47 protein-coding genes (1 of these 47 cut by a window edge) are annotated in these 57,671 nt (G+C 53.1%); 34 read left to right on the top strand and 13 right to left on the bottom strand.

From position 1 onward, the window contains the following. Together J0A66_RS04190 and J0A66_RS04185 are read left to right on the top strand one after the other, a co-directional pair. Positions 1-194: the 3' end of a helix-turn-helix transcriptional regulator gene (locus J0A66_RS04190; protein WP_241264012.1), read on the top strand. Its footprint begins 433 nt before the window's first position; only the last 194 of its 627 coding nucleotides appear in the window; the start codon falls outside the window, past its left edge; its stop codon occupies positions 192-194. A 97-nt stretch (positions 195-291) separates the two neighbouring features. After that, positions 292-630, top strand: a complete 339-nt coding sequence (locus tag J0A66_RS04185; RefSeq protein ID WP_206572537.1) for a tRNA-binding protein — start codon at positions 292-294, stop codon at positions 628-630. 61 nt (positions 631-691) lie between these two features. Here the strand turns inward: J0A66_RS04185 and fadE are convergent, their stop codons facing one another. The 4 genes from fadE to purM all read right to left on the bottom strand — a co-directional run bounded on the left by fadE (position 692) and on the right by purM (position 5,678). After that, on the bottom strand, positions 692-3,160 hold the full coding sequence (fadE, locus tag J0A66_RS04180; RefSeq protein ID WP_206572536.1) for an acyl-CoA dehydrogenase FadE: 2,469 nt from the start codon (positions 3,158-3,160) through the stop codon (positions 692-694). A gap of 129 nt (positions 3,161-3,289) precedes the next feature. Then, positions 3,290-4,012, bottom strand: coding sequence for a DUF3108 domain-containing protein (locus J0A66_RS04175; RefSeq protein WP_206572535.1), 723 nt, complete (start codon positions 4,010-4,012; stop codon positions 3,290-3,292). After that, positions 3,999-4,637, bottom strand: coding sequence for a phosphoribosylglycinamide formyltransferase (gene purN, locus J0A66_RS04170; protein WP_206572534.1), 639 nt, complete (start codon positions 4,635-4,637; stop codon positions 3,999-4,001). Before purN ends, J0A66_RS04175 begins: the two co-directional genes overlap by 14 nt. 3 nt (positions 4,638-4,640) lie before the next feature. Beyond that, a complete protein-coding gene (gene purM / locus J0A66_RS04165) occupies positions 4,641-5,678 on the bottom strand; it encodes a phosphoribosylformylglycinamidine cyclo-ligase (RefSeq protein WP_206572533.1) in 1,038 nt (345 codons plus the stop codon). A 186-nt stretch (positions 5,679-5,864) separates the two neighbouring features. Here purM and J0A66_RS04160 point away from each other — a divergent pair, with 186 nt between their 5' ends. Continuing rightward, positions 5,865-6,956, top strand: a complete 1,092-nt coding sequence (locus J0A66_RS04160) for a DUF2066 domain-containing protein (RefSeq protein ID WP_206572532.1) — start codon at positions 5,865-5,867, stop codon at positions 6,954-6,956. Beyond that, positions 6,956-7,657 (top strand): DnaA regulatory inactivator Hda, encoded by a 702-nt coding sequence (gene hda, locus J0A66_RS04155; RefSeq protein WP_206572531.1) that lies wholly within the window; start codon positions 6,956-6,958, stop codon positions 7,655-7,657. The genes J0A66_RS04160 and hda overlap by 1 nt, the downstream gene beginning before the upstream one ends. Before the next feature lie 2 nt (positions 7,658-7,659). Here the strand turns inward: hda and J0A66_RS04150 are convergent, their stop codons facing one another. From J0A66_RS04150 to arsC, 4 genes are read right to left on the bottom strand one after another with little or no spacing between them, the layout of a single operon-like run. Then, the gene (locus tag J0A66_RS04150; RefSeq protein WP_206572530.1) at positions 7,660-9,492 is read right to left on the bottom strand and encodes a hypothetical protein; all 1,833 of its coding nucleotides are present in this window, start codon (positions 9,490-9,492) and stop codon (positions 7,660-7,662) included. Further along, positions 9,489-9,875 carry a DUF2069 domain-containing protein gene (locus J0A66_RS04145; RefSeq protein WP_206572529.1) on the bottom strand — a complete coding sequence of 129 codons (387 nt, stop codon included), beginning with the start codon at positions 9,873-9,875 and terminating at the stop codon, positions 9,489-9,491. Before J0A66_RS04145 ends, J0A66_RS04150 begins: the two co-directional genes overlap by 4 nt. A 3-nt stretch (positions 9,876-9,878) precedes the next feature. After that, positions 9,879-10,472, bottom strand: coding sequence for an NAD(P)H:quinone oxidoreductase (wrbA, locus tag J0A66_RS04140; RefSeq protein WP_206572528.1), 594 nt, complete (start codon positions 10,470-10,472; stop codon positions 9,879-9,881). Beyond that, entirely contained in the window at positions 10,472-10,819 is a 348-nt protein-coding gene (gene arsC / locus J0A66_RS04135) for an arsenate reductase (glutaredoxin) (RefSeq protein WP_206572527.1), read from the bottom strand. Before arsC ends, wrbA begins: the two co-directional genes overlap by 1 nt. A gap of 66 nt (positions 10,820-10,885) precedes the next feature. Between arsC and J0A66_RS04130 the strand changes: the two genes are divergently transcribed. Beyond that, positions 10,886-11,356, top strand: coding sequence for a peroxiredoxin family protein (locus J0A66_RS04130; RefSeq protein ID WP_206572526.1), 471 nt, complete (start codon positions 10,886-10,888; stop codon positions 11,354-11,356). Here J0A66_RS04130 and bepA read toward each other — a convergent pair. Further along, complete coding sequence (bepA, locus tag J0A66_RS04125; RefSeq protein ID WP_241264034.1) at positions 11,342-12,742, bottom strand: beta-barrel assembly-enhancing protease; 1,401 nt, start codon at positions 12,740-12,742, stop codon at positions 11,342-11,344. The genes J0A66_RS04130 and bepA overlap by 15 nt on opposite strands. Before the next feature lie 297 nt (positions 12,743-13,039). Between bepA and J0A66_RS04120 the strand changes: the two genes are divergently transcribed. Together J0A66_RS04120 and J0A66_RS04115 are read left to right on the top strand one after the other, a co-directional pair. Further along, entirely contained in the window at positions 13,040-13,267 is a 228-nt protein-coding gene (locus J0A66_RS04120) for a sulfurtransferase TusA family protein (protein WP_206572524.1), read from the top strand. Then, complete coding sequence (locus tag J0A66_RS04115) at positions 13,267-14,343, top strand: AI-2E family transporter (RefSeq protein WP_206572523.1); 1,077 nt, start codon at positions 13,267-13,269, stop codon at positions 14,341-14,343. Before J0A66_RS04120 ends, J0A66_RS04115 begins: the two co-directional genes overlap by 1 nt. Before the next feature lie 20 nt (positions 14,344-14,363). On the opposite strand, the gene bcp is transcribed toward J0A66_RS04115, so the two are convergent. Beyond that, positions 14,364-14,828 (bottom strand): thioredoxin-dependent thiol peroxidase, encoded by a 465-nt coding sequence (gene bcp / locus J0A66_RS04110; protein WP_206572522.1) that lies wholly within the window; start codon positions 14,826-14,828, stop codon positions 14,364-14,366. 7 nt (positions 14,829-14,835) lie between these two features. Beyond that, positions 14,836-15,363: a glycine cleavage system transcriptional repressor gene (locus J0A66_RS04105; protein WP_206572521.1), complete on the bottom strand. Its 528-nt coding sequence runs from the start codon at positions 15,361-15,363 to the stop codon at positions 14,836-14,838. Between the two features lie 205 nt (positions 15,364-15,568). Here J0A66_RS04105 and dapA point away from each other — a divergent pair, with 205 nt between their 5' ends. The 3 genes from dapA to purC are packed head-to-tail and all read left to right on the top strand — an operon-like array spanning position 15,569 to position 18,298. Next, positions 15,569-16,450, top strand: coding sequence for a 4-hydroxy-tetrahydrodipicolinate synthase (dapA, locus tag J0A66_RS04100; protein ID WP_206572520.1), 882 nt, complete (start codon positions 15,569-15,571; stop codon positions 16,448-16,450). Between the two features lie 9 nt (positions 16,451-16,459). Beyond that, positions 16,460-17,566 carry an NlpB/DapX family lipoprotein gene (gene bamC, locus J0A66_RS04095; RefSeq protein WP_206572519.1) on the top strand — a complete coding sequence of 369 codons (1,107 nt, stop codon included), beginning with the start codon at positions 16,460-16,462 and terminating at the stop codon, positions 17,564-17,566. A gap of 18 nt (positions 17,567-17,584) precedes the next feature. Further along, positions 17,585-18,298, top strand: coding sequence for a phosphoribosylaminoimidazolesuccinocarboxamide synthase (purC, locus tag J0A66_RS04090; RefSeq protein WP_206572518.1), 714 nt, complete (start codon positions 17,585-17,587; stop codon positions 18,296-18,298). Between the two features lie 142 nt (positions 18,299-18,440). On the opposite strand, the gene J0A66_RS04085 is transcribed toward purC, so the two are convergent. Beyond that, positions 18,441-22,448, bottom strand: a complete 4,008-nt coding sequence (locus J0A66_RS04085) for a rhombosortase-dependent M36 family metallopeptidase (RefSeq protein WP_206572517.1) — start codon at positions 22,446-22,448, stop codon at positions 18,441-18,443. A 187-nt stretch (positions 22,449-22,635) separates the two neighbouring features. Here J0A66_RS04085 and J0A66_RS04080 point away from each other — a divergent pair, with 187 nt between their 5' ends. The 8 genes from J0A66_RS04080 (at position 22,636) to J0A66_RS04045 (ending at position 31,277) form a co-directional block, all read left to right on the top strand. Then, positions 22,636-23,103, top strand: coding sequence for a hypothetical protein (locus J0A66_RS04080; RefSeq protein ID WP_206572516.1), 468 nt, complete (start codon positions 22,636-22,638; stop codon positions 23,101-23,103). 217 nt (positions 23,104-23,320) lie between these two features. Further along, positions 23,321-24,505, top strand: coding sequence for a thiamine pyrophosphate-dependent dehydrogenase E1 component subunit alpha (locus J0A66_RS04075; RefSeq protein WP_206572515.1), 1,185 nt, complete (start codon positions 23,321-23,323; stop codon positions 24,503-24,505). A gap of 3 nt (positions 24,506-24,508) precedes the next feature. Beyond that, positions 24,509-25,486, top strand: coding sequence for an alpha-ketoacid dehydrogenase subunit beta (locus tag J0A66_RS04070; RefSeq protein ID WP_206572514.1), 978 nt, complete (start codon positions 24,509-24,511; stop codon positions 25,484-25,486). 10 nt (positions 25,487-25,496) lie between these two features. After that, positions 25,497-27,107 (top strand): dihydrolipoyllysine-residue acetyltransferase, encoded by a 1,611-nt coding sequence (locus tag J0A66_RS04065; protein WP_206572513.1) that lies wholly within the window; start codon positions 25,497-25,499, stop codon positions 27,105-27,107. Positions 27,108-27,216: 109 nt separating this feature from the next. Beyond that, a complete protein-coding gene (locus J0A66_RS04060; protein ID WP_206572512.1) occupies positions 27,217-28,059 on the top strand; it encodes a 23S rRNA (adenine(2030)-N(6))-methyltransferase RlmJ in 843 nt (280 codons plus the stop codon). Positions 28,060-28,069: 10 nt separating this feature from the next. Then, the gene (locus tag J0A66_RS04055) at positions 28,070-29,896 is read left to right on the top strand and encodes a protein kinase domain-containing protein (protein WP_206572835.1); all 1,827 of its coding nucleotides are present in this window, start codon (positions 28,070-28,072) and stop codon (positions 29,894-29,896) included. After that, on the top strand, positions 29,893-30,759 hold the full coding sequence (locus J0A66_RS04050; RefSeq protein ID WP_206572511.1) for an acyl-CoA thioesterase domain-containing protein: 867 nt from the start codon (positions 29,893-29,895) through the stop codon (positions 30,757-30,759). Before J0A66_RS04055 ends, J0A66_RS04050 begins: the two co-directional genes overlap by 4 nt. Continuing rightward, on the top strand, positions 30,759-31,277 hold the full coding sequence (locus tag J0A66_RS04045) for a gamma carbonic anhydrase family protein (RefSeq protein ID WP_206572510.1): 519 nt from the start codon (positions 30,759-30,761) through the stop codon (positions 31,275-31,277). Before J0A66_RS04050 ends, J0A66_RS04045 begins: the two co-directional genes overlap by 1 nt. A gap of 276 nt (positions 31,278-31,553) precedes the next feature. Here the strand turns inward: J0A66_RS04045 and rsmF are convergent, their stop codons facing one another. Next, on the bottom strand, positions 31,554-33,059 hold the full coding sequence (gene rsmF / locus J0A66_RS04040) for a 16S rRNA (cytosine(1407)-C(5))-methyltransferase RsmF (RefSeq protein ID WP_241264011.1): 1,506 nt from the start codon (positions 33,057-33,059) through the stop codon (positions 31,554-31,556). 64 nt (positions 33,060-33,123) lie between these two features. Between rsmF and J0A66_RS04035 the strand changes: the two genes are divergently transcribed. The 16 genes from J0A66_RS04035 (at position 33,124) to J0A66_RS03960 (ending at position 57,439) form a co-directional block, all read left to right on the top strand. Continuing rightward, a complete protein-coding gene (locus J0A66_RS04035) occupies positions 33,124-34,608 on the top strand; it encodes a bifunctional 2-methylcitrate dehydratase/aconitate hydratase (RefSeq protein WP_439098860.1) in 1,485 nt (494 codons plus the stop codon). Between the two features lie 73 nt (positions 34,609-34,681). After that, complete coding sequence (locus J0A66_RS04030) at positions 34,682-34,930, top strand: DUF3862 domain-containing protein (RefSeq protein ID WP_206572508.1); 249 nt, start codon at positions 34,682-34,684, stop codon at positions 34,928-34,930. Positions 34,931-35,016: 86 nt separating this feature from the next. Next, positions 35,017-35,688, top strand: coding sequence for an SIMPL domain-containing protein (locus J0A66_RS04025; RefSeq protein ID WP_206572507.1), 672 nt, complete (start codon positions 35,017-35,019; stop codon positions 35,686-35,688). Positions 35,689-35,823: 135 nt separating this feature from the next. Then, a complete protein-coding gene (locus J0A66_RS04020; RefSeq protein ID WP_241264010.1) occupies positions 35,824-36,288 on the top strand; it encodes a free L-methionine (R)-S-oxide reductase MsrC in 465 nt (154 codons plus the stop codon). Continuing rightward, a complete protein-coding gene (locus J0A66_RS04015; RefSeq protein WP_206572506.1) occupies positions 36,285-36,584 on the top strand; it encodes a hypothetical protein in 300 nt (99 codons plus the stop codon). The genes J0A66_RS04020 and J0A66_RS04015 overlap by 4 nt, the downstream gene beginning before the upstream one ends. Before the next feature lie 10 nt (positions 36,585-36,594). Further along, a complete protein-coding gene (gene proQ, locus J0A66_RS04010; RefSeq protein WP_206572505.1) occupies positions 36,595-37,242 on the top strand; it encodes an RNA chaperone ProQ in 648 nt (215 codons plus the stop codon). Between the two features lie 6 nt (positions 37,243-37,248). Beyond that, a complete protein-coding gene (gene prc, locus J0A66_RS04005; protein WP_206572504.1) occupies positions 37,249-39,288 on the top strand; it encodes a carboxy terminal-processing peptidase in 2,040 nt (679 codons plus the stop codon). Positions 39,289-39,418: 130 nt separating this feature from the next. Then, positions 39,419-40,750 carry a sodium-dependent transporter gene (locus J0A66_RS04000; RefSeq protein ID WP_206572503.1) on the top strand — a complete coding sequence of 444 codons (1,332 nt, stop codon included), beginning with the start codon at positions 39,419-39,421 and terminating at the stop codon, positions 40,748-40,750. Positions 40,751-40,841: 91 nt separating this feature from the next. Continuing rightward, positions 40,842-42,299: a Na+/H+ antiporter NhaC gene (gene nhaC / locus J0A66_RS03995; protein ID WP_206572502.1), complete on the top strand. Its 1,458-nt coding sequence runs from the start codon at positions 40,842-40,844 to the stop codon at positions 42,297-42,299. A gap of 85 nt (positions 42,300-42,384) precedes the next feature. Continuing rightward, the gene (gene pepN / locus J0A66_RS03990; protein WP_206572501.1) at positions 42,385-44,961 is read left to right on the top strand and encodes an aminopeptidase N; all 2,577 of its coding nucleotides are present in this window, start codon (positions 42,385-42,387) and stop codon (positions 44,959-44,961) included. Between the two features lie 20 nt (positions 44,962-44,981). Then, positions 44,982-45,203 carry a DUF2835 family protein gene (locus J0A66_RS03985; protein WP_206572500.1) on the top strand — a complete coding sequence of 74 codons (222 nt, stop codon included), beginning with the start codon at positions 44,982-44,984 and terminating at the stop codon, positions 45,201-45,203. 188 nt (positions 45,204-45,391) lie between these two features. Further along, positions 45,392-47,455, top strand: a complete 2,064-nt coding sequence (locus tag J0A66_RS03980; RefSeq protein WP_206572499.1) for a DUF1302 domain-containing protein — start codon at positions 45,392-45,394, stop codon at positions 47,453-47,455. A gap of 14 nt (positions 47,456-47,469) precedes the next feature. Then, positions 47,470-48,834, top strand: a complete 1,365-nt coding sequence (locus J0A66_RS03975; RefSeq protein ID WP_206572498.1) for a DUF1329 domain-containing protein — start codon at positions 47,470-47,472, stop codon at positions 48,832-48,834. A 68-nt stretch (positions 48,835-48,902) separates the two neighbouring features. Then, positions 48,903-49,898 (top strand): WD40/YVTN/BNR-like repeat-containing protein, encoded by a 996-nt coding sequence (locus J0A66_RS03970; RefSeq protein ID WP_206572497.1) that lies wholly within the window; start codon positions 48,903-48,905, stop codon positions 49,896-49,898. After that, positions 49,898-52,216, top strand: a complete 2,319-nt coding sequence (locus J0A66_RS03965) for an efflux RND transporter permease subunit (protein WP_206572496.1) — start codon at positions 49,898-49,900, stop codon at positions 52,214-52,216. The genes J0A66_RS03970 and J0A66_RS03965 overlap by 1 nt, the downstream gene beginning before the upstream one ends. 390 nt (positions 52,217-52,606) lie before the next feature. Then, positions 52,607-57,439 carry an NAD-glutamate dehydrogenase gene (locus J0A66_RS03960; protein WP_206572495.1) on the top strand — a complete coding sequence of 1,611 codons (4,833 nt, stop codon included), beginning with the start codon at positions 52,607-52,609 and terminating at the stop codon, positions 57,437-57,439. Positions 57,440-57,671 lie beyond the last annotated feature (232 nt).

Raw genomic sequence — 57,671 nt, 5'->3', positions numbered from 1 at the left:
AACTGTTCAGGCAGCAAATGGGCATGGGTATTCAGGCCTACATTATTAGTATGCGAATGGAAAAGGCCAGGGCATTACTGACTCATACCGACCTGCCTGTCCACCAAGTCGCCGAGCAGGTGGGTTATCTTAATCCCTCAGCTTTTACGCGTCGCTTTCGTCTGCACTTTGGCGATCTTCCCAGTCGCTACTAATAAAACGTCCGTTTGCGACAGTAATGTGTCTTTTCTGCACAGTTATCCGCTGGTGCCGGATTTATTATTGGCCTGGATGTGATAATCGGAGACAGCAATGGAAACCATCAGTTGGCAGGACTTTGAAAAAGTGGACTTACGTATCGGTACTATTGTGGCGGTGGCACCTTTTCCTGAGGCTAGAAATCCCGCTTATAAGCTGCAAGTGGACTTTGGGCCTGAATTAGGAATCATGAAATCCAGTGCGCAGATAACCCGCCTGTATCGGCCGGAAGACTTGTTGGACAGGCAGGTTCTGGCTGTGGTGAACTTTGCTCCCAAACAGATCGGCCCTTTTATGTCCGAATGCCTGGTGACAGGACTCCACGAGGATGCCAGAACCGTGGTGCTGATTGGCCCTGACAGCAGGGTGCCAAACGGCAGCAGATTAGCCTGAGCGGGGCGAAACTTTATGCCAATAAAAAGCCCTGCAATCGCAGGGCTTTTTAACAGGCCTGTCAGGCGGCCCTTGATTTGGAAGGCTTCTTCTTGCCTTCGTCCAGGAGACTCTTGTCGGCCATGAGTTCTTCTGAGTCAAAATCATCGACGTTAATGGTACGCAGGCGCTCGGTTTCTGCACGCTTGAGCAACTCAGCTTCTTGTTCGCTCAACACGCCCAGTTCCAGGCCCCTGCCAGCTACCTTGTCCAGTTGCCAGAATGGCAAACGTTCACCAGCCGCCTTGCAAACCTTATCGTACAAAGGCTCGGCGGCCAGTATGTCATCCAGAGCCTGTTCCAGCATGCCGAAGGGATTGTTTTCCTCGCGACTCAGGTACTGACCCTGTCCCAGTCTGTCGCGGCTGTCACAAGGGGTCTGAAGGATCTGTGCGACCTTGTGATCCAGCTTGTCAGACGGGCGGCTGTAGCGCTTGCCAAACGGCATCACGATCAGCTTAAGTGCAACGCCCAAGAGTCGTGAAGGGAAGTTCTCCAGCAGCTCTTCAATGGCGATCTCAGCCCGGTGCAGGCTGTCCTGCATGCCCCAGTGAACCAGTGGCAGATCGGCTTTCTGACGCCCTTCATCGTCATAACGCTTAAGCACTGCTGTGGCCAGGTACAGATAGCTGAGCACATCTCCCAGCCGGGCGGACAAGCGCTCTTTGCGTTTTAATTCTCCCCCCAGTACGCCCATGGCAACGTCTGAAAGGAAGGCCAGGTTACTGGCATAGCGTTCGATGGACTGATAATAGCCTTTGGTTTCATCTTTGAAAGGGGAGGCTGCAAATCTTGCTCCCGTGATGGCAAACCAGAAACTGCGCACTTTATTGCTGATAGTAAAGCCAATATGGCCGAACAGGACCTCATCGAATTCCTGCAGGGCCTGATGCGGATCCGTATTCTGGGCCGCATACAATTCCTTCAGGACATAGGGGTGGCAACGCATGGCTCCCTGGCCGAAGATCATCATATTGCGGGTCAGAATATTTGCCCCTTCCACTGTAATGGCAATGGGCGCCCCCTGATAACCGCGGCCTATATAGTTATTCGGGCCCAGGATTATGCCCTTGCCGCCGTGAATGTCCATGGAGTCGTTGACGACCTGGCGCATCTTCTCGGTCAGGTGGTATTTACAAATGGCTGAAATTACCGAGGGCTTTTCACCCATGTCCAGCGCTTTGGTCGTCATGCTGGTTACGGCATCCATCAGATAGGCATTACCGCCGATGCGTCCCAACATTTCCTCGATCCCTTCCATTTTACCCACAGGCAGTTTGAACTGGCGACGGATACGGGCGTAAGCACCCGTGGCCAGGGCAACCGATTTTGTACCGCCGGCCGAATTGGAGGGCAGGGTAATACACCGACCCACGGACAGGCATTCCACCAGCATTCGCCACCCCTGGCCTGCCATCTTGGGTCCACCGATAATGAAATCCAGGGGGACGAAGATATTCTCCCCTCTGATGGGGCCATTCTGAAATGGAATGTTCAGTGGGAAATGACGACGGCCAATGTCCAGCCCTTCGGTGTCCGCCGGAATAAGGGCACAAGTAATGCCCAGGTCTTTCTCCTTGCCGAGCAGGCCTTCAGGATCCTGGAGCTTGAAGGCCAGTCCCACTAAAGTGGCGACGGGGGCCAGGGTAATGTAGCGCTTGTTGAAGGTGAGCTTCATGCCCAGTACTTCCTTGCCCTGATATTCACCTTTGCAGACAATACCCACATCCGGGATGGCGCCTGCATCGGAGCCTGCTTCGGGGCTGGTCAGGGCGAAACAGGGGATTTCCTCTCCTTTGGCCAGACGCGGCAGGAAGTGGTCTTTCTGTGCCTGTGTTCCATAGTGCTGCAGCAGTTCACCAGGACCAAGGGAGTTAGGCACACCCACGGTGGAGGCCAGCACAATGCCGGAGCCTGACAGCTTCTGCAGTACCCTGGACTGGGCGTAAGCGGAGAATTGCAGGCCGCCGTACTCCTTCTTGATGATCATGGCAAAGAATTTATTATCCTTCAGGTATTGCCACAGCGCAGGAGGTAAATCGGCTCTTTTGTGGTTGATTTCCCACTCATCCGCCATACGACAGGCCTCCTCAACGGGCCCATCAAGAAAAGCCTGCTCTTCTGCACTCAGTCTGGCCTGGGGGATACTGTGCAGTTTTTGCCAGTTAGGGCGGCCACTGAATATTTCGCCATCCCACCAGACGGTACCCGCATCAATAGCTTCCTGTTCAGTGCGTGACATCTCGGGCATGATCTTGCGGTACATACGGAGGATCGGCGCACTGATGTACTGTTTGCGAAGGGTACTGATATTTAAGGGTAAGGCGACCAGCAGGAACAGGATCCATGACAGCTCACCGACATGGCCCACCACGGTGCCCAGGGTGAGAATGGCCGCCACCACCAGGGTGACTACGTTCAGTTTGAGCCGCCAGTAGCTTGCCGCACCCAGGGCAACCAACACCAGTAACAGCCAGAAAAGACTTTGCATGATAACTCCAAAAATAAGAGGTCAGACCAGATATGAACGAGAAAATAGGCTGTTCGGATCAAAAAATCAAGGGGAATCGGAATAAAGCCAACAGAAGTGCGGAAGCTCTGCTTGCCTCAAAGGCGGCTGTCAGTGGGCTGCGGAGGGCGACGCCGCTCCGTTGATTTGCTGATAGTGACTAAGCTGAATATCGGCCTGTTCATCGCCGTCCTTGAACTGATGCAGACGTACCATTTGATAGTCCAACCCAGGGGCAAACCAGATATAGGTCTCCCTGCGGCTGCCTTCGCGGACTTTCTCGACCTTGATGGCTGATACTTTGCCATAGGGCAGTGTCAGTTCTTCGGTGCCTATCACGCGGAACTCCTGTTCACGGATCTCGCCCCGGTCACTGACTGTCTGGTAGACAAAGGATCGGCGTCCTCTGGCCAGTCCCATCCGGACATCCAGTTGATACAGTTGGTTATCAATTTCGTTGTGCCAGGGCAGCCGGGTTTCCTCACCGATAATGATCTGGCGGCCTGATTCGTCAAACCGGACGCTGAGTTGCTTGTCCTTACCGGTTCCGGAGCGTTCAAAATGATAACGGTAAGGGATGAGGCCATCGGCTGTGAGCTTGAACAGACTCTCTTCGCTGCGTGTGTCCGACAGGAACAGAAATGAGGCGTGAGAACGGTACTCCAGTTTGTACTGGTCCCGTCCAAGATGGGTAAGCTTCTGTTCGGCCTGACCCAGTTCCATGCCGGAGCGGTAAGCGATGTAATGGGCCTCAAAGGGCACCAGCTCAGAAGCAGAAAGGGGCAGACAGGCCAGCAACCAGACCAGCAGTAGGATCAGTTTATTCCGCTGCATAACCCTCTGCGGGAATTGGTTTTCCATCCACTTGCACTTCGCCATTCTCCATTTTCACCCTGTCCTGACAGAACCATTTTACGACCAAGGGATACAGACTAAGTTCCTGTTCTCTGACCCTGGCAGCCAGTTCTTCTGCCGTATCGTCACTGAATACGGGCACCCGGGACTGGATTATAACAGGTCCACCGTCCAACTCTGGGGTGACAAAATGCACTGAGACGCCATGTTCGGTTTCCCCCGCATCGATGGCGCGCTGATGAGTATTCAGCCCTTTGTATTTTGGCAGCAGGGATGGGTGGATATTGAGCATGCGCCCCCCATAGTGCTCGACAAAACGATCACTGAGAATGCGCATAAAACCGGCCAGCACCAATAAATCCGGTTGATGACGATCAATTTCCTCCATCAGCGCCAGGTCGTAACTCAGGCGATCAGCAAAATCCCGATGGCTCAGCACGACAGTTGGGATATTGGCTTCCTGCGCCCGGTGCAGGCCGAAGGCGTCGGCCTGATTGGAGATAACCGCCCTTATACGGCCTTTGATCTGGCCCGCTTCGATAGCGTCGATAAGGGCTTGCAGATTGGTGCCGTTTCCGGATATCAGTACAACAATGGATTTCATGGCTCAGCGGATCTCGACCTGCTTGTCATCCGTGATGGTGTCCACCTGTCCCAGCAGCCAGGCACTCTCCCCCTCGTCATTGAGCAACGTCACCGCCTGTCCGGCCTTGTCCGCCGGCACCGCGATGACCAGACCCACGCCGCAGTTGAATGTACGGTACATCTCATGGGTGGTCACATTTCCCTGTTCCTGCAACCAGGTAAAAATGGCCGGCCACTGCCAGCTGTTGCCATCGATAACGGCCTTGGTATTTTCAGGCAGGACCCTGGGAATGTTTTCCCAGAAACCGCCGCCGGTAATGTGTGAAATGGCGTGTACCGGCAGGGCTTCGATCAGTTTCAATACCGGCTTGACATAAATGCGGGTGGGTTCGAGCAAATGGTCGATAATCGCCTTACCCTCAAGGGGTTGGGCTGGATCGGCCTGGCTGACTTCCAGTATCTTGCGGATCAGCGAAAAGCCATTGGAATGGGGACCTGAAGACGCCACAGCAATCAGGGCGTCACCGGCTCGCACCTTGCTGCCATCGATCAGATCTTCCTCTTCGACCACGCCGACACAAAAGCCGGCGATATCGTAATCGTCGCCATGGTACATACCGGGCATTTCTGCCGTTTCGCCACCGATCAGGGCGCATCCAGACAGTTCACAGCCTTTACCTATGCCCGTGACCACATCTGCTGCAGTATCCACGTTAAGTTTACCCGTTGCATAGTAATCGAGGAAAAACAGCGGCTCTGCACCCTGTACAATCAGATCGTTGACGCACATGGCGACCAGATCGATTCCCACGCCGTCATGACGCCGATGATCCATGGCCAGCCTCAGTTTGGTTCCGACACCATCGGTTCCGGACACCAGCAATGGCTTGCGGTATTTCTGTGGAATGGCGCAAAGTGCTCCAAATCCTCCGAGGCCGCCCCTGACTTCCGGGCGTTGAGTTTTGCGGGTGACGCTTTTGATGCGCTCCACCAACTGATTACCGGCATCAATATCGACACCGGCGTCTTTATAACTCAGGGAAGGCTTGGACTGGCTCACGATTGACCTCTTACTGGACGGGGTAAAAATTGGGGCGGATCTTACCAGCTATTGACCAGCTTGGGTATCCGCATTGCAGGCAATCCAGAGAGTATTGACTCTGTCTGCAGGCTATAAAGAAAAGATGAAATTTGTTGGCTTTTCAATAACAATAACGCCTTTATCAGAGGGGAGAAGACATAAGGCATGAATAAGATTGGCTGGTTTGGGGTAATCTGGTTGTGGTGCGTGAGTGCCCAGGCCGCCTTGGTCACCAATCTGTATGACGCCCGGGTGCCTATAGCTCAGCAATCCAGCAGGGCCCAGCAGCAGGCAGCCAAGGACGCTTTTGGCCAGGTACTTGTCAAGATCCGTGGCAATCGCGATATCCTCGACAGCGAACTGGTACGCTCCAAGATGGAGCAGGCGCAGGATTTTATCCGTCAGTACCGCTTCGACAGTCAGTCCGGTCAGTACTATTTCATTGCCAGCTTCGACCCGTCCAAGGTGGACGAACTGGTCCGTTCTGCCGGCTATCCCGTGTGGGGAAGCAGGCGACCGTCTACGCTGTTGTGGCTGGCCAGCCAGGAAGGTGGGAAAGACCAGCGCAGCATTTTGTCTGAACAGTCCACCGAATCCATGCGGACAACAGTGATGGACACTGCACGGCTGCGCGGTATTCCCCTGAATCTGCCGCTGATGGATCTGGACGATTTGTCACAGGTCGGGGTTTACGATATCTGGGGACGTTTTATCGACAGACTGGCAACGGCAGGTAATCGTTATCAGGTGGAAGCCGTATTGTCGGCGCGTTTGTACCCCATTGAACGCCAAACGGACTTACCCGGCTCTCTTGAGCAGGAGGTTGCCGCTGCTGCAAACACACAGTGGCAGCTTGACTGGAATTTTGCCCTGGGTCAGGAACGTGAGCAGGGAAGTCTGAGTGGAGAGGACAAGCAGGCCCTTTTGGCAGAATTGATCAACCAGCATGCGGATCGACTGGCGGCCAGGTTTGCTGTTGGCGCCGAGGGAGAGGGTGCCAGCGTGGCGGTACTGCAATTCAGCAATGTGCAGGATCTCGCCACTTATGTAAATATCAGCAAGGTGCTGCTCAGCCTGTCGGTGGTCTCGCATGTCGGCCTTGACAGTATTGAAGGTCACAGCGGAAGCTTCAGGGTCAGACTGCTCGGTTCCGAGCAGGACCTGCTTAATGCCATTTCCCTGGAACGCCACTTTCAACGGCAACTGGATGCCTTCGGCCAGCCGGTGGGGGAATTGCAGTTTATTTGGGTTCCCTGATGAGCAAGCAGCTTTTTCTGCCATTGCAACTGCCGGATGATGAGACCTTTGAGAGTTTTATTGCCGGAGACAACCAGATGGTTATCAGTCACCTGCAAAACTGGTTTGCCACACACACTAATGCTCCTTTTCTGACCTATATCAGTGGTGAAGCCGGCGCCGGGAAAAGCCATCTGTTATACAGCCTGTGCGCGCAGGTGGCCGGGTCAGGCCAGACATGCGCCTATATCAGTTTTAAACGGATTGAAGAGCTGCATCCGGATTTTCTGACTGATCTGGAACGGGTAAAGCTTATCTGTCTGGATGATATCCACCTGCTGGAAGGACAAGCCGATTGGCAGCGGGCCGTTTTCGACCTCATCAACCGGGTCAAGGAAGGGGGCGACGGGAGGTTATTGGTCAGTGCATTGCAGGGACCGGGGCAATTGCCTCTGGATCTGCCGGATCTTCGTTCACGACTCAGTTGGGGAGTAAGCTTTCATCTGCGTCCGTTGGATGATGAACAGCGGCTTGCGGCTTTGCGAAGCCGGGCTAATCGACGTGGTATCAGTATGCCCATGGAAGTGGGGCGCTTTCTTTTGAACCATTGCCACCGTGATATGCCCACTCTGCTGGCGGTGCTGGATAAGCTGGACAAGTCCAGTCTACAAGCCAAACACCGCTTGACCGTTCCCTTCGTCAAGAAAGTCCTGAATCTCTGACTTTAGTGGTGGACGGGTCTGTCCAGCGGCTTTGTCTGCCTGACAGTTTCGTTTTTCATTTGTCCGGGGGATTCTGCGGTTGTCAAATCCACTGTCTGTCGCCAGGGAATCCCGGCCGGTAAGTCCTGAGGAGAGGGCAGTTGTTGCTGGATACTTCGCGCATTCAGCCCGGGCAGTACATCTTCCACCACGCTGGCAACCCGGGGCTGAATATGTAACTCATTCAGACGATCCCGCTGACCCCAGGTCAGTCTGGCTTCCTCATTGTCCAAAGTGCCAATTATGGCCACATCGGCCGCCACACCAAGCCGGTAGGCCATCATGAACTGCTCAAACGTATTGGCGAAGTCTTCCTGGGGTGTGGCGTAACTGTAATAAGTGACCGCCACATCCGGGCTGAAGAACTGCTGAATGTCATCTGCCCCGAGGGATTTTTGTGCCTCGCTGGCGGTGGCACCAAAGAAACTCACCTGCGCCAACTGCGCCATCGCATCTGACTGCAGGGGATACTGTTGGCTCAGATGCTGGGAACTGGCGATGCGGTCATTGCCCGCACCCAAGGGGGTCTGAGCGTCGGATAAGCCTGCCCAACTAAAATAAGGGAAAAAGTCATTGGCATGAGCCAATTCGTGATAGAGCAGCCAGGACAATCCCGCCTGCATATGAGACAGTTCGCGTGGCTGGCGAAGGGACGGCGGATAGCTGACCAGGTAGTAGCGGTTGTCTTTAACGTAACGCCAGGGCATCTGAAACTGCAGGGCGTCGCCAAAGTTTGCCCGATAATCCGCAGCGGTATTTAGGGTGTCCCGCTGCTCTGGCGTCAGCCAGAAATTGGCCCCATCAAGATAAATGGCACCGGTAGCCGTCCAGTAAAAGGAAGGGCGGATATCGTAGGAAATGACTATGGCCGTGGTCGCCCGCAACAGCTTCAGAAAATCCTCTGCTGCCGGTGAAGTTTGCAGGAACAGGGCGAAATTCTCGCCCATCCAGTCATGTGATACCACCAGCCTGTCGAGTACGTCCTCAATATCCGGTGATTCTGTTTCACTGCCCAGCATCGGCAGAGCAGAGAAGGGACAGGACTCATCCAACTGATTGGTATAGGTACAGCTAACCAGCACCTCGGCATAGGGCGAATCTGTTCGGTAAGCATGTACTTCAGTGGTCACGATCTCCCCTCCCTGACGCACATAACGGGGGAAGAACCCATCCGGATTAATGGGTGCAGCCTTGACCAGTATCCAGGCAGTGTCCTTCAGCCGCGTGCCGTCATCCAGAATGATCTCTGCCTGCCATTCAAGCAATGTATCCCGGTTGACCCTCGGTGCCCTGAAATATATCTCCTGGCCTGTGGTTTGGAAGCTGACTGAGGGGCCGTCAGTTTGCTGCCAGGTCAAATTGCCGTTATCCTCAATGCCGTCGCCATCGGCCCTCAGGGACACATCTGCGCCCTGGGAGGCCATATGATCCAACCGGATATTTATGCTCGCTGCCTGCGGATCCTGCGCGGTGAATTGCCAGTCAAGACTCTGCCGGCTGCCCTGACGGGTAAAGTTGACGCGAAAACCATAGTCGCCTGCAGCCGGAACATCGAAGCCAAAAACCTGGCTTTTGGCGCTTACCTCAGAGACTGAAGGGCCCTGCGTCTGCTGCCACTGCACTTGCTCCAGCCCGCCCTCTGCCAGCAGAATCAGGGCCACAGACTCACCGCCGGCGGCCGATGAGGGGCCGATAATCTGGGGACTGTCCGTCGGGCCGGGGACCCGTCCGCTGTCCTCTCCTGAACCTCCACAGGCGCATAGCAGCAATGAGCACAGCAGAATAGTCGCTTTCATCTGGCAGATTTCTGCTTCTTAAGGCCCAGTCCCAGTTCACGGCCCCTTAGCCTGGCGTAAAAACTGCAACCGATAAAGGCAAGGCTTGCCAGCAATGTTTCCAGCGCCGCATACCAGGCTTCCTTTTCCAGGGCATAAATGCCGGTAAGGCCATGCAGAAGGTAAAACATCAGAATAAAGTTTGCCCAGGCATGGGTATAAGGTTTGCCCTGAATCAGTCCCCGGAGGGGCAGCAAAAGCGGGACAACCCACATCAGCAGCAGAAATACCGCCGAATACTGGCCTTCTTCGCTCAGTACAAAATGCCAGAGCACCACCCAGCCGAGAAGCCCCAGATAGGCACTTAACGCCAGCAGGCGAAAAAATCGGGTTTTGGCAGACAAATATTATTCCTCTTTCAGTTTCATGGCGACAGCGGCCAGCCGTTTGCCTTGGGCAATGCACAGGGTTTGTTCCGTTTCGCTCAGCCTGGGCTGGTTATCAAGACCTGCATGGTGACTGGGGCCATAGGGAGTGCCACCGGTCTGTGTATTGTTAAGCTCAGGGTTGCTGTAAGGAGTCCCCATAATCAACATGCCGTGGTGTAGCAAGGGCAACATCATACTCAGCAGCGTCGCTTCCTGCCCCCCATGCAAACTACCGGTGGAGGTAAATACGCAGGCAGGTTTGCCGGCCAGTTGCCCCGACAACCACAAAGACGAGGTCCCATCCCAGAAGTACTTCATTGGGGCGGCCATATTGCCAAACCTTGTGGGGCTGCCCAGGGCCAGGGCGCTGCACTGCCGCAGCTCGTCCAGCGTGGCATAAGGATCTCCTGACTGGGGAACGGAGGGCCTGCTTTCGCCCAATTGGGTGCTGACCTCAGGTACGGTACGCAGCCGGGCTTCAAGGCCTGACTGCTCGATACCCTGTGCTATGCGATAGGCCAGGTTGCGGGTACTGCCGCCACGGCTGTAGTAAAGGATAAGGGCAAAGGGCATCACAGAATATCCAGTACCTGCTCTGGGGGGCGGCCGATCCTGGCCTGGTCACCCTTGATAACCACAGGACGTTCCAGCAGAACAGGGTACTCAACCAGGGCTTGCAGCAATCTTTCCTCTGACGCCTGTTTCAATTCCAGTTCCCGGTATAGTTCTTCTTTTATCCGCATCATTTGCCGGAAAGTGTCCAGGCCGAGCTTATTTTTTAGCACCATCAGCTCCTGGGCTTTCAGAGGGGTCTTCAGGTATTCGGTGACCTGAGGTTTGATGTCTCTTTGCTCCAGTAATTGCAGGGTCTGGCGACTTTTGGAGCATCTGGGGTTATGCAGAATTTGAATTTGTGACATGCTTGTTGGCCTGTTTGAAATTCCGGACGGACATTCTAACCAGTCGGGCCTTAGGAGGACAGTCGTTTGCTGCAAAAAGCTATTTTGGTCATAGGGGGGCTGGTGGCTTTGGTGACGGGGTTGGTGGCTTACCACTGGTCTGAACCTGACTTCAGTACGCTGGATGGTGAGGCGGTCAGTTGGTCTGAACTGCAAGGGCAGGTAGTTGTCATCAATTTTTTTGCCGAGTGGTGCGCCCCCTGCCTTAGGGAGTTGCCTGAATTGAATCGCTTTGCGGGGATGATTGAGGGGCAGAATGTCCGCCTGTTTGGCGCAAGCTTCGATCAAGTGAATAATGATGAACTGAGCAAACTTAAAGAAAAGTATCAGATTGGCTTTGACCTGATCCTGTCACAACCGCCCGCCAGGCTTCCACTTGAAAGGCCGAATGCCCTCCCTGCCACCTTTATCATTGGTCCGGATGGCCGGGTGCTGAGACAACTGATGGGCGAACAGCACGCCGATAGCCTGCTAGATACGGTATTAGAGTTTCTTTAAACGGTTTTCCGCCTCGCGAAACTGATCGATACGGGCACGAATACGCTGTTTCTCCAATGTACTGTCGGCAGTGAAATTATAGGCTGTTTGCAGCTCGTCGATGGCCCGGGTATAGGCAGCCACCAGGGCATAGACTTCCGCCTTTGCCTGATGCATCTCCATCATCTGCCGTCCTTCCCCATATGCATCTGCCAGCAGCTGATAAGACAACAGATGATCCGGGTTAACCAGCAGATAGTCTTTGAGGACCCGCGCCGACTCCTTGTGCTGCCCGTCCTTGATCATGGCGTTGGCCAGATTCAGTGCCAGTACACGATTACGGGGCTGTTTCTGGATATGCTCCCGCAGCACCTTGATAGCCAGGGAAGGGTTATTCTGTGCCAGTGCAATATCCGTGTAGGTGTCCAGGTAGAAAAGATTCTCCGGATCCACCGCCATCAGCTTTTCAATGATGGGTCTGGCCTTGTCCGGCTGCTCGGTATCCAACAGGGTCAGTGCCAGTCCGTATTGAGCCGCCCTTTTTTCCACCTCAGGTAGCTCCTGATCAAGCTGGGTCAGAAAATATTGACTGTTGTAAGCGCGGCTGTCCGAATAACGGGCCAGGATCCTGGCACGAATCAGATGGAAAGAAGAGCTTGGCGGCAGGCGTACCGATTCATAGAGGGACAGTCTGGCGCGGGCATCGGCAATCCGGCTCTCTGGCATGGGGTGGGTCAGCAAAAATGCCGGCGGCCGTGACTGATGGCGATACTTGGCTGCCATCTTGCCAAAAAAGCTGGCGGCGGCGCTGGGATCATAGCCTGCCCGGGCCAGTATTTCGATGCCCACCCGGTCGGCTTCCTTTTCATTGCTGCGGGTATAGTTGATAGAGGCCTGCTGACCCGCTGCCTGACTGGCACTTATCGCTGCTATGCCAGCCTCAGGATTGGCCACTGCCAGCAACATGCCGCCCAGCATAGACACCAGTTGCAAAGGTGAGGTGCGTTGCCGGGCTTCCATACTTCTGGCCAGGTGCCGCTGTGTAACGTGCGCAATTTCATGGGCCAGTACCGAGGCCAGCTCACTTTCGCTCTGGGCTTCGATTATCAGGCCGGTATGCACCCCCACATGGCCGCCATAGAAAGCAAAGGCATTGATCTCGTTGTTGGCAATAGGAAAAAACTTGAATGGAAATTTGGCATTGTCTGCCTGTGCTACCAGCCGGTTGCCCAGATCCTGAATATACTCTTCCAGCAAGGGGTCATTGACGATGGGGGCCTGCCCCCTGAGTTGTCGCATCAGGGCCTCGCCCACCAGCAACTCCTTATCGATACTGATGGCATTGGAGGCCACCACACCGATTTCGGGGAGTTCATTCTTATCGTTATCGAGTCTGGCCTGGGCCATACAGAGGCCGGAAAACAACACCAGAGGCAGAAAGAGACGTCTTAACATACTTTCCATATTCTATCAGGGGTCCGGATGGCTTTGAGCGTCAACATCACCCATTGGTTCCCTAGTCATTCATAACTGAACTATACCGATTTTTTTGCCGACAAGTTATATGAAATCGGCATTTCTCATGGCCAGGTGGTACACAGAAAAAATACCTCTCTTTTATCAGGCCCGGGAAGCAAATTGTGGTTTTTTGCCTGTATTATCCCCGGTATGATAAGCGCCCATGCAGATTCGCGAGGTTGTTTTTTGCAAGCACTGGATATTTCGGAACTGACCTGTCCACTGGCGCTTTTAGAAGTCAAACGCTGGTTGGCCGGACAGTCGCCGGGACGGCAGCTCACTTTGATCCTGCGACATGCCTCAGCAGACAATCAGGATGTGATACGCTGGCTGAGCAGCCGGGGAATCAGTGCCAGTTCCCAGTCTATGATTGCAGGTCGGTTGTATTTTCATTTCACCCACAAGGACATTTGATGTTAGAGCTGTTTAACGGTTGGTACAGGCGTAAGTTCTCCGATCCGGCTTCGGCCACCTTGCTGATTATGCTGGTGCTGTCCTTTGCGGTGTTGATTTTCTGGGGTGACATGCTGGCCCCGGTCCTGGTCGCCATTATTATTGCCTATCTGCTGGAGTGGCCGGTAGCCAAGCTGAATGCAATGGGGTTGGGCAGGACCACTGCCACCAGCCTGGTACTGATATTGTTTATCAGCATCTGTATCCTGGCAATGATCGGGCTGGTGCCAGTGGTCTGGAGACAGGGGATCAACCTGTTGACCGAGTTGCCGCAAATCTGGTCCGAGGCGCAGGCCTGGATTTCCACCTTACCTGACAAATACCCCGGACTTTTGTACCGAACGGATATAGATAATGCGTTGAAGGGAGTAAATGAAAGGGTGGTGGGCCTTGGCGAGGACATTATCACCGCGTCCCTGAGTTCCATCGTCAGTCTGGTGGCACTGATGATCTATTTTATCCTGGTGCCGCTGATGGTGTTTTTCATCCTCAAGGACAGAGGTGAGCTGTTAGCGAATATTTCCGGCATCATGCCCAAGGACAGGAGACTGCTCAAACAAGTTGGCCACGAAATGAACGGACAAATCATCAATTATATTCGTGGCAAAGTGATTGAAATCCTGATTGTCGGCACGGTTTCCACCCTCACTTTTGCCCTGATGGATTTGCGTTACTCTTTGTTGTTGGGTGTGCTGGTCGGGCTGTCGGTGCTGATACCTTATATAGGGGCGGCCGTAGTCACTTTTCCCGTGGGTATCGTGGCGCTGTTCCAGTGGGGCCTGACGCCTGACTTCTGGTATCTGATGATCGCCTACGGCATTATCCAGGCGTTGGACGGTAACCTGCTGGTGCCCCTCCTGTTCTCTGAGGCGGTTAGCCTGCATCCCGTCTATATTATTCTGGCTGTATTGTTCTTTGGCGGTTTATGGGGTTTCTGGGGGGTGTTTTTTGCCATCCCGCTGGCAACCTTGGTGAAGGCCGTGTTTAACGCCTGGTCTGAAAAAAGCCATCTCAAAGAGTCGGCAGGGCAGGCCTGACGGCCTGCTAACTTTTTGCATTATCCCTTGAGGTAATCCAGCACCACCTGATGGTGATCTTTGGTTTTAAACTTATCGAAGACTTTTTCGATCTTGCCCTGTTCGTCAATCAGAAAGCTGATCCTATGCAACCCGTCGAATTCCCGGCCCATGAATTTCTTGGGCCCCCAGACACCAAAGGCGTCGGCAACCTGATGATCCTCATCAGATAGGAGGGTGAAGTTGAGGCTCTCTTTTTCGATAAATCGGGGCAGGCGTTTTACTGGATCGGGGCTGATTCCGAGCACGACAGTATTCAGTTTGTCCAGCTCTGTTTTGCTGTCGCGCAGGCATTGGGCCTGGACAGTGCAACCTGGTGTCATGGCTTTGGGATAAAAATAGACCAATACCTTTTTGCCTTTAAAGTCATCCACTGACACGGGCTGGTTGTCCTGGTCGGGCAGAGTAAAGCTGGGGGCCGGCTGTCCGGCTTGAATGGTTTTCATTGTCACCTCAGTGTTTTTCCTTAATGGTTCCATGCAGGTTAAGCTCATCAAGCTTACCTTCAAATGCCTCTTTGACCTGATTGAGATCCGTGCCCTTTGGCATGCTGACGACCATCTTGCATTCGACCATTTCCGAACCACTTTGCGGATCCGGAAAGGTATTCTGTCTGAACGCGCTGATGGTGATATCAAAGTGGGCGAAGAACGCTGTGATTTCACGAATCACGCCAAGAAAGTCCACGCCGGACACTTCCACATCTGCCAGGTAGGCCAGGTCCTGCCTGTGATGTTGTCTGGTACGCTTCATCATGGACAGCAGATCATTCTGCTGGCACACCTGCGGTATCTGCAGCTCGGCCTTGATAATGGCACTCTGGGTTCCTTCCAGAATCATGGTCAAAGAAAAGTCCTGTCCGTAGACCGCTTGCCTGCTGTCCAGTATGTTGCAGTTACAGGCGCCAACCGTAGCGGCCAGCGTGCTCAGGATACCGACTTTGTCGGTACCCAGAATGGTCACGATGAGTTGCTGTTTCATATGAATCTGTAGAGTTTTCAGAAGGCGGGAAGTCTAACATAAACTGGCCGTTTCTCTATTGGCCGGCTGCCAAAGCGGGTTAATTTTTTACCACGGCGAGCGAATTTTCCGACATTCGGGACGCGCTTTGCCATGACTGCAATTGTCGCTTGTTTTTGCGGGGGTAGGTCATTACCATTAGGCGCTTATTTTCCCAGGAGCAAGCATGTTCAAAGGTAGTATTGTAGCATTGGTCACCCCTATGGCCGAAGATGGCGAAATTCACTATGCCGCATTGCAGCAACTGGTGGAATTTCATATCAAGGCCGGTACCAATGGCTTGGTGGCAGTGGGGACTACCGGCGAATCAGCAACCTTGCCTATCGATGAACATATTCAAGTGGTGCGTAAGACGGTGGAGTATGCGGCCGGCCGTATCCCTGTTATCTCAGGAGCAGGGGCCAATTCCACCTCCGAAGCCATAGAATTAAGCCAGGCCTCTGCCGAGGTGGGGGCTGACGGGCTGCTCAGTGTCGTTCCCTATTACAATAAACCCCAGCAACGCGGCCTGATAGGTCACTTCGAAAAAGTTGCTGATGCCACAGACCTTCCAGTGCTGCTGTACAATGTGCCAGGCCGCACTGTCACTGATATGCTGCCTGAGACAGTGGCCGTATTGTCGGGACACAAACGTATAGTGGGCCTTAAGGATGCGACCGGCGATATCCAGCGCCTGAAGACCATGCAAAGCTTGCTACCTGAAGATTTCATTCTGCTCAGTGGCGATGATGCCACCGGTTGTGAGTTCATGCTGCAGGGCGGGCATGGGGTGATTTCTGTCACTGCCAATCTGGTGCCTGACAGAATGGCCAGGCTTTGTGCCGCCGCGACCGCCGGGCAGTCTGTGTTGGCCAGGGAAATTGATGGACAACTGGCCGAACTGCATCAAGCACTCTTTATCGAGCCCAATCCGGTCATGCCCAAATGGGCGTTGTACAAGATGGGTTTGCTTCCCAGCCCCATGCTTAGATTACCCATGGTGGAGCCGGAACTCATTCATCAAAAGGCTATCGAACAAGTCATGCAAAAAGCCGGCGTAATTTCCTAAGGAGTGCCAATGTATCGTTTTTCTCTGCTGACTTTAATGCTGGCAACTGGACTGGCAGGATGCAGCTCCTCGCTGGAGCGTCGTACAGCCAACGGTGAGTTCGACTATCTGCAGGAGCAGCAGCGGGTCAATTTTAAGGTGCCCCAGGGTTTAAATCCCCCTCCTGAATCTTCCGAATATCAGGTACCGAAAATCGGTCAGAACGCCCCCGCCAACCTGGTGGGCCAAAAGCTGGAAGTGGTTTCTCCTGCCCTGGTGCTGCCTCTTGTTACCGGCTCCCACGTTGAAGAGGGGCAGCGTTCAGCCACCATTTTCTTCGACCAGGTGGACGACAGTCAGCCCCTGGATACCGCTGTGTGGAACTCTCTGCTGGGCTACCTGGAAGAGCAGGGGATTGGCGTGGACAGCTTTGATAAGCAAAGTGGCCGGCTGGTCACCGACTGGATGCTGATGGAGACCGAGCTGGATTCCGGCTGGTTTGATTGGACAACCACCGAACGCAGTATTGGTCGTCGGTTCGAATTTCTGCTGGAAATGAAACCCCATGGCCGGACGGCCGCCCTGAAGGTTCAGCTTAAGGATTACCTGGAAACCGTAGGTGAGCAAGTGCGCTCGGGAGAAGACCTGGATGCAGAGGCCAGGCGCCGTAATGAAGTGGATGTGCTGAACAAGGTCATCGGTCATTACGAATCCCAGATCCAGATTGCCGATGCAAGAAGAGTCCAGCAGCTCAGGCAGGGTCTGGAGATGCAGATGGGCTTCAATGCCGATGGGGACCCGGCTTTTATGGTCGATGGCGACTATGATATGACCTGGACCCGCACCCAGTTGGTTTTGCGCAAGTTGGGCTTCAACGTAAAAGATTTGGACAAGTCCAATGGGCTGTTATTTGTTTCCTATGAGGGGCCTGACAGCAGTTGGTGGGACAGGTTGTGGGGAAGTGACAAAGGCCTGCCGATGGAGCGGGAAGATTATCGCCTCAAGCTGGCAAAAATAGGCGAGAAGACGTCTATTACCCTGATGGACGATGAGAGCAAGCCCGTAAGTGCCGATCTGCTGACCAGCATCTACCCTGAATTTTCTCAGACCATGTCCGCCAGCAACCTGGATATTTAACTTTAAGAGACTGACAAGATGGAAAAGCGCGCTGAACTGTACCGTGGCAAAGCCAAAACCGTATTTGCTACCGACGATGCCCAACGACTGGTATTGCACTTCAGAAATGACACCTCTGCCTTCGATGGCGAAAAAATCGAACAGCTTGACCGCAAGGGAATGATTAACAACAAGTTTAATCACTTTATTATGTCCAGGCTTGAAGCGGCTGGTGTGCCGACACAGGTGGAAGCGCTGCTTAGTGATACGGATTCACTGGTCAAGAAGCTCGACATGATCCCGGTGGAATGCGTGGTCAGAAATCGTGCGGCTGGCTCTCTGGTGCGTCGACTTGGTATTGAGGAAGGCAAGGAACTGGTACCGCCAACCTTTGAATTTTTCCTGAAAAATGATGCCTTGCACGACCCCATGGTGAACGAATCCCATATTCGTACCTTTGGCTGGGCAGATGATGCGACGGTGGAGAAGATGAAGGAACTGACCTTCAGGGTCAATGAAGTACTGAAAAAGCTCTTTGATGAAGCGGGTCTGATCCTGGTCGATTACAAGCTGGAGTTTGGTTTGTTTGACGGCGACGTGGTGCTGGGTGATGAGATCACTCCCGATGGCTGTCGTCTGTGGGACAAGGAAACCCTGAAGAAGCTGGACAAGGACAGATTCCGCCAGGGGTTGGGTAATGTCGTCGAGGCCTACGAGGAAGTGGCCAGCCGTCTGGGTGTGAAACTCGATTAAAATCAGTAATCCGATTGGTATAAGAGATTACCTTTAAGAAAACCTGCTGCGGCAGGTTTTTTTGTCTCCTTGGGCCGCCCCTTTTTAAGGGGCAATAAAAAGGCTCCCTGAGGAGCCTTACCATTACAAAGGTTGCCGGCAATCAGGCCCGAAAACGCCTGCGCAGCAGGACCCAGGGCGCCAGTAACAGGGTCAGCCAGCCCATGCTGCCGCCGCTGCTTCCCCCGCCAGTGGGTGGGGTAGTGTCATTCTGGTTGGTAACGACCACAGTAGAATTGGCACTACTGGTCGTGGTGCCGTCACTCACTGTTACCTGAAACTCCAGAACAGCATTGGCATTGACTGAAGGGGCCGTAAAGCTCAGGGTAGCCGAGTCAGCCTCGGTCAACGTGGCCGCAGGCCCACTTACCTGGCTCCATTGATAGGTAAGGGTGTCACTGTTTCTGTCCGTTGCCATAGCCTCAAGTGTGCCTGAACTATTTTCTGCCACTACCGTATTATCAGGAACTGTTACCAACGGCGCCGCGTTGTCACAGTCCGCTGAATCTCCGGCTGTCACATTGCTGAATACCGGGGTGGTGACATTGGTCAGTTGCACATTGTCGATGAACCAGCCGAATTCGGATGTCGTGGCATCAGAAGCGATTCTGAAACGCAGTCTGACTTCATTGCCATTTAATGCACTGCCAAAGTTGATGCTTTCCCGGTTACCGGCAAAAGTGGCGAAGCCATCTGTATTCCAGTCGGTGAAGACCGCGCGCCCGGACAACGCTGCGGAGGAGTCGTCAATGATGACCCCATTGTATCCAACACTGAACTCACCACCCATTTGTGTGACGTCAACCCAGTCGTTGTTGTTAACGCTGATTTCCACCACACCGCCGTCCCAGCCGTTTTCCAGCCAGTAGAAATGCCAGAAGCTGACCTCAAAGTCGCCATCCGTACCCACAGTAAATGGGGCTGTTTCATAGGCGACATCTGACTGGAACCCGTTGTTAAGCAATAACATGGTTTGTTCTTCAAGATCTACGTCTGGATTGTAGCCCTGGAAAAAGCCGGTGTTATCCGTGTCGATCACCCGGGTCCCCACGGCCAGGTCGTCTCCTTCCATGATATTTTCCTGCCAGTCATTCAGCAGACTGAGGCTCTCCATATCGTCAAAAGCGACGCCATCGACAGGCTCCCTGGGATCAAAATGCATGTTCACCAGGGCACTGATGCTGCCCGCCGTGGCTTCGACTATATCGTCGCCATCTTCCAGTTCCGGGAAGGTGACCTGGATCTCCAGCTCTTCGCCAATACCGGCTTCATTCAGAGTGAGCATGACAGTCTTGGCCGCTGAGGTTTCGAAGGGTTCCAACGGATCAAATGTAATCAGACCGTTGTTTTCGAAAGTCACATCGTGATCGCTGGTCACCACTAACTGTGCCTGGACAGCATTCAGGGTCTCACTGCCGACGTTTTTGATGGCGACGTTCACCGTTCCCGTTTCGCCTACATCCAGGATGCCGTCATTGGTGCAAAAGCCAAGCTCCTCACCGTTGTAGTCGGCATTGATGTCTGCATCGGCCAGCGTATAGGTGGCCAGTTCGGTAGCAAAGGATTCGGTGACGCCGGTAAGGTTCTCACTATATCTTTCCGGGGGTACGGCTCCCAGTCCCATTCCCCTTTTGGCGAAGGCCGCCAGCATCAGGCGATAGTCATTCTGATCATTGGCAAAGGCTGCCGCCAGTATGGCATCCCTTGCTTCCGTATAAGTGGGAGCGATCGGCGTCAGTTTGTAGCCGGCAACCAGATAGTCTGCCATGCGTTTTTGAGCAATGTTAAACCCGTGCTTGTTGATCAGTGCAACATAGCTTTCCCACAACATGGTCGCCCAGACTTCGCCGGCCGCGTGAGGGGATTCCACACTGGTGTCGGGGATGCCTATGTCACCGCCGGCTCCTTCAGTAATATGACGGAAAGACAAGGGGTTGATTTCCATATCGGTGGAGTAGGGCAGACGACGAATACCCCGCCAGAAAGCTTCCACATAAGTGCCGGTGGCATAGGCACGCTGGAACTGGTCATTGTTGAGCAGTTCAATATCGGACTTTCTGGCAATAAACATCAGGGAATGGAAATCCCCCCAGCCTTCACCCATGGCATCGCCCTGGAAGTTGATCAGTCCTGAGGCATTGCCGACCAAACGGTTACTGATATAGTGGCCCCATTCGTGGGCGATGATACCGTTGTCTAAGGTCGAATCCTTAAGCAGGAACTTGTTGACCATCTCGACGGTCACTGTTTGCTCCATATCAAGCAGATCATAGATTGCCTGACCTTCTTCAAAATTTAATCCGACGCTGGCAATTTCCACCTCTGGATCTTCGCCGCCCATTGGAGCAGGCGTACCATCATCGTTGTTATTCACAACGAGGGCGCCTATTGCGCCGGCTTTTTGTGCATTGAGGACCTTGACGGTGAAATTACATTCGCCCCGATTGACGATAGCGATCTTGCCAGCCAACTGATCCGGATTGGTGGCTTCACTGCAGCCGTCCATATTCAGTCCGGTTTCCGGATCACCTTCGTCAAACATAACGGCCACATTTCCCGAGAACCGTTCGTACTGCTGGGGACCGAAGGAGGCCACCTGGCTAGATTCCAATACGCCTATTTCCGGGTGTGAGGTCACGGTTGCGCCAAAATCTTCACCGATGACCGCATCCTTACTGTTCCAGAGGTACTGCTGCATACGCGGGCTGGCGCCGTCAGCCGGAGTGAACATGTTGGCGTTGTTCAGGCCGGAATAATCCTGTGCCTGCGCCTCAAGTGGATCCCCTTCTACTCCACCCCTGCCGTAGTTATCCAACTGGGCATTGCCAGACGCCTCATCAAAACCATGATCGTAATAAAAATCGTGCAGGAAGTTATTCATATAGAACAGGTTGACGATGGCAGCCTGCCGATTGCCCATACTGCTGGGAGATTCCTCGTCGCTTAACTGATAATCAAATGTGTTAGGCGAGGTGACATCGGCGGTGAAATCCCCCTCTGTAAAGCCTTGAGGAGCGACCACATCCGCGTAGGCAAAGACGTTATTGCCGGATGTGGTGGTGGCATCTTCATCAAGCCAGGGATCCTGCGTGCTGATTTTTCTGTAATGGGAGAGGGTTACCAGTGGCGCCTCAAGGATTTCGGTTTCGTCAATCTGCACCGGGGTTTCCGCCGGCAGTACATCGCCATGGGGACCCTCCCAGGGATAACCATTTCTCTCTGCATAAACACGGTAGGTAAATTCATTGGCATGTGCCTGAAGGTTCTTGCGGTATAAAATATCGCCACTTTGGGCGTCAATGACAAAACTGAAATACTGGCTGTCGACTGCGGCCTTGTCAGCGATTTCTGCTTCCACATAATATGCCGCAACGAGCTTGCCTTTCAGTTCGTAGAACACCTTCTTGGCCCTGGGCTGCCCCACCACCTGCTTGTCTGAATCCAGTGCTTCGGCTTCGAAGTGCACATAGCCGTTGGATTCGTTGCTTTTGTACAGGTTCACCTGAGCACCGGCCAAATCAGTAAAAGCCTTCTGCACGGCCATCTCGGCGCTGGTAAAGCTGCCCAGTAACTTCAACAGGTTACGCTTATCCGGGCTTTGAGCCAGGTAACCTGATCCTGCAACGAGGTTCAGTTCCCGATCCATGGCCACATTGTACTCGCGGTTGAAGACTTCAATCCCCTGAATACTCTGGCGGAACTTGGCCACAATGGCTCCACGTTGTATATCGTGCAGGGACTGCAATTTCACTTGGCTGATACCGGCCTTTGCCGACCCCATGCCGGTCAACCGGTTGAGATAATATTCCGCTGCATACTGGCTGCGTTGCTCAGGGGCAATGAGTGACAGATTCGGTCTGCTTCTGTTGGCGTCCGCCCAGATAAAGGTGGCCTTGCCCAGATTGGCATCATACTGACTTTTTGCGCCAGAAATACTTGGTCTCTGTGCGAGCGCTTTCTGGGCCGTAGAGACCAGCCCGGGACCTTTAACCTGGCTGCTGGCGTCAAAATTGGTTCTGTCTGTCATGGCGATAGCGGCGGAACTTAATGTCCCTGTGGCCAATGCAGAGGTGATCAGGGTCGCGATCATGGTCGGACGAAAATGTTTCATTCATGTTCCCTTTAAATACTTGTTGTCGCCAGCTAAGCCAGCCTCTTGTTATAGTCCTGCCCTGCCGGGCAGAACCTATCATCTAACTCGATAGATTAGCCAATTGCAACCTCACACCCCTTTTCGTGGTTTGGCTAAACTGTCAAGATTAGTTTCTAATTTAGTACGTCCTGGAAGGAAATGTAGGATGAATACAAGACAGAAATCCTGTGGGTATATTGCTATGGGTGCAATGGTGGCGCTTAGCGCTTGTGCGCCCAATACCGATCCAGCCCCGGTTTCCCCCGCTGTGAAAGAGGCCGCAGACGACGGGGGTACTGCCCAACGAATGGCCAATATCAACGGCGTAAAAATGCGGCTGTCTGGCCCCACGCTTAAAACTGGCGATAAGGTTTATGATCCCCAGGTGAGGCAGGAGGCGCTGGTCAAAGACACCATAGTGGTGGTGGGAAAGCCGGGCTTTGAACTTGACACAGAATCGCTGCCATTTGCAGGCACGGTAAAGAGTTTGGTTGGCCGGACATACGAGATCAGGGTGCTGGACCAACAGGCAAATATGTATGCGCTTTACCAGCAGTTGAAACAGGATCCCAGATTCAGTCAGGTTGAACTGCAACTGCAATATTTATCAGGGCGGGAACCGGCCGAATACTAAGAAAAATGTTTCAACCCTGTTATGCCACTGTCGCCAGTTTGTAAAAATTAGCAGCTTTATCCCAACCCGATGGCTATAAGGGGAATGTTTTTCCTGAAGGTCGGAGTCTGGCTTCCTTAAAAAGCAATGCTCCGCCGGGCATCCTCTACTAGTATATTGCCATCGATCAATCCGGCACCGGTGCCCTCTGCACCCGGTTCCTCTTCAGAGGCAATCCATGAAAGACAGAAATCATCTTTCTAACGTCCGTCTCAGTCACCAAGTCAATATTATAGATAAAGGCATTGTGGATATTCCCATGCTGCAGATTCTGCAGCCTGATGGCACTGTCCACAAGGAGGCCGAGGTACCCGCTCTTGACAAGGAGCAGGTACTGAAAATTTATCAGACCATGCGTTTTGTCCGCGTGCTGGATGAACGTATGGTGGCGGCCCAGCGCCAGGGACGGATCAGTTTCTATCTGGCGAGCACCGGCGAAGAGGCCGCCAGTACCGCCAGCGCAGCAGCCCTCGAGCCCCAGGATATGATTATGTCCCAGTATCGCGAACAGGGCGCTCTGGCGTATCGTGGCTACAGCACAGAAGCCTTTATGAACCAGATGTTCAGCAATGAAAAAGAGCCTAATAAGGGCCGCCAGATGCCCATACACTATGGGGCCAAGGAACTGAACTTTATGACCATATCCTCTCCATTGGGCACCCAGATTCCCCAGGCCTCCGGCTACGCCTATGGTCAGAAGATGGCTGGCGAACCCGCTGTCACCATTTGCTATTTTGGTGAAGGGGCGGCTTCCGAGGGTGACTTTCATGCAGGACTGAATATGGCGGCGGTACTGAATTGTCCGGCTATATTCTTCTGTCGCAATAATGGATATGCCATCTCCACGCCGGCGGAGGAGCAGTTCGCCGGTGACGGTATCGCCTCCCGCGGGCTGGGCTATGGCATCAAGACTATCCGGGTGGATGGTAACGATGCCTTTGCCGTCTATGCCGCCACCAAACAGGCCAGAGAAATTGCCCTGGCCGAGAGTTGCCCGGTGCTGATCGAAGCCATGTCATATCGCTTGGCCGCCCATTCCACTTCTGATGATCCCACAGGCTATCGTTCCAAGGACGAAGAAGCCCGCTGGCAGGCCAAGGACCCGATTCAGCGACTGGGTAACTGGTTGAAGGCCAGGGGCTGGCTTGATGAGGAGCAGGAGGCCAAAGACGTGGAAAGCATGCGCCAGGAAGTGCTGCAGGAACTCAAACGGGTGGAGAAGGTGCCCATCTGCCGGGTCGATGAAATTATCGAAGATGTGTATGACGAAGCGCCCTGGCACCTCAAGGAGCAACTGGCCGAGCTCAAGGAACATATTGCCAAGTATCCGGACGCCTATCCAAAAACCTCGGGGAGACTGTAAGTTATGGCCAAGATGAATCTGCTACAGGCGATCAACAACGCCCTGATTATCGCCATGACAGAGAACGAGAAGGTGATGGTGTTCGGTGAGGATGTGGGTCACTTCGGTGGCGTTTTCCGGGCTACCAGTAATCTGCAGGAAAAATTCGGCAGGGCCCGCTGTTTCAATACCCCTTTGACCGAGCAGGGCATCATCGGCTTTGCCAACGGTCTGGCGTCCCAAGGGTCGGTGCCGGTGGCTGAAATACAATTTGGCGACTACATCTTTCCTGCCTTCGATCAGATAGTCAACGAAACAGCCAAGTGGCGATATCGTTCAGGAGGCCAGTTCAGTTGCGGCACTCTGACCATCAGGACCCCTTATGGGGGAGGCATAGCGGGTGGACATTACCACTCCCAATCACCAGAGGCCTATTTTGCTCATACGCCGGGCTTGAAGATTGTGATCCCAAGAAATCCTTATCAGGCCAAGGGGCTGTTGCTGGCATCAATTCGTGATGATAACCCCGTATTGTTCCTGGAGCCCAAGCGATTGTATCGGGCTTCTGTGGGGGAGGTGCCTGAGGAAGATTACGAATTGCCCATCGGTAAGGGGGAAGTGACAAAAGAGGGGGCTGATATCAGCCTGCTGGCCTGGGGCGCGCAGATGGAGATTATGGATAAAGCCGCCGAATTGGCTGAGAAAGAGGGTATTTCCTGCGAAATTATCGATCTTCGCAGCATTCTTCCCTGGGATGTGGAAACTGTCTGTGCCTCAGTGGCCAAGACTGGCCGCTTGCTGATTTCCCATGAGGCGCCGCTTACCGGCGGCTTTGCCAGCGAAATCGCCGCCACCGTACAGGAACGCTGCTTTCTGAACCTGGAATCCCCCATCACCCGGGTTTGCGGTTTGGATACGCCCTATCCACTGGCTCATGAAAAAGAATACATGCCCGATCACCTTAAGGTGTTCGAGGCAATCAAACGCACCGTGCATTACTAGGATATTGGTTATGAAAGATTTTATTTTACCCGATATCGGTGAAGGCATTGTGGAATGCGAACTGGTTGAATGGCTGGTCAAAGAAGGGGACACCATCGCCGAAGATCAGCCCGTTGCCGATGTGATGACCGACAAGGCGTTGGTACAGATACCCGCCATGCATTCTGGCGTGGTGAAAAAGCTCTATTACCGCAAAGGGGACATTGCCAAAGTCCATGAGCCTCTGTTTGCCATGGAAGTGCAAGGGGAGGAAACGGAGCAACCGGCAGAGCAGCAGAAGAGCGATATTGCCCGGGAAGCCGATCCGAAGCAGTCAGCAACAGTGAACACCGGTGGGCAGGTGGAGGACTTTATCCTGCCCGATATCGGCGAGGGTATAGTCGAATGTGAACTGGTCGAGTGGCTGGTGTCGGAAGGGGAAGAAATCAGCGAAGATCAGCCTGTTGCCGATGTAATGACCGACAAGGCGCTGGTACAGATTCCTTCCAAATATTCCGGCAAAGTGGTTAAGCTGTATTACCAAAAAGGTGAGATTGCCAAGGTGCATACTCCCTTGTTTGCCATCGAAGTGGCAGGGACAGCCGGTGATGGGCAGTCAGAAGACAACGCAGCCCCTTCAGAAGCCAGGTCCGCCCCGCCGTTGCAGACCGCCACGGCCACAGGCAATAAGAGCGACCGCAACATTAAGTTCAGCGGCGGAGAACATGAAGCCAGATGGATCAATCCCGACAAGCCGCTGGCCAGCCCGGCGGTACGTAGACTGGCTAAAGAGCTGGAGATGGATCTTACTGCAGTGGAAGGCAGTGGCAAGAAGGGCCGGGTACTGAAACAGGATCTGCTCAGCCTGAATGAACGGGGCCAGACGGAGCGCCCCGTCCAACAGGTTGACCAGGCTTCTGCTCAATCAGTGCCAGGCGGTAAACGCACTGAGCCCATTCGCGGTATCCGCGCAGCCATGGCCAAGCAGATGGCCGCATCTGTCTTCAGTATTCCGCACTTTTCCGTCAGCGACGAAATCGAAATGGACGCCCTGATGGCGGCGCGCAGCCAACTCAAACCGGAGTTTGAGAAGAAGGGCGTCAAGCTGAGTTTCATGCCTTTTATCATTAAGGCATTGTCACTGGCTTTGAAACAATTCCCCATAGTCAACAGTCAGGTCAATGAAGATTGCACGGAACTGACTTATTTTGACGATCATAATATCGGCATGGCGGTTGATTCAAAAATCGGTTTGCTTGTGCCCAATATCAAAGGGGTGCAGAACTTGTCACTGTTTGAGGTCGCCAGGGAAGCGAACCGATTGGTGGAGCTGGCCCGGGAAGGACGCTTGCCCAATTCGGATCTCAAAGGGGGCACTATCAGCATCTCCAATGTCGGGGTGATTGGTGGCACAGTAGCGGTGCCTGTGATCAATAAACCCGAATCGGCCATTGTCGCCTTGGGTAAGATCCAGCGTCTGCCGCGTTTCGATGAAAATGACAATGTCAAAGCCGTCAATATCATGCATATCAGCTGGTCAGGGGATCATCGGATTATCGATGGCGCCACCATGGTACGCTTCTCCAATTTGTGGAAGTCCTACCTGGAAAATCCGCTTGGCATGTTATCCGAGATGAAGTAATGACAACCCGCCCTCAGGCGGGTTTTCTCTGTCTGCCTGATAACGGCAGTGTCAGAGAAAGTTAAAATCCCTTACACTTGCTTCAGTTAATGTCTACGGAAGCGTTTATTTGTTCAGTTATCGTCACGCCTATCATGCCGGCAACCATGCCGATGTACTCAAACACCTGTGCCAGATGCTGCTGCTTGAAAAGCTCGCCGAGAAAGATAAACCCTTTGTCTATGTGGATACCCACAGTGGAGCAGGTTGGTATGATTTGACCAGCGAGCAGGCGCAAAAAACGGCGGAATACCAAGGCGGCGTCGACAGAATGCTGGATGCAAAGAGTACAAACCCGCAGGTTCAGGCCTATCTCAAATTAATGCAGGATTATCGTCAGCAAAACCGGTATCCAGGCTCACCGGAGATCGCCAATCGGCTTTGCAGGGCTCGGGACAGCCTGCATCTGATGGAATGGCATAACAACGAGATTCAGAATCTGAAGCGTAATTTCAAAGGGGTCAGCCGGGCTCATATCCATCATCGTAACGGCTTTGAGGGACTGGTGGCTATGTGTCCTCCCAAGCCGGCAAGAGGATTGGTACTAATAGATCCCTCCTACGAGCTGGAGTCCGATTACCAGGAGGTGGTCAAGACGGTAACCCTGGCCGTGAAGCGTTGGGCAACAGGCATCTACGCCATCTGGTATCCCTTGCTGGCAAAGAAGCGTGACCGCAGCAACAGCATGCTTACCGCATTCAGCAAGCCTCCTTTTACCAGCGTGCTGGATATTCAGCTTATCGTACAACCTCAGAATGAGGAGGTGGGCATGTATGGCTCCGGCCTGGTGGTAGTTAATCCTCCCTGGCAGTTTGACCAGCAGGTGCAGGCGCTGCTACCCGAGCTGTCGCAGACCCTGAAAACCGGTCCTGAAGGGCAGTATTCATTGCGCTGGCTGATCAACGCAGGCTGATCTGATGTCAATGCCCGATTCCAAGCTTAAGCATTTCTATATCCCGGATGAGCAATCCATTTATCTGCTGTCCCATCAGGATGCCCAGAAGCTCAAAGACTGGATTAATCTTTGTATCGAACAACTGGAGTTATTGGGATACCGGAACATAGATTTGATTGGCAAGGGTGCCTTCGGTTTTGCCTTTGGGGGAATCAGTGAGCGGAATCAACAACTGGTTTTCAAGTTTTCCAGGGTGAATCTGCCCCAGCACGTCCAGGATAGGCTGGAAGAAGAAGCCTATATGCTCAGTCAGGTCGATCATCCCAGGGTACCGCAGTTGGAAGAATTCCAGCGTATAAAGAAACAGGCCATCCTGGTAATGGAGCGGGCCAAAGGGCTGGATCTGGAGCAGGTTTCCCTGCAAAAAGGCCCCTTATCACCAAGGTTGGTGACCAGGATTGCCGGCCAGCTTGCGGACATATTGCTGGCCCTCAGGCAACACAAGGCAAGGGGACAGGACAAACCTATAGTCCACGGTGACATTAAGCCCTCCAATTTGGTGTTCGATGAACAGTCGGAGGATATTGCCCTGATTGACTGGGGATCGTCGGTCTTTGCCCAGTTGGATGCGCAGGGGAATTATGTGGGGGCCAATGTGATGGATCTTATGTCCAGCGACCTGCAGCAGACCAATGCCAGGCTGGGCGATGTTTACTTTATAGGCGACGAACAAATGGACGGTGCCCTGTCCAGCCCAAGGTTTGACGAGCAGGGGGTAGCCAGTACCCTCTATGCGCTGGCTTCCGGGCAATCCTGCCGGTTTGGCCGTAAGGTCATTACCCCAAATGCCCTGGGCCTGCCCAGAGAGCTGGCCAGAACCCTGATGGCAATGATGAGTGACGATGCACAGGAGCGCCGCAGGGGAGGGGATTACTTCCTTGCCAATATGCGGCATATGCGCAATCTGGTGTTCAGTGGCCCTGAGCAAAGCGATTATCAGCCAGTGATTCCCTGCTGGAGCCACAAAACCAGCAAGCCCATCGATACCGTGGTATACAGCTCAAGGAAATCTTTCCTGCGGGTCGAATCGGTGGAAGATGAGTTGCGCTACCTCAACGATGAACAGTTTGAGCGTTATTACAAGAACTACATGCAGGGGATGGGGGAAACCGAAAAGGCTTTCGTTTCAGCCGTCAGCCGGCTGGGGAAGTATCCGGTAGTGGGTGGCCTTGCGGTGCGCTGGCATCCGGAAGGCATCTACATCGATTCCAGTCTGAATCTGTATGACCCCTCAATGAAGCGTTCCTTTGAGATTTCGGTCAACAACATGGTCACGCTGGCCCGGGCTATCCACCGGGTGGGGGTATTCAAAAGCTGCATGTTTAACGCCAGGGACACCCTGCATCTGGACAGGCCTTCGCCGGAGCAGCCGTTTACGCCTGCAGCAGGCATGCACATCCCCTATGACATCAGCAGGATCTCGGTGGTCGAGGAGCAAAGTCGCATGCACTCCTACTTTGAAGACGGTGAAGATCCGGACGAGTTTCTCAAATTGCCGCCGACCATTCTGGAGCTGATTGCCAGGCTGAATGATATTCATCACACAGGTTGTATTATTTTTGAAGCTCTGCCCACCAACATGAAGGTTCACAGTTATTACACCCTGTTGGATCACGATCGTGAAGAGGAATTCAGGAGCATCCTGGATGGGCTTATCCGGTCCATTCCGCTGATAGACGGGTTGGGTATATCGGGCTTTATGAAGCTGCCCTATAAAGACACCCGTTTTTTCGAACATATTGGGGTCCTGCCGGACAAATTTTATCCCCGCAATCCGTTGGAAAAACAATTATGACCCAGGATATTAAACTGACTGAACTTTTGACCTTGGAAAAACTGGAGGAGGGGCTTTACCGCGGCCTGAGCTGGGACCTGGGTTTTCGTGCCCTGTTTGGCGGCCAGGTCATGGGGCAGGCGCTGGCCGCCGCTCAGCGGACCGTCAAAGACGAGCGAATTGCCCATTCCCTGCATTGTTACTTCCTGCTGCCGGGAAATGCCCATCTTCCGGTGGTGTATGATGTGGAAATCATGCGCGATGGGCGCAGTTTCTGCACCCGACGGGTGAAGGCAATCCAGGGCGGCAGGACCATATTCTATATGACGGCATCTTTTCAGCTTCCGGAACAAGGTCTGAGCCATCAGCATGCACCCATGCCGCAAGTTCCTGCGCCAGAGAGCCTGGAGCCGGACATTCGTTTTTACGAAGACATGATGGACAAGCTGCCCCCCGTCATGGTGGAGAAACTGGCTTACCATAAACCTATCGATATGCGTTCGGTACAGAGCGTTAACCCCATGGATCCGAAAATCATGGAGCCCACCCGTTATGTGTGGATGCGGACCAGCAATGATTTGAACGATGAGCTCGATCAGCATCAGACCTGTCTGACCTATGCCTCAGACTATTATTTTCTGGTGACTGCGCTGCAACCCCACGGCGTGTCTATCATGAACCGTTCGGTGCGCATGGCCACCATCGATCATGCCATGTGGTTCCATCGTCCGTTTCGCTTTGACGACTGGTTACTCTATTGCATGGAAAGTCCTTTTTCCGGTAATGCCAGAGGGCTGGTACGTGGGCAAATCTACAATCGGCAGGGAGAGCTGGTGGCCTCGACCATGCAGGAGGGTCTGATGAGAAAAGTGGAGGAGGAGTAATGCTATATCGTCTGTCCGGCAAACAGCCTGAAGTCCATGGAACCGCCTACATTGCACCTGGCGCGCATCTGATTGGCCAGGTGATCCTCGAACAAGAGACCTCCGTCTGGTTCAATGCGGTTATTCGGGGTGATAACGAGCCTGTCCGCATCGGTGCACAAAGCAATATCCAGGACGGAAGCGTACTGCATACGGACGAAGGTGTGCCGCTGACTCTGGGCAAGGGCGTGACCGTCGGCCATAAGGTTATGTTACATGGGTGCGAAATAGGGAACTACAGCCTTATTGGTATCAACGCCGTTGTACTTAACGGCGCCAGGATAGGCAAATATTGCATTATCGGCGCCAATTGTCTGATCACGGAAAACATGCAAATCCCCGACGGCTCGTTAGTGGTCGGCAGTCCTGGTAAGGTCATCCGTCAGGTCACGGAGGAACAGCGCAGAATGCTGGAAAACTCGGCGCAACACTATGTCGACAACGCCAGACGCTACAACTCCGGATTGGTCATTGTCTAGAAAGTGGGCGGGGTAAAAAAAGACCCAGGAACCCGGGGAGGGTCCTGGGCTTAGGGGAATGGCTCGTAACGAGCCGTGCGCTAACTCATAGCTTGGAAAATGGAGAAGCACCAAACAATTTTTCAAGCCGGACCGTAATTGTAGAACATGGTCGTACGAAATTTAAACAAAATTTTACTTGATTTAAATTCTCTATGACTTTCAGTAGCTTAGGTGAAAATTCAGGTAATTTGGGACAGAGGTTGGCAACAGCTTGCTCAGGGTTTATCCACAGATTTATACCCAGCCTACCAAACGGCCGTCGCGGACCAAATCCCGGGGCAGACTGTTCTTGATTCTGTTATTCAGCCCCTTGCCCAATCCAACTGCACATCCTGCAAACATCAATAACAGTTCTCCCTGTGGAGGGGGAACCTCGACAAACAGATCCTTGCCCTGATAGTAGCTCTCCAACTGCTCGGGGCTGAGTTCGTACCGGCCTGTTACCGCCTGCTTACCTAAAGCGATGGCCGCTTCATGAGTCAGCCTGAAACCCTGTCTGTGGGCGGTAACGAGCTTGATACCCATGCGATCGAAGCGGAACTGCCCCATCCATTCAAGCAGTGGGGAGGGGAATAACCAGAAGTCATTATCCCGTTTGAATAATCTGTGCTGCTCAGGCAAGACTAAGCCAAAGGTTCGCTGAAGATAGTGACAGATCTCGTCAGTTTGCTGCCTGGCTGCCGGCACATAGGGAAACTTGCCGGTGCGCTTTTGCCTCTCGGGTCGGAGCCGGCTTTGAGTTTTACGCAATCTGGCGACAAAAAAGCCTTCACTGTCAAACAGCTGAGGCCAGACATGAAGGTAGCCCTCCGGGGTCACCGCCTTGTCTGCACCGTCAAAAAGACCTGCCAGGGATTCCACCACAAGGGCTTGCGGATAACGGTTCAGCAAGGCATTGACCACTTGCTGATTCTCCTCCACGCTCAGGGTGCAAGTGGAGTAGACCAGCACACCGCCGGGTCTGAGCGCATGAAAGGCGCTGTCCATCAGTTCTTTTTGCACGGCCGCGAGTTTGTGCAGGGCCGCTTCGGACCAGTTCTGTAATGCCAGTGGATCTTTACGGACCGTACCCTCTCCGCCACAGGGTGCATCCAGTAATACCGCATCGAAACCCTCTGGTAACCATTGTCCGAAAACCTGCCCCTCGAAATGGCTCATAGCAACATTCATCGCGCCCATGCGCTGTAGGCTGGCATTTAGCACTTTGAGTCTGCTGGAGGACAGCTCGTTGGCCACCAACAGGCCCTGATTATTCATACTGGCCGACAGCTGCGTGGTCTTGGAGCCCGGAGCTGCAGCCATATCCAGAACCCTGCTTATATCAGTTGTCCCTGATTCACCGGCCAGCAGCGCAACCGGCGGCAACATGGAGCTGGCTTCCTGGATGTAGAACATGCCGGCCAGGAACTCTGCCGTATTGCCCAGCGGCAGGTTTTCCTGCTCTGCGGGCCGTTGTAACCAGAAACCTTCCTTGCACCAGGGCACAGCTTCTAGTTGCCAGCCCTGCTTCTGCGCCCTTTCTGTGAAATCGGGCAGGGTTATTTTCAGGGTGTTGACCCGGATGCTGCGTCTAAGAGGACGTTGACAATAATCAATAAATGTCCGCAGGGTGGCCTCGTCACCAAGAAGGGGGGTGACCTTATCGAGGTAAGCTTGTGGAATAACCGGATGCTGCATGGGGAAACCTGACTGGATAAAAGCGCAGGCATTATAGGCAATTTTCGCCTTTGCGGTGAACATCAATACTTGCCCTGCTCAGTGAGGCTTGACTAAGGTGATCCAGGTAATCCAGAAGGAGGGCATTGTGAATAACGCTGCACCAATGAATACCAGACCCCCGTATGACCAGATAATCCAGGATATCAGTGATTACGTCCTGGATTACGAGGTTCGCAGTCAACTAGCCATAGACACGGCGCGTTTGTGTCTGATGGACAGCCTGGGTTGTGCGATGCTGGCGTTGCGCTTCCCGGAATGCTGCAAGCATCTGGGTCCACAGGTAACAGGCAGCCTGGTACCAAACGGCGCCAGGGTACCGGGCACACAATTCTGCTTGGATCCCGTCAAAGCCGCATGGGATATCGGCTGTCTGATCCGATGGTTGGACTACAACGACACCTGGCTGGCCGCAGAATGGGGCCATCCTTCAGATAATCTGGGTGCATTGCTGGCAGTTGCCGACCACCTGTGTCAGAAAAATCGGCAGAGCGGCAGGGCGGTAATGGTTATGCGTGACCTGTTCCAGGCCATGGTGAAAGCCCATGAAATACAGGGCGTGTTAGCCCTGGAGAACGCCTTCAACCAAGTGGGATTGGATCATGTGGTGCTGGTTAAGGTTGCCTCGGCTGCGGTGGCAACGACCATGCTGGGGGGCAATCGCGAGCAGGTAATGTCAGCGGTTTCTCATGCCTGGGTGGATGGTCAGGCCCTGCGCACTTACCGTCACGCGCCTAATACGGGCTCCAGAAAGTCCTGGGCAGCCGGGGATGCGACCTCCCGGGCGGTGCGACTGGCAGAAATAGCCATGCGAGGCGAAATGGGCGTGCCTGGCGTTCTGAGTACGCCTAAGTGGGGGTTCTACGATGTGCTGTTCAGCCAGACCAATGATGATTTAAAGTGCAAACCTGATCCGGCGCGGCGTTTTGCTGTCAGCCAGCCTTATGGCAGTTACGTGATGGAGAACATCCTGTTCAAGGTCAGCTACCCTGCAGAATTCCATGCCCAGACTGCCTGTGAGTGTGCTCAGGCACTGCATTCAGAAGTCAGGGAAAGGTTGGATCAGATTGACAGAATAGAGGTGCGGACCCAACAAGCAGCCATTCGTATCATCAGCAAACAGGGAGCCCTGAATAATCCGGCGGATCGTGATCACTGCCTGGAGTACATGGTTGCTGTGTCCCTGCTGTTTGGCAAACTGACAGCCGAACATTATGAAGATGAGTTTCATGCGCATCACCCCCTGATCGACAGACTCAGGGAGCGTATGGTGGTGAAGGAAGAGGTGGCCTACAGTCGAGATTATCTGGACCCCGCCAAGCGTTCCATTGCCAACGCCGTGCAGGTGTTCTTTACTGATGGCAGCCACACCGATAAGGTTGAAATCGCTTATCCACTGGGCCATCGCAAGCGTCGTGATGAAGCAATATTGCCTCTTAAGAAGAAATTCCGCAGCCATTTGGCTAGTCGTTTTCCCCTGTTCAGGGTTGAACAGATAGAGGCGTTGTTCAGCGATGCTGACCACCTGGATGATATGGCTGTCGATCATTTCCTCAGTCACTTTGTTATTTGAAATCCCATTTCCCTGCTATATGAGAAGTAGGCAAATTGCCTTATCCGTTAAAAATAACAATGAGGACCTGCAGATGAAAAAATTAACCCTGATGATGCTGTTGCTTACCCTGGCTGGCTGTTCCAGGCTTAGTCAGACTAACTACGAGCAACTGGAAATGGGCATGAATTACCGGGAGGTAATGGATATTCTCGGCGAAGCTGACCACTGTGAAGAATCCATGGCCAACGAGGAATGTATCTGGGGCAACAGGGACGGCAGGCATATCCAGGTTAACTTTGTCGCTGGAGCGGCGGTTTATTTCAACCAACAAGGCCTGTAGATTGCCCGCGCCGATTCATCAAAGGTTCAGGCAGAAAATCGATACTGGGTCCTGGTTTATTCTGATTTGAATCAAGGAGCTTGAAAATGAAACATTGGCTTTTGGCAATGCTGCTGGTCATTTCCGTCCCCACATTGGCCGCCGACCAGCGGCAAGTATCTGTACTGGGTCAGGCCAGTGTCAGCGCCGTGCCTGATTTGTTCCAGTTCAGTCTTTTCATCGAGGAACGGGGGCCATTGGTCAGTAAGCTGAATGAGATAGTCAGTCACAAGACGGCTAATATCGTCAATTTCCTGCTGGAGCAGGGGGTTCAGGAACGGGATATCCAGTCCATGCATGTTCAGTTGCACCCCTGGTATGAACACAGGGAAAACGGATCGGAGCAGAAGGGCTTTGTGCTGGGACGCCAGATTCAGGTGAGCCTGCGCAAGCTTGAACTTTATGATCGGGTACTGGATGGCGTGATGAAATATGGGGCCACCCGTATTGATGGATTCCAACTGGGCTTTGAGAATCAGCAGGATCTCTATCTGAATGCACTGGAAAATGCGGTGGCAAACGCCAAACTCCGCGCCCAACGTCTGGCGAAAAGTCTGGACGCCAAGGTCGGCAAAGTGATCAGTGTCAGCGAGGTGTCCCGCTACCGGCCGGCGCCGATGATGATGGAAGCACGCAAAATGTCGCTGGATACGGTTTCAATGCCCGGCGAAGTGGCCATGGATGCACAGGTGGAAGTCCAGTTCGAGTTGAATTTTTAGACAGCCGTTGGCAAGAATCCACTTAAGGGGCCCCGGGCCCCTTTTTTTGCGCTGAAATTTACTGAAAAGGAGTTTTCATTTGTGCGCAATAGCAGTACCTTGTGCGCCATCGCGTGTCATTTTTAGTTCAGTATCATGCCTATCGACAAGTCTCAGCTTTACCGGGAAATAAACCAGCAAGCCCAAGCCCTGATGGAAGGAGAGAAGGATCTGATTGCCAACCTGGCCAATCTCAGTGCCTTGCTATGGATGAGGTTGCCGGATATCAACTGGGCTGGATTCTATCTGCTCAAAGAAGATCAACTGGTGCTGGGACCTTTTCAGGGCAAGCCCGCCTGCGTCAGAATCCCCATGGGCAGGGGGGTATGTGGCACGGCAGCCAAACTTGAAACCCCTCAGTTGGTCAGAGATGTTCATGAGTTTGAGGGACATATTGCCTGCGATGTGGCTTCCAACTCAGAGGTGGTCGTGCCTTTTTATACCGAAGGCCGTCTGGCTGGCGTTCTGGATATTGACAGTCCAAGCGTTGGCCGGTTCGACCAACAGGATTTGCAGGGGCTACTGACTGTTGTCGAGAGTTTACAGGTTGCCCTGGGGTGAAAGAGCTCATCGATATCCATGTGGTGCTGGCCACCCCGGAGGACATGGAGTTTTGGGAAGATCAGGCAGAGGACGCGGCAGACCGGCTCAATGAGCTGTTACATTATCTGTATGCCAGGGCAGATGAGGAAATTGATACTCATCAACTGGAGCTGATGCTGCAGCATATTTGGGAAACCTGGCACCAGGATCAGTATTTACTGGATATAGACGAACAGGAGCTGTACGACTGGGTTGACCAACTACTGGCAACTTGGGATGATGAGCACCCTGACGCACACACTGACAATCACTAGATCAAATCGAATGGATAGCCCACAGAAGTTTTCAAACAGCAAAGAAGTTATCGCTTTCTTGGCTGAGACCTTTCCTGCCTGCTTCAGTACTGAAGGTCAGGCCAAGCCCCTGAAAATAGGTATCTTCCAGGATCTCGCCGAACGACTGGCAGAGGATGAGCGGTTGAGCAAGACATTGCTGCGCAGCTCCCTCCGGCATTACACCAGCAGCTGGCGTTATCTGCATGCCGTGGTGGAAGGCGCCCATCGTGTCGATCTGGACGGCAAAGAAGATGCTGTGATTGAAAAGCAACATGCCGAGCACGCTCAGCAGCAACTGGCTGAAAGTAAGCAGAAAGTTGCGGAAAAGCGAAAAGAGCAGGCAAAACAACGACCTGACGCAAAGAATCGTTACAAAAATTCTGCCAAAAGCGAAAGCAAAAAGGCGGCTGATGGAACTAATGTTCAAAAGGCAAAACCAAGTAAGAGAATCCCTCCAGCCAAACTGGAGACAGAAGACTTGGTTGCCGGTACCCAAGTTACGGTGAAAATAGGCAAAGCTCCCATGCCAGGAACCATCAATGAAGTCGCCAAAGAAGGTGTCCATGTACAACTTAATTCCGGCATGGTGGTGAAAGTTCCAGCAGAGAGCCTGAGGTTAGCCCGTCCCAAGAGGTAATTTAATATGAATCATGCTATTCGAGTTTCAGTTGCGGCCGCTTTTCTGGCGGTCAGTTCAGGAGCCGGAGCGGTATCCAGCACAGCGAGCGCTCAGGATTTACCCATGCTGGAACAAGAATCGCAACATGCGGTGGCAGCCAAACGCATTTCGTCGCTGTTCACCCGTGCCCATTACAAGGAAATCGCACTGAACGATTCCTTGTCTGCCCAGATCTTCGATCGCTATATCAAAGCTCTCGATCCGAACCGCAACCTGTTCTTGCAACAGGATGTGCTGAAGATGGAGCGTTACCGCGACAATTTTGATGACGCCCTGGAGCAGGGCAACCTGTCGGTCGCTTATGAAATCTACAAGCAGAACCTTGAACGTCGGGTTGAGCGCTATCAGTATGCCCTGGGTTTGCTGGACAAGGAATTTGATTTTGAAAAAGCCGGCGATGCATTTCACTACGACCGGGAAGAGGCTGACTGGCCTAAGGACATGGCTGAGCTGGACGAGTTGTGGCGCCAGCGGGTCAAGTACGACGCGCTGAACCTCAAACTGGCCGGCAAAGACTGGGAAGGCATTAAGGAATTGTTGACCAAGCGGTACGAGCGGGCCATCAAGCGTCTGCAACAGACCCAGAGTGAAGATGTGTTCCAGACTGTCATGAATTCATTTGCCCGCAGTATTGAGGCGCATACCAGTTATCTGTCCCCGCGCAATGCCGAGCGGTTCCAGATGGAAATGAACCTGTCTTTTGAAGGAATCGGCGCGGTACTGCAGTCTGAAGATGACTACACGGTGATCCGCAGCATTGTGCCCGGTGGTCCGGCTGATTTGTCCAAACAGGTCAAGCCGGAGGATAAGATTATCGGGGTGGCCCAGGACGATGAGGAATTCATCGATGTGGTGGGCTGGCGACTGGATGAAGTGGTCGAACTGATCAAAGGACCCAAAGGCAGTATTGTCAGGTTACAGGTCATCAAGGGATCATCCGATACTGCGACCCCCGAGGTGGTCAGCCTGACCCGCGACAAGATCAAGCTAGAAGACAGAGCCGCCAAGTCGGAAATCTATGTGCCGGAAGAGGGGCCGAACAAGGGCGATAAACTGGGTGTTATCAGTATTCCCTCTTTCTACAACAACCTGCATGAGGATGTCAGGGTAGAAATTGAAAAACTGAAGGAACAGAAAGTCCAGGGGATCATTGTCGACCTGCGGGGTAACGGCGGGGGTTCCCTGATGGAAGCCACATTGCTGACCGGTCTGTTTATTGATAAGGGCCCGGTTGTGCAAATCCGTGACAGTGCCGGCCGTATCCGTGAAGAGCGCGACACCGACGGGCTGGTCTATTACGAGGGGCCAATGACAGTGCTGGTTGACAGGTACAGTGCCTCGGCTTCGGAAATATTTGCCGCTGCCATGCAGGATTACGGCCGGGCCCTGATAGTGGGGGAACAGACCTTCGGTAAGGGCACAGTACAACAACACCGCGGGTTGGGTCGGATTTACGACCTGTATGATAATCCGCTGGGTAGTGTGCAGTTTACCATTGCCAAGTTCTACCGAATCAACGGCGGCAGCACCCAGCACAAAGGTGTGGTGCCGGACATTCTGTTCCCGTCACCGATTGAACCGGCGGAGTGGGGCGAGAGCAGGGAAGAAAATGCCCTGCCATGGGACAGCATCCCACGGGCCAATTACACTACGTTTGGAGAGACCCTGAGTACGGTCAATGAAGTAGCCGGTCGGCATGACTCAAGGATTCAGCAGGATCCGGAATTCGGTTACATGCAGGAAGACATTGCCGAGTATCGTCTCAAGAAGGATGATAAGACCATCTCGCTGGTGGAGTCGCAACGACGTCAGGAAAAGAAAGAACAGGAAGAGAAAGCTCTGGCCCGTGCCAACGAGAGACTGAAGCGTATGGGACAGGAAGCGGTGGCCTCTTTGGACGATCTTCCCGAATCACTGGATGAGATCGATCCTTACCTGCATGAGGCGGCGGCTATTACCTTTGACGTGGTTGCCACAGGAAAGTACGCCATTCATAACAAGTAATCGGCGTACTGCAGAACTGATAAATAGGGCTATGGTTTCATAGCCCTGTTTTTATATAAAAGACAATAGCATCGGCGCCGGCATGGACTGCCGCAAATGACAAAAAATAACAATAAACAAAGGTAGAACAATGAGTGCAAGAGGGGAGTTTTCGTCCAGGTTGGGGTTTATTCTGGCGGCGGCAGGATCAGCAGTGGGACTTGGCAATATCTGGGGATTTCCCACCCAGGTAGCCAGTAACGGCGGTGCTGCTTTTGTACTGGTTTATATTATCCTGGCCTTTGTGCTGGCTTATCCGGTGCTGATGGCCGAGTTGCTTATCGGGCGCGCTACCCGTGCCAACATGGTGGATGCGCTGGGACAGATCTCCGGCAGTCGTTGGGGCAGGGCAACGGGGATATGGGGATTTATCACGGTATCCCTGATCCTTGCTTTCTACGCCATAGTGGGCGGCTGGATGGTGGCCTATGGCGTGCAGGCCCTGGCCGATCTGGCTGGGTGGCAATCCTTCTCGGTGTGGCTGGAGAGTTTCTCTGATACACGCAATATATTGTTTTGTTTGATGTTTATTGCACTCACCGCAGGTATTGTGACGGGCGGGGTCAGCAAGGGAATAGAGCGCTGGTCGGTGCGTCTGATGCCTACGCTGTTCGCAATCATTCTACTGCTGATCATCTACGTGATGACATTAGACGGGGCAATGGAAGGACTGAAGGCCTATCTGTTGCCCGATTTCTCTCTTGTGCTGAATCCCGAGCTCCTCATCAGTGCCATGGGCCAGGCGTTCTTCTCCATGTCATTGGGGGTGGGGACCATGCTGGTCTATGGGTCCTATGTCAGCAAACAGGAAAAGCTGCCCAGCCTTGGTGCCTCAGTGGCGTTGGTGGATATCGGGGTGGCCATCCTCGCAGGCTTGCTGATCATTCCCGCCATGTATGTGGCGTTGCATAACGGCGTACAGATTTATTCTGAAAGTGGCGCTCTGATTGAGGGAGACAGCCTCATCTTCACTGTCCTGCCCGCGCTGTTTGATACTATGGGGGCTGCGGGCACCCTGGTTGCGCTGGCATTTTTCGCCTTGATGATCATCGCCGCCCTGACTTCATCTATCTCCATGCTCGAAGTGCCGGTGGCTTACATCACCGAAAATCGCGGTGTTTCCCGTCCCAAGGCCGTCTGGTTGATTGCTGCAGCCATTTTTGTCTGCAGCACCCTGATTGCCCTCAACTTCAATCAACTGTTCGGACTGGTTATCGCCCTGACAACCCAGTACAGTCAGCCGCTGCTTGGCATGATGCTGTGTATCTTTGCCGGTTGGGTCTGGAAGAGAAACGAAATTCTTCAGGAACTCAGGACCAGCGATGAAGAGGCCGAACATGGTCTGTTCTGGAAGATCTGGCCGTGGTATGTGCGTTTTGTCTGCCCGGTCATCATCATTCTGATGTTTTACCGTTCACTGTAAGACTGTTAGCCGGCGTCAGCGGGACGCCGGGCAACACCAAGCCAGTTTCCCTTGAACCGGGCCGAACTCGACGCCCCATGGAGTGATAAGAATGACATCCAATCCAAGACAACCCTCCCTGCTGGACGCCTTTATTCCCATTGCCATCCTGGTGGTCCTGCTGTCTTCATCCGTGATCCTGTTTGCTGACGATTCCTCCTACGGGCCCAACCAGATAGCCTTGCTGTTAGCCATGGGGGTCGCCGCCATTATCGGCCTTAAGAACGGTTACAGCTGGAAGCAGATTGAAGAGGGCATTGTTCATGGTATTTCATTGTCCCTTGGTGCGATCCTGATTCTGCTGGCGGTGGGATCACTGATCGGCACCTGGCTATTGTCAGGGACCGTTCCCACCCTGATTTACTATGGGCTGCAGCTGCTGAACCCTTCGGTGTTCTACGCGGCCTCCTGTGTGATTTGCGCGGTAGTCGCGATGAGTATCGGCAGTTCCTGGACTACGGCGGCTACGGTCGGCGTGGCGCTGATTGGGGTGGCCAATGGCATGGATATGTCAGAGGCCGTTACCGCCGGGGCTATTGTGTCGGGGGCTTACTTCGGCGACAAGATTTCACCTTTGTCTGAAACCACCAACCTGGCTCCGGCTGTCGCCGGTACCGAGCTGTTTGAGCATATCCGCTATATGCTCTGGACGACGGTGCCGAGTTTTATCATTGCCCTGATCCTCTTCCTGCTGATTGGCCTGAATGCCTCAGGTGAAGCCTCTATGGAGAAGATCGTGCAGATGCAGGCTCTGCTGGAGCAGAACTTTAATCTGGGCCCCATGATGCTGGTGCCCCTTGTCGTCTTACTGACCCTTGCCATGCGTAAGATGCCGGCTTTCCCGGCCGTTTCAATCGGTGCCTTGCTGGGTGGCGTCTGGGCGGTAATTTTCCAGCCTGAACTGGTCTTGGGACTTGCCGAACAAGGGCGGGAAGGGGCGGTAGCCGCCATCACAGTGGTCTGGAGTGCTCTGTTTAACGGCGTCACCCTAGATACGGGCAATGCCGATCTTAATGACCTGCTAAGTGGCGGCGGCATGTCCAGCATGCTCAACACCATCTGGTTGATTATGTGTGCCTTGTCATTCGGCGCTGTGCTGGAAAAAACAGGCCTGCTTAAGCGCGTTGTCGCGGCGTTTTTGAAAGGCGCCACAACGGCTGGGGGGATGGTGACCCGTACCATTCTGACCTGTTTTGGCACCAACCTGATCACGGCTGATCAGTATATGTCCATTGTCATGCCGGGCCGCATGTACAAGGAGGAATTTGCCAAGCGGGGCCTGCATCAACTCAACCTGTCCCGCAGTCTGGAAGATGGCGGCACTATCACTTCGCCCCTGATCCCATGGAATACCTGCGGCGCTTACATGCACAGTGTCCTCATGGTGCACCCGTTCGAATATGCATTCTTCGCGTTCTTCAACTTGATAAGCCCGGTGCTTGCCATCATCTATGCTTATCTGGGGATTAAGATCCTGCGCATACCTGTGCCAGCCGCGACCAAGGTCTGAGCCGGAGCCTGTTTAATCTCTGCCAAGGTTAAACAGGCTGTGGGTTGAGCCGGTACACCCGTCACGCTTTTTATCAGGAGGAAGCATGTCCGTCCGCCGAGATACCGCCATGAAACTTGCCGATTATCAGCCGCCGGCTTACCAGATCAGCGAGTTGTACCTGGAGTTTGAACTGGATGATCATCGCACCAGGGTGACCGCCATCAGTCAGGTCCAGCGCCAGACAAGTCAGGACGCGCCGCTTTATCTGAACGGCGAAGCATTGGAACTGGGCGGTGTATGGGTAGCTGGACAACCATACCAACCTGAGATGGCGGAGGGGGGCATTATCCTTCAGGACCTGCCTGCGTCTTTCGAGCTGAAGATTGAGACAATCATCGATCCGGCTAACAACAGTTCTTTGGAAGGACTGTACAAATCAGCCGGGGCATTTTGCACCCAGTGTGAGGCTGAGGGCTTCCGTAAGATTACCTATTTTCCTGATCGTCCGGATGTGATGACCAGATACCGGGTCAGGATTGTGGCCGACAAGCAAGCCTACCCCTATCTGCTCTCCAACGGTAATCTGCTTGATCAGGGGGACCTGGACGGCGGTCGGCACTGGGCGCTTTGGGAAGACCCCTTTGCCAAGCCCAGTTACCTGTTTGCATTGGTGGCAGGAGATTTTGATCTGCTGAGCGACAGCTTCACCACCAGAAGCGGACGGGATGTGACGCTGCAACTCTATGTGGACAAGGGAAATGCCTATCGCGGGCAACATGCGCTGGATTCGCTGAAAAAGGCCATGGCCTGGGACGAGCAGAAGTACGGTCTGGAATATGATCTGGACGTCTACATGATTGTGGCTGTGGATTTCTTCAATATGGGCGCCATGGAGAACAAGGGCCTTAATCTGTTTAACAGCAAGTATGTACTGGCCGATCCTGCCTCTGCCACCGATGACGACTATTTCAATATCGAGTCCGTCATTGCTCATGAGTACTTCCACAACTGGACGGGCAACCGGGTTACCTGCCGGGATTGGTTTCAACTGAGCCTCAAAGAAGGCCTGACCGTATTTCGCGACCAACAGTTCAGTGCCGATATGGGCTCTCCGGCCATTGTTCGCCTCAAGCAGGTCCGAGTGATGCGAGAGCACCAGTTTGCCGAGGACGCAGGCCCAATGTCCCACCCCATACGTCCCGAAGAAGTCATGGAGATGAATAACTTTTATTCGGTGACAGTGTACGACAAGGGGGCGGAAGTCATTCGCATGTTGCATACCTTGTTAGGCGAGGCCGGTTTCAGGCAGGGCATGGATTTGTATTTTAAACGCCATGATGGCCAGGCGGTAACCTGTGATGATTTTGTGCAGGCGATGCAGGATGCCAATGACGTGGATTTGTCCGCTTTCAGGCGCTGGTACAGCCAGTCAGGCACCCCGCAATTGACGGTGGGTACGACTTTCGAACCGCAGACCGGCCGGTTCAGTCTTTCCCTGACTCAACTGACCGCTGCCACGGCGGATCAGCACGAGAAACACCCCCTGCATATGCCGGTTGCAGTGGAGATTCTGGATGGTGCCAACAACAGCGTGCAAAAGCATACCTTGTCTGTCACCCAGGAAAAGCAGCAGTTTGACTTCGGACCTTTCGACAATGAACCTGTGACAGCGATACTGGCGGGATTCAGTGCACCGGTCAGAGTGAAGCAGATTCAGTCCGATGCACAGAAACAACAAATCATCTTGCATGCCCAGGACCCGTTTTTACGTTGGGATGCGGCGCAGAGCCTGATCAGTCAGTATTTGCACGAAATGGCCGGATCCGGACAAACCAGCGTACCTGATGTACTGATAGAGTTGTTTGATAGCATGCTCAGACGGGTGGATCAGGACCCTGCGTTATTCGCAGAGATGCTGGAACTGCCAAGTTTTGAGACCCTCGCCCAGCAGAACAGTCCGATCCGGGTCGATGGATTACTGGATGCCAGGGATTGTCTGAAAAGAAAACTGGCCAGGACACTGACCGACCAGTGGCAGGCCACAGCGGATAGAATCAGCACCGGTGCCTATCAGTACACACAACAGCAGGCGGCTCAGCGTCGTTTGCGCGGTGTCTGCCTGGCGTATCTGGCCCTGAGTAATGCCCCTGGGGTTGAGTCACACCTACACCAGCTTTACCTGCAAAGCGACAACATGACCGATACCTTGGCGGTGCTTAAGGCCTGCCAGGGAAGCGAGCTGGCCTTATTCGATAGGCTGATGGAAGACTTTGAAGCCAAATGGCGACATGACAGCCTGGTAATGGACAAATGGTTTGCACTGCATGCTGGTAAAGAGCGTAATGACTGCCTGTCCAAGCTGCAGATACTGATGGCACATGCCATGTACAGTATCAACAATCCAAACAGAGTGCGCTCAGTGGTGGGAACATTTGCCTTTTACAATCCCAGGGGCTTTCATGCCATTGATGGCAGTGGCTATAAGTTTCTGACCGACTATCTTCTGCAAACGGATCCCATCAACCCCCAGGTTGCCTCAAGATTGATTACGCCCATGCTGGCCTTTGGTCAACTGGATGAAAGCAGACAGGATTTGATTAGACACCAGTTCCTGCGCCTGCTGGACAGCCCGCAGTTGAGCCGTGATCTGTACGAAAAAGTGCGTAAGTCATTGCGTTAGAGAGTCCTGCCGATACCCAGATGAAAGTCTATTTCTTCAAAATTGAGGTATCTTATGAACGGTGCAGAGCCATGTACGACGGCTCCTCTCCCTATGCGATTATTCATGCTGAAAGTGGTGAGCGCGTCCAGTTGCCGGTATCCAATCTGAAGCCTTTTGTGGGCCTTCAGGGTATCAAGGGACGTTTCCGTCTGATCACTGATGAGTCGAATAAAATCCGTTCATTTGAACGGGTCGGTTGATTCAGTCCTTGACCAAGCCATTGAAAAGAAAAAGAATTGGGCAGTTTCCAACTGGTACGATTTCTTCTTGCCAATATACTAAAATGATGTAATCATTTTGTTAAATATCCAGTAACCACGCTGGATGCAAAGCATTCAGGTCTGCAGACAATAGAACACACCTGCAGGTACAGGGGAGTATAAAAACGATGAAAAATGGGCCTCGCATCTTTAGAAAATCACCCTTGGCTATTGGCATAGCCGCCCTGTTGGGCAGTGCCATGGCACCAGTTCAGGCCGTAAACTGGGATTTGGGTGAATGGTCTGTCAGTTTCGATTCAGACTTTTCCCTGGGAACCAGCTACCGAATAGAAGACAGAGATTGGTCTTTGATTGGTAACAGCAACTTTCCCAAATTTGACTGGACTGGCTATAACGGGACCACCAATGTGGTATACCCCTCTGCCGATATCTGGGCAATGGCCAATGGTGCGTATTCTACCAATGGTGACAATGGCAACCTGAACTTCGATCCGGGTGAGGCATTCTCCACCCAGTTCAAAGGCACCCACGATCTGGATATCCGTTACAAGAACATGGGTTTCTTTGCCCGCGGTATGTACTTCTACGATTTTGAACTGATGGACGGGGACCGGGCCTGGACTAATCCTGTGTCTGCACAGGCTGGTTTCAATGAGCCGTTTGATCCTTGTGAGGACAAATACGCCAAAGAAGAATTGTGTGCCGATATCCGATTGTTGGATGCCTTCTTTTATGCCGATTTCGATATGGGCTCAGTACCGGTCTCTTTACGTATCGGTGAACAAGTTGTGAGCTGGGGTGAGAGTACTTTTATTCAACATGGTATTAACACTACTAATCCGGTGGATGTTACCCGGGCTTCAGCGCCAGGGGCCGAGTTGAAAGAAGTCTTTATTCCAGTTGGGATGGTTTATGCTCAGTTCGGCCTGACCAATAATATGGGACTGGCCATGTACTATCAGTATGAGTGGGATAAGAGTCGCCTGCCACAAAATGGCAGCTACTTCGCTACCACGGATTTTGCCGGTGAAGGCGGGCAGGCCGCCAATATCCAGTTGGGTTTCACGGGTAATCCGGATATTGACCTGGATTTCCTGTTGCTCAAGTTGAACGAGTTGGGCTCGGCCCTAAGAGCCGGGGCCAGTCCATCGACTATAAGCAGCGCCTATCTGGCTTATCCGACCAAGGTTGCTGTGCGCGGCTACAGTGATGCGGCTCATGACGAGGCAGACGATCAGGGCCAGTACGGTATTAAACTCTCTTATTATTCCGAGGCGCTGAACGACACTGAGTTTGGTTTCTACCATATTAATTACCATAGTCAGCGGCCGTTGATTTCCGGAATTGCCTCTGATTTCACTGCCGCCGGTATCGGTGCAGATATCGCCTATATGGCAGCCAATGAAATTACCAAAGACAACATCACGGATCTGAACGCCTTTACCAAGGCACAGTTTGGCTATCCGGAAGACATCAAGTTGTGGGGAGTGAGTTTCAACACCAACGTCGGCGAAACTGCCCTGGCAGGTGAAATCGCCTATCGTCAAGATGAGCCGCTGCAGATAGACGATGTGGAACTGTTGTACGCCGGCATGCCACAGCAACTGGCCATAGCCGGTATCCGGCCGGATCTGGCAGGAATCTCCCAGTTGAATAATTACCTGGGCAGGGTGGTAGGTCCGGGTGAAACGGCGACAGGCTATGTATTGTCTGATACATCACAGATGCAGGTGACCGCCACCCATCTGTTTGGACCCACCCTTGGCACAGATAACCTGGTGCTGCTTGGCGAAGTAGGCTATGTGAAGATCCATGACATGCCGGATCCTTCCCTGCTGCGTCTCAATGGTCCTGGCACCTCCCGCAGCGGACCGATTCCGGGTAAAGAGGGCCTGCATGTGGGGATTTCCAACGGCCCGGAAACCAACCCTTTCCCGACGGATGACGCCTGGGGTTATCGCTTGTTGGCCAAGGCCGATTTCAATAACGTATATGCTGGCGTCAATATGTCCGTGCGTGCCACCTTTGCCCATGACGTGGATGGCATCACGCCGGATCCCTTGTTCCTGTTTATTGAGGATCGCAAGTCTTCAAGTGTCCAGGTGGATTTCGACTATCTGAGCAAATGGTCGGCCAGTTTCTCAGTAAACTCGTTCTGGGGCGGGGTAGGTACGACAAATGCCCTGGCCGACAGGGACTATGTTTCATTCAATATCAAGTATTCAATCTAGGGAGTTAGATCAAAATGAAGAAATTAACCCTAGTCGCACTGGCGATCAGCCTTGGCATGAGCAGTCTGGTAGCCGAGGCCAAAGTATCCGAAGCTGAAGCGGCGAAGTTAGGCAACGAATTAACTCCTTTGGGTGGTCTTAAGGCGGCTAATGCTGACGGCAGCATCCCTGCCTGGACAGGTGGAATCACTGAGCCGCCTGCCGGTTATGAGGTGGGAGATCATCATCCCAGCCCGTTCCCGGAAGACAAGGTATTGTTCAGCATTACTGCGTCCAATATGGAGGAATATGCGGATTTACTGAGTGACGGCCAGAAAAAGCTGTTTGAGACCTATCCTGACACCTTCAGGATCCCGGTCTATCAGACACGCAGAACAGCCTCCAATCCACCCGCTGTCTATGATGCGACCAAATTCAATGCTACTCATGCAGAGCTGGTTCAGGGCGGTAACGGCATTAAGAATGCGGCCATCGGAATCCCTTTTCCTATCCCCCAAAATGGTGTTGAGGCGATCTGGAACCACATTCTGCGCTATCGTGGCCAGGCCATACAGCGCTATGGTGGCCAGGCTGCACCTACAGCCGGTGGGGACTTTAACGTCATCGGTTTCGATGATGTCCTGATGATTAAGTATGCCGAACAGGATGCAACCCCCGAAAAGCTGCTGGAAGAAAACATCCTGATGAAGTTCAAGCAGAGCATCACCGAGCCTGCCCGTCTGGCCGGTACCGCCCTGCTGGTGCATGAAACCATGGACCAGGTTAAAGAACCACGTCAGGCCTGGACCTACAATACCGGACAGCGACGGGTACGCAAGGCACCCAATATTGCCTATGATGCCCCGGGCACAGCAGCGGATGGACTGCGGACCACAGACGATTTTGACATGTTCAATGGTGCGCCGGACCGATACAACTGGACCCTAAAAGGCAAGAAAGAACTCTATGTGCCTTACAACAATTACCAGTTACACAGCGACAAAGTGACCTATGGTGACATTCTCAAGCCAGGTCATGTCAATCCTGAACTGACCCGTTACGAGAAGCACCGTGTGTGGGTGGTGGAAGCAAATCTGAAGGACGAATACCGTCACATTTATCAGAAGCGGGTATTCTACATCGATGAGGATAGCTGGCAGATCCTGGTGGCGGACATGTATGACAACCGTAATGAGTTGTATAGGGTGGCCATGGCGTACGCCATCAACTATTACGAAGTTCCGACACTCTGGTCTACACTGGATGTTTACCACGACCTGAATTCACGCCGTTATCTGGCATTGGGTCTGGATAATGAAACCAGAATGTACGACTTCTCCATCAAGCCGGATGACAGCGAGTTTACGCCACAGGCACTGAGGCGAGAAGGGTTAAGATAACGCAGTAAAACGGTTGGCACTGCCAGCCGTTTTTGTTTGAGCCAGCTAAACCCGGTGATCCTATTGTTATGAAGAAACGACTCCTTCCTTTATGTTTTGCTTTATTTTGTCCCCACCTCTTCGCTGCCGAGATTGCTCCCGGCTCCGCCTATATGGCGCCTTTGGCCAGTCAGTCATTGCTGCTTGATATTGCCACATCAGTAAAGGGGCGCCTGATCAGCGTGGGTGAGAGGGGACATATTCTGCTTTCCGATGACGGTGAACAATGGCGACAGGTAGAGGTCCCTACCGACTCCAGCCTGACGGCCGTGTTTACCTTGGATAACCATGCCTGGGCGGTGGGACATGACGCGGTCATACTCTACAGCCAGGACGCCGGACAAAGCTGGCAATTGCAGCATTTTGATGCAGAGAAGCAAAAACCCCTGATGGATGTGTTGTTTTTCGATCAGCAACACGGAATCGCCGTCGGGGCATACGGCCTCTTCTATCGTACCCGCGACGGAGGACAAAGCTGGCAGCCGGAAATGCATCCTGAGTTGCTGGATCCCGCTGATGTGGAATACCTGGAAGAATTGCGTGCCGAAGATGTTTCCCTGTATGAACAGGAACTGTCGGCGATCCTCCCGCATCTGAATCGTTTGTCACCGGCGGACGGAAAGTTGTATCTGGCGGGTGAGGCCGGCCTTCTGGCTGTCAGTGAGGACAGGGGACAAAGCTGGGTTCCCATGGAGGTGGACTACTATGGTTCCTTCTTCGATATTGAGCAAACCCCCTCCGGGCGGCTGCTCGCCGCCGGCTTACGGGGCCATTTATTCGAGTATCAGGAAGATGCGGGCTGGCAGGAAATTGCCACTGGTACCAAGTCTTCGCTCAATTCCATCGTGGTGGTCGATGAGCAGACAACGCTTGTTGTTGGTAACAACGGGTATCTTATCTGGTTAAATGACGGGGTGCAGACACAGCAAACGGAGGAGGAGAAGGCGGTGGTCAATGCGATTCCCTATGACGGCCGGCTTCTCGCAGTGACCGAGACAGGTATCAAGGTAGTGAGTAAAAAATAATGTTGTCCAAGTTGACCGATTTTCTCGAGACGATAGTTTTCAGGCATCGCGCCTGGGTTATCGGTGTTTTTCTGGCTTGTAGCGGACTGCTTTTATATCAGTCAATGCATCTGAAGCTTGACGCCGCGTTCACCAAGAACATTCCTCTTAACCATACCTACATGCAAAATTACATGAAGCACCAGAAAAATTTCGGTGGTGCAAACAGTATCCTGGTGTCTGTGTGTAATCGTGAAGGGACTATTTTTAATCAGAACTTTTTCGACCGACTCAAGGATGTTCATGACAGTTTGTTCTTCATTCCTGGTGTGGATCGGTCGCAGGTTACCTCTTTATACAGTGCCTCGACCCGTTTTACAGAGGTAGTGGAAGAGGGATTCTCCGGTGGACCGGTCATCCCGGCTGATTTCAGTTCAGACGATCCTGCTGCCTTGAAGCTGGTCTCGGAAAACATTACCAAGGCCGGCATTGTCGGCCGTATGGTATCTGATGACTTCAAGTGTTCCATGGTTACCGCCCAGTTGCTTGAACTGGATCCACAGACGGGGCAGAAACTGGATACCCTGACCTTTGCCGAAAACCTGGAAACCAAGCTGCGGGAACAATACGAAGACGAGCGCATCAGTATCCATATTATCGGTTTTGCCAAGATGGTTGGGGATGTGGCCGACGGCGCCAAGGATGTACTGCTGTTCTTTGCTATCGCCATCGCTATCACCGCACTGATGGTGTATTTCTTCTGTAAGTCACTGTTACTGACTGTCTTGCCCCTGCTGTGCTCTATCGTTGCGGTAATTTGGCAATTAGGCTTGCTGACCTTACTCGGATTCGGTCTGGATCCCATGTCCATTCTGGTGCCTTTTCTGGTCTTCGCCATTGGGGTCAGCCATGGCGTGCAGATGATCAACTATGTCAGCAAGGAAGTGGTGGCCGGACATACAGCCAAAACAGGCGCTGAGAGAGCATTTCGTACCTTGTTGATCCCCGGAGGGGTGGCCCTGTTGTCAGATACTGTCGGCTTTATGACCCTCCTGGTCATTGATATTGGCATTATTCGTGAGTTGGCCATCACAGCCAGCATGGGGGTGGCGGTAATTATTCTGACTAACCTCATCCTCCTGCCAGTGCTTATGTCATATGTGAAACTGGGAGAAGGCTACAAACTGCGTTTCAATAAGCAGGCTGCCCGGGCCGACCGCTTCTGGACCCTGCTGGCCAACTGTTCCAACAAGGGCGAGGCCAGGATAATCCTGGTGGTCGTGGCTGCCCTTTTTGTATATGGCTGGTATCAGTCCGACCAGATGAAAATTGGCGACCTGCATGCCGGGGCTCCGGCCCTGCATGAGAGTTCCCGTTATAACCAGGATACCTTCTTGATTACGGACAAGTACGCCATCAGTGTGGACTACTTGTCGGTGCTGGTGGAAACGGTACCTTCTGCGTGCACCTCCCATGAGGTCATGAGCGCCATTGATGAGTTTCAGTGGAAGATGGAGAACGTCAAAGGCGTGCAGTCAGCGGTGAGCCTGGCGTCCGTGGCCAAACTGATCAACGCTGGCTACAACGAGGGTAATCCCAAGTGGCGTGTCCTGCCCAGAAACCAGCAAACCATGGTGCAAAACGTGGCCCGGGTAGATACCTCGTCAGGATTGCTCAATGGTGATTGTTCGGTGATGCCTATTATTCTGTTTATGGAAGATCATAAGGCCGAGACCATTACCCGTGTAGTGGAAGCGGTCAAGCAGTACCGACAGGAGTACGAGACGGACGAGCTTCAGTTCAAGCTCGCTTCAGGCCCGGTTGGCGTCATGGCGGCGACCAATGAGGCAGTCAGCGAAGCACAGACCCCCATGATGATGTACGTATTTGGCGCCGTGATCATTTTATGCTGGTTGAGTTTCCGTTCCCTGCGCGCCACGCTGGCGGTGGTGATCCCGCTCTATGTGGTGTCAGTCCTGGCCCAGGCCCTGATGACCAAACTGCAGATAGGCCTGACGGTTTCCACCTTGCCTGTTATTGCGTTAGGGGTTGGTATTGGGGTCGACTACGGCATTTATATCCTGTCCACCATGAGCCACAATCTTAATCAGGGCATGTCGGTGAGAAATGCCTATTTTGATGCATTGAAAGAGCGTGGCAGCGCCGTACTCTTTACTGGTATCACGCTTGCCATCGGCGTCAGCACCTGGGTGTTCTCCAGCCTCAAGTTTCAGATGGACATGGGCATACTGCTGACCTTTATGTTTGTGGTGAATATGCTTGGGGCCATCATAGTATTGCCGGCTTTGGCTGCGGTTTTCTGGCCGGAAAAAAAATAATCTGATGAATATTTAACACCACATCCAGTCAAGCCGGCCAGCTGCTCTGACCAGAGCAAGGCTGACCGGCTTTTTTTATGCCCTGATCAGAAACCCTCTTTGATAGGCTTTTCCCCACTTATCAGCACAAAGTTGAGTCTGTTCATCACTTAATTGCCTGGGTTCATTTTTGTGCCGGCTCAATTTTTATTGAGCAAGGCTGCATAGTTATTTCCGACCACTCCAAACATCCGGATTTAGCCCTTTTAATGGCGCCCTGAATCGGCGAAAATACGCATAAATTGTTTAGAGTTCAGTTCTTTAATACCGGTTCTTCTGAGCCCGAAACACAACAAATGAATTGGTATACTAAAATTCGCCCTACACATGCCCTTATAACAAGGTATAAAAATGACGGTTGTAAATAGCCAGCACTCTGTACTGCTCGAAAATGTCTATACATTAATCCGCAAAAAAGTGGATAAATCACAGGCTGAACTGGTTGAACAGTTTGCCAAGATCCTGTTTCGCAACATCTCCAGGGAAGATTTGGATAATAGGGTCGACAGCGATCTGTATGGTGCCACACTCAGCCTGTGGAATGAGTTTGCCGATTATCACGACAGTGAACCTTTTATCCGCGTTTTCAATCCGGAGGTTGCCAAGCATGGTTGGCAGTCATCCCATACCATTATCGAGATCATTACCGATGATATGCCGTTTCTGGTGGACTCGGTACGCATGGCCATCAACCGCCTGAGCATCACTGCCCATTTACTGCTGCATAGCCCTATTGTGGTCAAACGGGATGCCAAGCATCAGCTTGAGGCGCTGCTGGATCCGAAAACCAAAGGCCAGAGTAAACAGACCGTCTTCCTGATTGAGATTGACCGGCAGACTTCCAAGAAGGCCCTGGAAGATATTGAGAAAGAGCTTCATTCCGTATTAGACGAAGTACAACTGGCTGTGTCGGACTGGAAGTCTATGACCGACCAGTTGGATACCATCATCGCCGGCTACGATAAGAAGCCTTGTCCGGCGGGGGAAGAAGCACAAAAGCAGACACATACCTTCCTCAAGTGGATCCGTAACGACAACTTCACCCTGATGGGGTATCGCCATTATCAGGCCAAAGCCATTGAAGGGGATTACCGCTGGATTGCCGATAACGACAGCAGCCTGGGACTGATGAAAAACTCCGTCAGTAACCGGGAACGTCTGTTATCCAAGTTGCCGGTTTCCGCCCAGCAGGAAACCCTCAGCCAGAATCCGCTGATCCTGACCAAGACCAATTCCAAGTCACGGGTCCACCGGCCGGCCTATATGGACTACATCGGCATTAAGGAATTTGACAAAGACGGCAATGTGATTGGCGAACACCGCTTTATCGGTCTGTATTCGGCCGCATTCTACAATGCCGGCGCCAAGGAAGTGCCCGTACTGCGGGAGAAAATTGCGCGTTTGTGCGAAGGCTCAGGCTTTGACAAGTCGTCCCATGCCTACAAAGCGTTTTTGAATATTCTCGAAACCTACCCACGGGATGAGCTGATTCAGGCCAACGAAGAAGAACTGGGTAAAATTGCCTTGGGTATATTCCAGATGCAGGAGCGGGGCATCTCCCGTCTTTTTGTGCGTCGCGACGTATTTGGACGCTTTTTCTCCTGCATGGTGTTTGTGCCCAGGGAGCGTTACAACACACAGTTGCGTAAAGATACCCAGGCATTGCTGAAAAAGTCACTGGGCAGCGACCAGGATGTGGAATTTACCACTTTCTTCTCTGAGTCAGTTTATGCCCGGACCCACTATATGGTCCGGGTCAAGAACAACAACGTGGAAGTCAACGTGAAGGAAATTGAAAAGAATATCATTGAGCTGTCCAAAAGCTGGGATGACAAACTGAGCAGCGCACTGCGTGCCAGTTACGGCGAAGCCCGGGGCAAGAAGCTTGACCAGAAATATGACAACGCGTTTCCACGTAGCTACAAAGAGCAGAATCTGCCCACCACGGCAGTGGTGGATATCGAAAAACTGGAAGTACTGGACGATGTCCGCACCCTGGATATGCTGTTTTACCGTCCCCAGGAAGAGGCTGCCGACAGTGCCGTGGTCAAGCTTAAGCTGTTCCATCGCAATCAGCCCATCCATTTGTCTGCGGTACTGCCGATGCTGGAGCATTTCGGGTTACGCGTAATTGATGAAAGCCCCTATCAGGTCAAGGGTGGAGACGGTTCGGTTAACTGGATTATGGACTTCTCCATGCTGCACAGCTCCAGCAGCAAGATGAGTCTGGAAAAGGCCCAGGAGTTGTTCCAGGATGCCTTCTCCAAGGTCTGGTATCAGCATCTGGAGGACGACTCCTTCAACCGGTTGGTTCTGGGGGCTGGACTGCCTGGCCGCAAGGTGACCATCCTGCGTGCCTACGCCAAGTACATGCGCCAGACCGGCAGTTCCTTCAGCCAGGATTACATCGCCCGTACCCTGGACAAGTACCCACATATCGCCATTTTGCTGGCCAATCTGTTTGAACAGCGTTTCGATCCCAAGATAAAGCGCTCAGACAAAAAAGAAGAAGCCCTGCTGGCCGAAGTGAAAGAAAATCTGGATCACGTCTCCAATCTGGATGACGACAGGATTATCCGCCGCTATCTGGACATGATTATGGCCACGCTCAGGACCAACTTCTTCCAGTCCGATGCCCAGGGTAACGAGAAACCCTATATTTCCTTCAAGATGTTGCCGGAACTGATTCCCGAGATGCCCTTACCCCTGCCGAAATTCGAGATATTCGTTTATTCGCCGAAAGTTGAAGGGGTGCATCTGCGTGGTGGCAAAGTCGCCCGTGGCGGTCTGCGCTGGTCCGACCGCCTGGAAGACTTCCGAACCGAAGTACTGGGTCTGGTAAAAGCCCAGCAGGTGAAGAACACTGTGATTGTGCCGGTAGGAGCCAAAGGCGGCTTTATCTGTAAAAACCTGCCCGTTACCGGTGGCCGTCAGGCTATCCTCGAAGAAGGAAAGGAATGTTACCGGACTTTTATCCGCTCGCTGCTGGATATAACCGACAACATCGTTCAGGGCGAGATCGTTCCCCCCAAGGATGTGGTGCGCCTGGATGAAGATGACCCTTACCTGGTAGTGGCGGCCGATAAGGGTACCGCCACGTTCTCCGATATCGCCAACGGAATTTCTGACGAGTACAACTTCTGGATGGGCGATGCCTTCGCCTCCGGTGGCAGTGTCGGCTACGATCACAAAGGCATGGGGATCACTGCCAGGGGCGGCTGGGAATCGGTCAAGCGGCATTTCCGCGAGATGGGAATCGATTGTCAGAGCACAGATTTTACCTGTATCGGTATCGGTGATATGGCCGGCGATGTCTTCGGTAACGGCATGCTGTTGTCCACACATACCCGCCTGATTGCCGCGTTCAACCATCTGCATATCTTTTTCGACCCGGACCCGGATGCGGCCAAGAGTTATAAAGAACGTCAGCGTCTGTTTAACGATCCATCCCTGAATTGGGCCGATTACGACAAAGAGCTGATTTCCCGCGGTGGCGGCGTTTTCTCCCGTGCTGAGAAGGCTATCAAGCTCAGCGCCGAGATGAAGAAATGGCTGGGTACCAAGCAACTGACCATGACGCCCAATGAGCTGATTAAGAACATTCTCAAGATGCCGGTGGATCTGATGTGGAACGGCGGCATCGGTACCTATGTGAAAAGCAGCAAGGAAACCCATGCTGATGTGGGTGACCGCGCCAATGATGATTTACGGGTCAATGGACGTGACGTCAGGGCCAGAATCATAGGCGAGGGTGGCAACCTGGGCTGCACGCAACTTGGGCGGGTCGAGTATTGCGCCAATGGCGGTCGGATGAACACAGACTTTATCGACAACGTGGGTGGCGTGGATTGCTCAGACAACGAGGTCAATATCAAGATCCTGCTCAACACCCTGGTGCAGGCCGGTGATATGACGGTCAAGCAGCGCAACAAACTGCTCTACGATATGACAGATGATGTCGCGCAAATTGTGCTGCAGGACTGTTATCGCCAGACTCAGTCCATCTCCATTTCTGAGATTGGCGGTGGTTCGAGGCTCAAGGAGCAACTGCGCTTTGTTCACGGTCTTGAGCGGGAAGGGCGCCTCAACCGTGAACTGGAATTTATTCCCTCCGACGACGAGCTGTCAGAGCGTCAGGCCAATGACAGGGGCCTGACCCGCCCTGAACTGGCGGTACTGTTGGCATATGGCAAGATGGTCCTCAAAGATAAGCTGAATATTGCCGATGTGACCGAAAATCCGTATCACGCCAGATTACTGATCACGGCGTTCCCGAAAATGCTGCAGGACAAGTTTGCTGAACAGATGAAGCAGCATCCCCTGAAGGCGGAAATCATTGCCACCAAGCTGACCAATAACATGCTTAACGATATGGGGCTGAACTTCGTGCACCGGTTGCAGGAAGAAACCGGTGCGACCATATCTGAGGTGGTCAATGCCTATTCGGTGGTCAAGGGTATTTTCAGTATGGAGCCCCTGTGGCGCGACATTGAAAAACTCGATAATAAGATTGATGCCCAGGTGCAGCTGAACATGCTGGATGATATGCGCCGCACCCTGCGCCGCGCGTCCCGCTGGTACCTGCGCCATGGAAACAAGTCCCTGCCCATCGATGAAGCCATCGCTTTTTATATTCCAACCATTAAGGATCTGCTCAAGAACCTGCAGGACTATCTGGTCGAAACCGAATACAAAGAGCTGGAGGACAAATCACTGGCACTGACCAAAGCTGGTGTCCCCGGAGATATCGCTTACCGGGTGGCCAGCCTGAGCAACCTGTTCTCCTGTTTGGATCTGGCGCAGATTGCGACTAACGAGAACAAGCCGGTGCCTCTGGTGGCGAGTTTGTATTACAAGCTTGGCAACAAGCTGCAGTTGCACTGGTTCCTGGATCAGATCAACCGTCAGTCTGTTTCCAACCATTGGCAGGCATTGGCCCGTGCATCCTATCGGGAGGAGCTTGACTGGCAGCAGCGTTCACTGACCTCGGTGCTACTGAAGTTTGATCCCAAGAATAAGGATGCCCAGTCTGTCCTGGACAAATGGATGGAATCGCACAAGGAACTGCTGGAGCGCTGGTATCATATGATGTCGGAATTCAAGACCAGTTCCACCCATGAATTTGCCAAGTTTTCGGTGGCCCTGCGTGAATTGATGCTGCTCAGTCTTAACTGCAACAGCTAAGATTTTTACTTCGTAGTTGGCTTATAATGCCCCGGATTTATCCGGGGCTTTTATGTTCAGGACGAACGGTATGCCGCGGTGGCAAGGATGCCAAGGAGCGGCGATGTTCAGGACGAACGGTATGCCGCGGTGGCAAGGATGCCAAGGAGCGGCGATGTTCAGGACGAACGGTATGCCGCGGTGGCAAGGATGCCAAGGAGCGGCGATGTTCAGGACGAACGGTATGCCGCGG

Source organism: Bowmanella dokdonensis (assembly GCF_017254865.1).
GTDB classification, from domain to species: Bacteria; Pseudomonadota; Gammaproteobacteria; order Enterobacterales; family Alteromonadaceae; genus Bowmanella; species Bowmanella dokdonensis.
Note: the sequence above shows the minus strand (reverse complement) of the source record. Positions and strands in the feature narration are given on the sequence as shown.

Bases quoted from the DNA above. Each gene is read 5' to 3' on its own strand.
- J0A66_RS04050 (WP_206572511.1), top strand. From the start codon at position 29,893: ATGACCCAGGATATTAAACTGACTGAACTTTTGACCTTGGAAAAACTG.
- J0A66_RS03975 (WP_206572498.1), top strand. From the start codon at position 47,470: ATGAAGAAATTAACCCTAGTCGCACTGGCGATCAGCCTTGGCATGAGC.
- prc (WP_206572504.1), top strand. From the start codon at position 37,249: ATGAATCATGCTATTCGAGTTTCAGTTGCGGCCGCTTTTCTGGCGGTC.
- bcp (WP_206572522.1), bottom strand. From the start codon at position 14,828: ATGAAAACCATTCAAGCCGGACAGCCGGCCCCCAGCTTTACTCTGCCC.
- purC (WP_206572518.1), top strand. From the start codon at position 17,585: ATGGAAAAGCGCGCTGAACTGTACCGTGGCAAAGCCAAAACCGTATTT.
- nhaC (WP_206572502.1), top strand. From the start codon at position 40,842: ATGACATCCAATCCAAGACAACCCTCCCTGCTGGACGCCTTTATTCCC.
- J0A66_RS04070 (WP_206572514.1), top strand. From the start codon at position 24,509: ATGGCCAAGATGAATCTGCTACAGGCGATCAACAACGCCCTGATTATC.
- J0A66_RS04020 (WP_241264010.1), top strand. From the start codon at position 35,824: ATGCCTATCGACAAGTCTCAGCTTTACCGGGAAATAAACCAGCAAGCC.
- J0A66_RS04045 (WP_206572510.1), top strand. From the start codon at position 30,759: ATGCTATATCGTCTGTCCGGCAAACAGCCTGAAGTCCATGGAACCGCC.
- hda (WP_206572531.1), top strand. From the start codon at position 6,956: ATGAGCAAGCAGCTTTTTCTGCCATTGCAACTGCCGGATGATGAGACC.
- purN (WP_206572534.1), bottom strand. From the start codon at position 4,637: ATGAAATCCATTGTTGTACTGATATCCGGAAACGGCACCAATCTGCAA.
- J0A66_RS04080 (WP_206572516.1), top strand. From the start codon at position 22,636: ATGAATACAAGACAGAAATCCTGTGGGTATATTGCTATGGGTGCAATG.
- bepA (WP_241264034.1), bottom strand. From the start codon at position 12,742: ATGGCCCAGGCCAGACTCGATAACGATAAGAATGAACTCCCCGAAATC.
- dapA (WP_206572520.1), top strand. From the start codon at position 15,569: ATGTTCAAAGGTAGTATTGTAGCATTGGTCACCCCTATGGCCGAAGAT.
- J0A66_RS03970 (WP_206572497.1), top strand. From the start codon at position 48,903: ATGAAGAAACGACTCCTTCCTTTATGTTTTGCTTTATTTTGTCCCCAC.
- J0A66_RS04055 (WP_206572835.1), top strand. From the start codon at position 28,070: ATGCCCGATTCCAAGCTTAAGCATTTCTATATCCCGGATGAGCAATCC.
- J0A66_RS04085 (WP_206572517.1), bottom strand. From the start codon at position 22,448: ATGAAACATTTTCGTCCGACCATGATCGCGACCCTGATCACCTCTGCA.
- bamC (WP_206572519.1), top strand. From the start codon at position 16,460: ATGTATCGTTTTTCTCTGCTGACTTTAATGCTGGCAACTGGACTGGCA.
- J0A66_RS04160 (WP_206572532.1), top strand. From the start codon at position 5,865: ATGAATAAGATTGGCTGGTTTGGGGTAATCTGGTTGTGGTGCGTGAGT.
- J0A66_RS04105 (WP_206572521.1), bottom strand. From the start codon at position 15,363: ATGAAACAGCAACTCATCGTGACCATTCTGGGTACCGACAAAGTCGGT.
- fadE (WP_206572536.1), bottom strand. From the start codon at position 3,160: ATGCAAAGTCTTTTCTGGCTGTTACTGGTGTTGGTTGCCCTGGGTGCG.
- J0A66_RS04115 (WP_206572523.1), top strand. From the start codon at position 13,267: ATGTTAGAGCTGTTTAACGGTTGGTACAGGCGTAAGTTCTCCGATCCG.
- J0A66_RS04030 (WP_206572508.1), top strand. From the start codon at position 34,682: ATGAAAAAATTAACCCTGATGATGCTGTTGCTTACCCTGGCTGGCTGT.
- J0A66_RS04150 (WP_206572530.1), bottom strand. From the start codon at position 9,492: ATGAAAGCGACTATTCTGCTGTGCTCATTGCTGCTATGCGCCTGTGGA.
- J0A66_RS04075 (WP_206572515.1), top strand. From the start codon at position 23,321: ATGAAAGACAGAAATCATCTTTCTAACGTCCGTCTCAGTCACCAAGTC.
- proQ (WP_206572505.1), top strand. From the start codon at position 36,595: ATGGATAGCCCACAGAAGTTTTCAAACAGCAAAGAAGTTATCGCTTTC.
- J0A66_RS04065 (WP_206572513.1), top strand. From the start codon at position 25,497: ATGAAAGATTTTATTTTACCCGATATCGGTGAAGGCATTGTGGAATGC.
- rsmF (WP_241264011.1), bottom strand. From the start codon at position 33,059: ATGTTCACCGCAAAGGCGAAAATTGCCTATAATGCCTGCGCTTTTATC.
- arsC (WP_206572527.1), bottom strand. From the start codon at position 10,819: ATGTCACAAATTCAAATTCTGCATAACCCCAGATGCTCCAAAAGTCGC.
- J0A66_RS04025 (WP_206572507.1), top strand. From the start codon at position 35,017: ATGAAACATTGGCTTTTGGCAATGCTGCTGGTCATTTCCGTCCCCACA.
- pepN (WP_206572501.1), top strand. From the start codon at position 42,385: ATGTCCGTCCGCCGAGATACCGCCATGAAACTTGCCGATTATCAGCCG.
- J0A66_RS04000 (WP_206572503.1), top strand. From the start codon at position 39,419: ATGAGTGCAAGAGGGGAGTTTTCGTCCAGGTTGGGGTTTATTCTGGCG.
- J0A66_RS03960 (WP_206572495.1), top strand. From the start codon at position 52,607: ATGACGGTTGTAAATAGCCAGCACTCTGTACTGCTCGAAAATGTCTAT.
- J0A66_RS03965 (WP_206572496.1), top strand. From the start codon at position 49,898: ATGTTGTCCAAGTTGACCGATTTTCTCGAGACGATAGTTTTCAGGCAT.
- wrbA (WP_206572528.1), bottom strand. From the start codon at position 10,472: ATGCCCTTTGCCCTTATCCTTTACTACAGCCGTGGCGGCAGTACCCGC.
- J0A66_RS04185 (WP_206572537.1), top strand. From the start codon at position 292: ATGGAAACCATCAGTTGGCAGGACTTTGAAAAAGTGGACTTACGTATC.
- J0A66_RS03980 (WP_206572499.1), top strand. From the start codon at position 45,392: ATGAAAAATGGGCCTCGCATCTTTAGAAAATCACCCTTGGCTATTGGC.
- J0A66_RS03985 (WP_206572500.1), top strand. From the start codon at position 44,982: ATGAAAGTCTATTTCTTCAAAATTGAGGTATCTTATGAACGGTGCAGA.
- J0A66_RS04175 (WP_206572535.1), bottom strand. From the start codon at position 4,012: ATGCAGCGGAATAAACTGATCCTACTGCTGGTCTGGTTGCTGGCCTGT.